This window comes from uncultured Veillonella sp., from assembly GCF_963551295.1.
GTDB lineage: Bacteria > Bacillota > Negativicutes > Veillonellales > Veillonellaceae > Veillonella.
Map to the genome: position 1 here is coordinate 57,672 of NZ_CAUVFT010000002.1, position 57,671 is coordinate 115,342.

The 57,671-nt window shown below is 40.4% G+C and carries 48 protein-coding genes and 1 other RNA gene (2 of these 49 cut by a window edge); 33 read left to right on the top strand and 16 right to left on the bottom strand.

Features of this window, described 5'->3' with window-relative positions:
• Positions 1–942, bottom strand: partial view of an S-layer homology domain-containing protein gene (locus tag RYO55_RS00685; protein WP_314983718.1) — the 5' portion only. It extends 441 nt beyond the left edge of the window; only the first 942 of its 1,383 coding nucleotides appear in the window; it begins with the start codon at positions 940–942; its stop codon lies off the left edge, out of view.
• A 183-nt stretch (positions 943–1,125) separates the two neighbouring features.
• A complete protein-coding gene (locus RYO55_RS00690) occupies positions 1,126–2,874 on the bottom strand; it encodes an S-layer homology domain-containing protein (protein WP_314983719.1) in 1,749 nt (582 codons plus the stop codon).
• 523 nt (positions 2,875–3,397) lie between these two features.
• Between RYO55_RS00690 and RYO55_RS00695 the strand changes: the two genes are divergently transcribed.
• The 6 genes from RYO55_RS00695 (at position 3,398) to RYO55_RS00720 (ending at position 11,146) form a co-directional block, all read left to right on the top strand.
• Positions 3,398–4,135 (top strand): (Fe-S)-binding protein, encoded by a 738-nt coding sequence (locus RYO55_RS00695; RefSeq protein WP_004694880.1) that lies wholly within the window; start codon positions 3,398–3,400, stop codon positions 4,133–4,135.
• Between the two features lie 12 nt (positions 4,136–4,147).
• Positions 4,148–5,593: a LutB/LldF family L-lactate oxidation iron-sulfur protein gene (locus tag RYO55_RS00700; RefSeq protein ID WP_004694882.1), complete on the top strand. Its 1,446-nt coding sequence runs from the start codon at positions 4,148–4,150 to the stop codon at positions 5,591–5,593.
• Positions 5,593–6,321, top strand: a complete 729-nt coding sequence (locus RYO55_RS00705) for a lactate utilization protein C (RefSeq protein ID WP_278606492.1) — start codon at positions 5,593–5,595, stop codon at positions 6,319–6,321. Before RYO55_RS00700 ends, RYO55_RS00705 begins: the two co-directional genes overlap by 1 nt.
• A 176-nt stretch (positions 6,322–6,497) precedes the next feature.
• Positions 6,498–7,889 carry a cation:dicarboxylate symporter family transporter gene (locus RYO55_RS00710; RefSeq protein ID WP_295814764.1) on the top strand — a complete coding sequence of 464 codons (1,392 nt, stop codon included), beginning with the start codon at positions 6,498–6,500 and terminating at the stop codon, positions 7,887–7,889.
• 222 nt (positions 7,890–8,111) lie between these two features.
• Positions 8,112–9,665, top strand: a complete 1,554-nt coding sequence (locus RYO55_RS00715; RefSeq protein WP_314983720.1) for a nitrite/sulfite reductase — start codon at positions 8,112–8,114, stop codon at positions 9,663–9,665.
• A 665-nt stretch (positions 9,666–10,330) separates the two neighbouring features.
• Positions 10,331–11,146: a nitroreductase family protein gene (locus tag RYO55_RS00720; RefSeq protein ID WP_004694890.1), complete on the top strand. Its 816-nt coding sequence runs from the start codon at positions 10,331–10,333 to the stop codon at positions 11,144–11,146.
• A 72-nt stretch (positions 11,147–11,218) separates the two neighbouring features.
• Here the strand turns inward: RYO55_RS00720 and RYO55_RS00725 are convergent, their stop codons facing one another.
• Positions 11,219–12,037, bottom strand: a complete 819-nt coding sequence (locus RYO55_RS00725; RefSeq protein ID WP_314983722.1) for a MetQ/NlpA family ABC transporter substrate-binding protein — start codon at positions 12,035–12,037, stop codon at positions 11,219–11,221.
• A 261-nt stretch (positions 12,038–12,298) separates the two neighbouring features.
• On the opposite strand from RYO55_RS00725, the gene RYO55_RS00730 reads away from it, so the two are divergent.
• The 3 genes from RYO55_RS00730 (at position 12,299) to RYO55_RS00740 (ending at position 14,562) form a co-directional block, all read left to right on the top strand.
• The gene (locus tag RYO55_RS00730; RefSeq protein ID WP_295814774.1) at positions 12,299–13,465 is read left to right on the top strand and encodes an iron-containing alcohol dehydrogenase; all 1,167 of its coding nucleotides are present in this window, start codon (positions 12,299–12,301) and stop codon (positions 13,463–13,465) included.
• 100 nt (positions 13,466–13,565) lie between these two features.
• The gene (locus RYO55_RS00735; protein ID WP_004694895.1) at positions 13,566–14,231 is read left to right on the top strand and encodes an AzlC family ABC transporter permease; all 666 of its coding nucleotides are present in this window, start codon (positions 13,566–13,568) and stop codon (positions 14,229–14,231) included.
• Positions 14,224–14,562 carry a branched-chain amino acid transporter permease gene (locus RYO55_RS00740; RefSeq protein ID WP_314983724.1) on the top strand — a complete coding sequence of 113 codons (339 nt, stop codon included), beginning with the start codon at positions 14,224–14,226 and terminating at the stop codon, positions 14,560–14,562. The genes RYO55_RS00735 and RYO55_RS00740 overlap by 8 nt, the downstream gene beginning before the upstream one ends.
• Positions 14,563–14,664: 102 nt before the next feature.
• On the opposite strand, the gene RYO55_RS00745 is transcribed toward RYO55_RS00740, so the two are convergent.
• Positions 14,665–15,516 (bottom strand): aldo/keto reductase, encoded by an 852-nt coding sequence (locus tag RYO55_RS00745; RefSeq protein WP_295814783.1) that lies wholly within the window; start codon positions 15,514–15,516, stop codon positions 14,665–14,667.
• Positions 15,517–15,627: 111 nt separating this feature from the next.
• On the opposite strand from RYO55_RS00745, the gene RYO55_RS00750 reads away from it, so the two are divergent.
• From RYO55_RS00750 to RYO55_RS00815, 14 genes are all read left to right on the top strand, one after another.
• Positions 15,628–16,743 carry an efflux RND transporter periplasmic adaptor subunit gene (locus RYO55_RS00750; protein ID WP_295814786.1) on the top strand — a complete coding sequence of 372 codons (1,116 nt, stop codon included), beginning with the start codon at positions 15,628–15,630 and terminating at the stop codon, positions 16,741–16,743.
• A 101-nt stretch (positions 16,744–16,844) separates the two neighbouring features.
• The gene (locus RYO55_RS00755; protein WP_338323809.1) at positions 16,845–17,780 is read left to right on the top strand and encodes a phosphatidylglycerol lysyltransferase domain-containing protein; all 936 of its coding nucleotides are present in this window, start codon (positions 16,845–16,847) and stop codon (positions 17,778–17,780) included.
• Between the two features lie 193 nt (positions 17,781–17,973).
• On the top strand, positions 17,974–19,167 hold the full coding sequence (gene eis, locus RYO55_RS00760; protein ID WP_314983729.1) for a GNAT family N-acetyltransferase: 1,194 nt from the start codon (positions 17,974–17,976) through the stop codon (positions 19,165–19,167).
• A 1-nt stretch (position 19,168) separates the two neighbouring features.
• Complete coding sequence (locus RYO55_RS00765) at positions 19,169–20,035, top strand: RluA family pseudouridine synthase (protein ID WP_314983731.1); 867 nt, start codon at positions 19,169–19,171, stop codon at positions 20,033–20,035.
• A 318-nt stretch (positions 20,036–20,353) separates the two neighbouring features.
• A complete protein-coding gene (gene gltB, locus RYO55_RS00770; RefSeq protein WP_314983732.1) occupies positions 20,354–24,934 on the top strand; it encodes a glutamate synthase large subunit in 4,581 nt (1,526 codons plus the stop codon).
• A gap of 117 nt (positions 24,935–25,051) precedes the next feature.
• Positions 25,052–25,151, top strand: an RNA gene (ffs, locus tag RYO55_RS00775) — signal recognition particle sRNA small type.
• 257 nt (positions 25,152–25,408) lie between these two features.
• Positions 25,409–28,099: a DNA polymerase III subunit gamma/tau gene (dnaX, locus tag RYO55_RS00780; RefSeq protein ID WP_314983734.1), complete on the top strand. Its 2,691-nt coding sequence runs from the start codon at positions 25,409–25,411 to the stop codon at positions 28,097–28,099.
• Between the two features lie 141 nt (positions 28,100–28,240).
• Positions 28,241–28,570, top strand: coding sequence for a YbaB/EbfC family nucleoid-associated protein (locus RYO55_RS00785; RefSeq protein WP_314983736.1), 330 nt, complete (start codon positions 28,241–28,243; stop codon positions 28,568–28,570).
• Positions 28,571–29,167, top strand: a complete 597-nt coding sequence (gene recR, locus RYO55_RS00790; protein WP_004694915.1) for a recombination mediator RecR — start codon at positions 28,571–28,573, stop codon at positions 29,165–29,167.
• Positions 29,168–29,171: 4 nt separating this feature from the next.
• Positions 29,172–29,423: a hypothetical protein gene (locus RYO55_RS00795; RefSeq protein ID WP_295814807.1), complete on the top strand. Its 252-nt coding sequence runs from the start codon at positions 29,172–29,174 to the stop codon at positions 29,421–29,423.
• Between the two features lie 12 nt (positions 29,424–29,435).
• Positions 29,436–32,024, top strand: coding sequence for a 3'-5' exonuclease (locus RYO55_RS00800; RefSeq protein WP_314983738.1), 2,589 nt, complete (start codon positions 29,436–29,438; stop codon positions 32,022–32,024).
• Positions 32,024–33,142 (top strand): RluA family pseudouridine synthase, encoded by a 1,119-nt coding sequence (locus RYO55_RS00805; protein WP_314983740.1) that lies wholly within the window; start codon positions 32,024–32,026, stop codon positions 33,140–33,142. The genes RYO55_RS00800 and RYO55_RS00805 overlap by 1 nt, the downstream gene beginning before the upstream one ends.
• 259 nt (positions 33,143–33,401) lie before the next feature.
• Positions 33,402–34,526: a cation diffusion facilitator family transporter gene (locus RYO55_RS00810; protein ID WP_314983742.1), complete on the top strand. Its 1,125-nt coding sequence runs from the start codon at positions 33,402–33,404 to the stop codon at positions 34,524–34,526.
• A gap of 41 nt (positions 34,527–34,567) precedes the next feature.
• Positions 34,568–35,140 carry an immunity protein YezG family protein gene (locus RYO55_RS00815; RefSeq protein WP_314983744.1) on the top strand — a complete coding sequence of 191 codons (573 nt, stop codon included), beginning with the start codon at positions 34,568–34,570 and terminating at the stop codon, positions 35,138–35,140.
• A 33-nt stretch (positions 35,141–35,173) separates the two neighbouring features.
• Here the strand turns inward: RYO55_RS00815 and RYO55_RS00820 are convergent, their stop codons facing one another.
• Positions 35,174–36,616, bottom strand: a complete 1,443-nt coding sequence (locus RYO55_RS00820) for an amino acid permease (RefSeq protein WP_314983746.1) — start codon at positions 36,614–36,616, stop codon at positions 35,174–35,176.
• 282 nt (positions 36,617–36,898) lie between these two features.
• Between RYO55_RS00820 and RYO55_RS00825 the strand changes: the two genes are divergently transcribed.
• The 5 genes from RYO55_RS00825 to RYO55_RS00845 all read left to right on the top strand — a co-directional run bounded on the left by RYO55_RS00825 (position 36,899) and on the right by RYO55_RS00845 (position 40,755).
• A complete protein-coding gene (locus RYO55_RS00825; RefSeq protein ID WP_314983748.1) occupies positions 36,899–37,306 on the top strand; it encodes a polyketide cyclase in 408 nt (135 codons plus the stop codon).
• A gap of 12 nt (positions 37,307–37,318) precedes the next feature.
• Positions 37,319–37,762 (top strand): MarR family transcriptional regulator, encoded by a 444-nt coding sequence (locus RYO55_RS00830; protein ID WP_314983750.1) that lies wholly within the window; start codon positions 37,319–37,321, stop codon positions 37,760–37,762.
• 35 nt (positions 37,763–37,797) lie between these two features.
• Positions 37,798–38,310 (top strand): pyridoxamine 5'-phosphate oxidase family protein, encoded by a 513-nt coding sequence (locus RYO55_RS00835; protein WP_314983752.1) that lies wholly within the window; start codon positions 37,798–37,800, stop codon positions 38,308–38,310.
• Between the two features lie 236 nt (positions 38,311–38,546).
• Positions 38,547–39,335 carry a hypothetical protein gene (locus RYO55_RS00840; RefSeq protein ID WP_314983753.1) on the top strand — a complete coding sequence of 263 codons (789 nt, stop codon included), beginning with the start codon at positions 38,547–38,549 and terminating at the stop codon, positions 39,333–39,335.
• Positions 39,336–39,447: 112 nt separating this feature from the next.
• Positions 39,448–40,755 carry a hypothetical protein gene (locus RYO55_RS00845; protein ID WP_314983754.1) on the top strand — a complete coding sequence of 436 codons (1,308 nt, stop codon included), beginning with the start codon at positions 39,448–39,450 and terminating at the stop codon, positions 40,753–40,755.
• 236 nt (positions 40,756–40,991) lie between these two features.
• Here the strand turns inward: RYO55_RS00845 and RYO55_RS00850 are convergent, their stop codons facing one another.
• Positions 40,992–42,359, bottom strand: coding sequence for an NCS2 family permease (locus RYO55_RS00850; RefSeq protein ID WP_314983755.1), 1,368 nt, complete (start codon positions 42,357–42,359; stop codon positions 40,992–40,994).
• Between the two features lie 146 nt (positions 42,360–42,505).
• On the opposite strand from RYO55_RS00850, the gene RYO55_RS00855 reads away from it, so the two are divergent.
• The 3 genes from RYO55_RS00855 to aroD all read left to right on the top strand — a co-directional run bounded on the left by RYO55_RS00855 (position 42,506) and on the right by aroD (position 45,516).
• Positions 42,506–42,925: an Rrf2 family transcriptional regulator gene (locus RYO55_RS00855; RefSeq protein WP_008602288.1), complete on the top strand. Its 420-nt coding sequence runs from the start codon at positions 42,506–42,508 to the stop codon at positions 42,923–42,925.
• Positions 42,926–43,165: 240 nt separating this feature from the next.
• Complete coding sequence (locus RYO55_RS00860; RefSeq protein ID WP_314983756.1) at positions 43,166–44,410, top strand: MFS transporter; 1,245 nt, start codon at positions 43,166–43,168, stop codon at positions 44,408–44,410.
• Positions 44,411–44,721: 311 nt separating this feature from the next.
• Positions 44,722–45,516 (top strand): type I 3-dehydroquinate dehydratase, encoded by a 795-nt coding sequence (gene aroD, locus RYO55_RS00865; RefSeq protein ID WP_314983757.1) that lies wholly within the window; start codon positions 44,722–44,724, stop codon positions 45,514–45,516.
• Positions 45,517–45,540: 24 nt separating this feature from the next.
• Here the strand turns inward: aroD and RYO55_RS00870 are convergent, their stop codons facing one another.
• From RYO55_RS00870 to aroF, 8 genes are all read right to left on the bottom strand, one after another.
• Positions 45,541–45,843: a type II toxin-antitoxin system RelE/ParE family toxin gene (locus tag RYO55_RS00870; RefSeq protein WP_314983759.1), complete on the bottom strand. Its 303-nt coding sequence runs from the start codon at positions 45,841–45,843 to the stop codon at positions 45,541–45,543.
• Between the two features lie 15 nt (positions 45,844–45,858).
• Positions 45,859–46,473 carry a type II toxin-antitoxin system RelB/DinJ family antitoxin gene (locus RYO55_RS00875; RefSeq protein WP_314983760.1) on the bottom strand — a complete coding sequence of 205 codons (615 nt, stop codon included), beginning with the start codon at positions 46,471–46,473 and terminating at the stop codon, positions 45,859–45,861.
• 420 nt (positions 46,474–46,893) lie between these two features.
• The gene (locus RYO55_RS00880; protein ID WP_314983761.1) at positions 46,894–48,129 is read right to left on the bottom strand and encodes a shikimate kinase; all 1,236 of its coding nucleotides are present in this window, start codon (positions 48,127–48,129) and stop codon (positions 46,894–46,896) included.
• A 124-nt stretch (positions 48,130–48,253) separates the two neighbouring features.
• Entirely contained in the window at positions 48,254–49,393 is a 1,140-nt protein-coding gene (locus RYO55_RS00885) for a bifunctional chorismate mutase/prephenate dehydratase (RefSeq protein ID WP_008602300.1), read from the bottom strand.
• Positions 49,380–50,474 carry a chorismate synthase gene (aroC, locus tag RYO55_RS00890; protein WP_302497935.1) on the bottom strand — a complete coding sequence of 365 codons (1,095 nt, stop codon included), beginning with the start codon at positions 50,472–50,474 and terminating at the stop codon, positions 49,380–49,382. Before aroC ends, RYO55_RS00885 begins: the two co-directional genes overlap by 14 nt.
• A gap of 74 nt (positions 50,475–50,548) precedes the next feature.
• Positions 50,549–51,817, bottom strand: coding sequence for a 3-phosphoshikimate 1-carboxyvinyltransferase (gene aroA, locus RYO55_RS00895; RefSeq protein WP_308521820.1), 1,269 nt, complete (start codon positions 51,815–51,817; stop codon positions 50,549–50,551).
• Positions 51,818–51,922: 105 nt separating this feature from the next.
• Entirely contained in the window at positions 51,923–52,975 is a 1,053-nt protein-coding gene (aroB, locus tag RYO55_RS00900; protein WP_295814876.1) for a 3-dehydroquinate synthase, read from the bottom strand.
• 74 nt (positions 52,976–53,049) lie between these two features.
• Positions 53,050–54,063, bottom strand: coding sequence for a 3-deoxy-7-phosphoheptulonate synthase (aroF, locus tag RYO55_RS00905; protein WP_314983763.1), 1,014 nt, complete (start codon positions 54,061–54,063; stop codon positions 53,050–53,052).
• A 477-nt stretch (positions 54,064–54,540) separates the two neighbouring features.
• Between aroF and RYO55_RS00910 the strand changes: the two genes are divergently transcribed.
• Positions 54,541–54,957 (top strand): GNAT family N-acetyltransferase, encoded by a 417-nt coding sequence (locus RYO55_RS00910; protein ID WP_314983765.1) that lies wholly within the window; start codon positions 54,541–54,543, stop codon positions 54,955–54,957.
• A gap of 108 nt (positions 54,958–55,065) precedes the next feature.
• The gene (locus tag RYO55_RS00915) at positions 55,066–55,524 is read left to right on the top strand and encodes a DIP1984 family protein (protein ID WP_215675876.1); all 459 of its coding nucleotides are present in this window, start codon (positions 55,066–55,068) and stop codon (positions 55,522–55,524) included.
• A gap of 358 nt (positions 55,525–55,882) precedes the next feature.
• Here RYO55_RS00915 and RYO55_RS00920 read toward each other — a convergent pair whose 3' ends face one another.
• Together RYO55_RS00920 and RYO55_RS00925 are read right to left on the bottom strand one after the other, a co-directional pair.
• The gene (locus RYO55_RS00920) at positions 55,883–56,911 is read right to left on the bottom strand and encodes a ribonucleotide-diphosphate reductase subunit beta (protein ID WP_060919066.1); all 1,029 of its coding nucleotides are present in this window, start codon (positions 56,909–56,911) and stop codon (positions 55,883–55,885) included.
• Between the two features lie 199 nt (positions 56,912–57,110).
• Positions 57,111–57,671: the 3' end of a ribonucleoside-diphosphate reductase subunit alpha gene (locus tag RYO55_RS00925; protein WP_314983767.1), read on the bottom strand. The gene runs 1,722 nt beyond the window's last position; only the last 561 of its 2,283 coding nucleotides appear in the window; the start codon falls outside the window, past its right edge — the gene reads right to left on this strand; it ends in the stop codon at positions 57,111–57,113.

Below are 57,671 nucleotides of genomic sequence, written 5' to 3' on the forward strand. Positions count from 1 at the left end.
ATAGCCTAATGCTTTGTCGATGATATTAGCTGTTTTATTTTCTACTTGTTGCTTGAACAATGTGTTATGGAAGGCAAGTGCTTGTTCTGTTTGTGTCATGCGGTACGCAATTTCCGCAGCTTCTGCACGAGTTACATATTTTTCAGGGTTAAACAATGTACCTGGAGCGTAGTTTGTGAACCCAAGATAGGCAAGCTCGCGAACGGCATCTTGTGCCCAAGGAGCCACGAATTTTTGGTCTCCATAGGATATATTATCAAGAACTGTTGGGTCTTCAGTGATATATCCTAAATAATGGATATAGTTATCTGCTACTACAGCAAACTCTTGGCGAGACATATATTTTTCTGGTTTATATGTGTCATCGCCATATCCGCTGATGATATTCTTGCGCGCTACAGATTCAATAGCAAGAGCAGACCAACGGTCAGATGTAATATCTTTAAATTTACTTGATAAAAAGGCAGCCGTACCATCATCCGTGATATTGTTGAAGAGCGCTGCTACTTCTTCACGTGTCATAGGTTGGTTAGGTCGGAATGTACCATCGGAATACCCCTTCATTAGGTTAGCTTTTGTTACAGTGCTAATCGAGTTAGCTGCCCAAAAATCACTAGGCACATCTGTAAAGATGTGGGCGCGGATTTTTTGAATATCTTGAGGTGTACCAATAGAGGTGTTTACAATTGCAGGTGATGCAGTATTAGTAGATTTAATTTTAGCTGTTTCGATTTTGGTTGCTTCCGTTTTATCGACATCCATTTTAGCTACTTCTGTTTTAGCTACATCTGCTCTAGTAGTTTCCATTTTAGTGGATTTAACAGTGGTTGCAGGAGCATGAGTTGTAGTGGTTGTGTTTGCAGAAGCAAAACCAAGGCCTGTTGTAGTCAATAATGTGCCGAGCACGAGGGCACGTAATGCGTAAGGGGTATTCTTGTACATAAAAATCCTTCCTAATCATGGTAAAGGCTAATGCGCGATAGCCGTAGAATATAAACTTTCACCAGCATAAAAAGCTATATCCGTCGCATCATAGTCAATTAGTTGGCATGCATTGTGATATACAACAAAGCAGCGTAGTACTATTGAGTATACGCTGCCTTGGCTGGTTAAGTGTAACGCCGATTAGCGTTTTACTGTCATTTTTACTTTGGAACCGAATAATTTAGAGATCCCTTGTTGTGTTTCTTTAGATGCTGTAGATACAACTGCGTAAAGTTGGTTATTTTCTACATCAGGGAATGTAGCTAGAATTGTACCTGCTTTTTCATTTTTGTTGTAGTAGTTGCGGAAGTTTGTATCAATTGCATCGTATTCAGCTTGGCTGTACTGGGAAGATTCAACTATAACATAGTTATTTACAGTGGAATCACCACGGTTTGCAAGGTTAGCTTTTACAGTGGAAATATCGCTGTCTGTTTTCAAAGCTACGTGTAATTGGTTGTCACGCCAGTACATTACGCCGTAATTTTGGAATGCATCTTCTGTTTTATAAGTTTTATTTAATTCAGAAAATACTTTGTCTTCTAATGCAGCTTGTTGCTTTTGATCAAGTGCTTTTAGTGTGCTACGACGAACAGGGCGAACTGTGCGAGTAGGTTCAGCTTTTTCCGCTACTGTAGCATTTTTGTTGCCCTTTAAGTCTTTGTCAGCTTTTTTTGCCTCAGCTTTGGCTACTTTATCTGCCTTTTCTGCCTCTTTTTTCATGTCTTTATCAGTTTTGGACATATCTTTTTTTGCATCTTTATTTTCTTTGGAGGCCTCTTTTTCGATTGCTGTATCAGCTTTCTTTATATCTTCTTTTACAGTTGTTTCAGCTTTAGCTTCAGTTGTACTGTGTTTCGGTGTTGCAAGGCCAGCACCATTAAGCATGCGGTTCAAGATTGTTGCCGCTTGTGCTCTTGTTACAGGCTGTTTAGGGTTAAAGTTTTCTGTTGCCCCAGATGCTATGATGCCACGTTGAGCCATGTATTGGATATCTGCCAAGTAAGCAGAGGAGATGCTAGCTTCGTCTTTAAATGTTACTTTTTCTGCTTTTACAGGTGTAGAAAGATTTAATTTTTTAGCTAGGCTAGCGGCGGATGCAACGAATTGTTCGCGGTCCATAGTTTTGCTAGGTGTGAAAGTTGTTTTAGATGTGCCTTCCATTACGCCTGCAGCACTAACTAATTTGATAGCAGAGCTAGACCAACGATCTGCTTCCACGTCAGAGTAGGAGGTAGAGGATTCTTTTGTTGCAATCTCCGCTAATTCTTGTTCGTTTAAGTTGTGTTGTAGCACTTTGCCATAAATAGCAGCTGCTTGCTCACGAGTAATTTGTGCACTAGGTTTGAATGTATTATCAGCATAACCAGAAAGGTAACCGGCTTGTGTCATTGCTTGGATAGCATCGCGAGCCCAGTTATCTTTTGTGTCAGGGTATATACCAGCAGGTAAGTTTTCTTTAGCTTTTACAGCTTTTTTACCTTCTAACTTTACAGCATCTTCTTTTACATCATTTTTTACAGAAGTATCAATGCGTTTAACGTCATTTTTTACAGAAGTGTTAACGCGTTTAGCATCGTTTTTTACGGATGTATCAGTGCGTTTAGCAGCGTTTTTAGCAGATGCATCAGCATGTTTTGCATCACGTTTTACAACTGTGCTACCATGTTTAGCATCATTTTTTACGGATGTATCAATACGTTTAGTATCGTTTTTAACAGATGTATCAACACGGTGTTCATCCGCCTTAGCAGAAACTTCAGCTCTAGTAGCCACATTAGATACTTCGGATTTTATATGAGTCGCAGTTGTTTCAGCGTGAGCCATGCTGAATGTAGAACCAAGGGCCAATGTAATTGCTAAAGACAAAGATAATTTATTTAGTTTCATGAAAAGGGCTCCTTTCAAACTATACTTATATAAAATAAATTATAACACTTTTTAAATTTATACACTACTATAAGAAAATGTAATATATAAGGATAAAACTTACATGAATTTGAAAAATTAAGTTTGATTATATAAATATAGAATGAAATATAGATAAAAGTTGATTTTCTAGTAGTTAAAAATGCAAAATGATAAACATTCGCAAAATCTAGATTCTATGGGGCTTTTACAAGAAAAAATGATAAATGAAATAATAGATGTGATAAAATTCAATGTTTGCTATTACAAAAAGTCATAACGATATAAGAAATAAAAGGGTACATACGAATATAGCAATTCTTTGGACAATATCTACATGATTAATTTATAATTATAGCGATGAGCTTTTGAATATTTATTTGAAAGCATAAGTAATGTTCAGGGCAGAAATTTAGTTGAAAAATTCACTACTAAAAATTGCCATAACACATACATATCAAAATTTTTTATTAGGTTAAGTACTAGAAAAGACGAGGAAGTTAATATGAAAATTCATCTTTTCCAACAGTGTTTGATTGACATGTTCTACCCTCATGTAGGTATGGCTGGTGTAGAAGTACTTGAAAGATTAGGTTGTGAGCTTGTAGTACCTAAGAAACAAGTATGCTGTGGACAAATGTTTACTAACTCCGGTTACAATGACGCAGCTATGGATGCAATTAAGAATACAATCGAATGCTTTGAGAACGCTGAATATGTAGTCAGCATGTCCGGTTCTTGCGCTTTTGCAATCCGCGATGAATATCATCATTTCTTAAAAGATCAACCAGAGTGGTTGGCGCGCGCAGAAAAATTGAGTGGTAAAATTTACGAATTCACTCAATTTATTACTGACGTATTAGGTGTTGAAGATGTAGGGGCTCGTTTCAACGAATCCGTAACATACCATACATCTTGCCACGTAACTCGTTTGATGGGCATTAAAGAGCCTCCTTTCAAACTCCTTAAAAACGTTAAAGATATCAACTTGATTGAATTACCACGTGCAGATCGTTGCTGTGGTTTCGGCGGTACTTTCTCAGTTAAAAACCCTGAAATCAGTGAAGTTATGACACGCGAAAAAGCATTGGAAATTGCTGGCACAGGTGCCAACGTTATCTCCGGTTCTGACCAAGCGTGTTTGATGAACATCGCTGGCATGCTTGATCGTCTTCATAAAGAAGGCGAAATTGATCGCCGTATCAAAGTTATGCATATTGCTGAAATCTTAAACTGCCGTTAAGGAGGAGACGACATGGCACTTATATATGACAATCGCCCCTATAAAACACGTATAAAAGAATGTTTGGCTGACGATTTCAAAGTTGCAGCTATTAAAAAAGCACAAGACGTGTTTTATGATAAACGTAATACAGTAGTTGCGGATGTTCCTGAATGGTTAGATTTCCGCGCTGAAGCGGCTAAAATTCGCGATCACGTACTTAACAACTTGGATTACTATGTAAGTCAATTTGCTGACAACGCTGAAAAAGCCGGTTCTAAAGTTCACTTTGCGTTCGATGACAAAGAAGCAACTCAAATTGCATTAGATATCCTTCGTCAACGCGAAGCAAAAATGATCGTTAAATCCAAAACTATCTTAACTGAAGAAATTGGTTTGAACGAAGTGTTAGAAGAAGCTGGTATTGAAGTTAACGAAACTGACTTGGCTGAATTTATTTTGCAAACTGCAGTAAGTCCCCCATCTCACATCGTAGTACCAGGTCTTCACTTTGAACGTAACAAAATCCGCGAAATTTTCGCTGAAAAATTAGGTTATACAGGAACTGAAAACCCTACGGAAATGACTCACTTTGTACGCGGTTATGTACGTGAGCGCTTCTTAAAAGCTGATGTAGGTGTTAACGGCTGTAACTTTGCAGTTGCTGAATCTGGTACATGTACAATCGTTTCCAACGAAGGTAACGGTCGTATGGCTAGTTCTATTCCTAAGACTCAATTGATCTTCTTAGGTACAGAACGTATTGTTCCTGATTTTAAAGCTCTTGATGTTATGATGGAAATGTTGAACCGTTCTGCAGTAGGTTCTAAAATTTCTAACTACTTCTCCATGATGACTGGCCCTGCGCGTCCTGGTGAAGCTGATGGTCCTGAAGAAACTCATATCATTATTATCGATAACGGACGCTCTGGCATCTTGGGTGGGACATTCCAAGAAATGCTACGTTGTATCCGTTGTGGCGCATGCATGAATATTTGTCCTGTATACCGTCACGTTTCCGGTCATGGATATGGTTCTGTATATCCAGGTCCAATGGGTGCTGTATTGACTCCATTATTCAAAGGTTACGATGTAGCTGGCGATCTTCCATATGCTTCTACATTATGCGGTGCATGTACAGAGAACTGTCCAGTAGCTATTCCATTGCATGAATTGTTGATGGAGCACCGTCATATCATGGCTGATATTGAAAAGACTCGTCCAAAAGCAGAAGAAGCTATCTTCACAGCAGCTGCTAAGATGTTCGGTAATGCAACATTATTTGATCTTGGCACAAAAGCTGGTGCTATCGGTATGAACTTAATTAGTAATAAAGAGGGTAACATGCCTGAATGGACTCAAGCTATTCCAGTTATGAATGGCTGGACTAAATCTAAAGAATTGGGTTCCTTGAAATTCAAGAAATTCCGTGATTTGTATGCTGAACATGAAAAGAACAAGAAGAAGGAGAAAAAATAATGGATGTAGCTAAACGTAATCAATTTATTGCACGTTTATCTCGTGCATTAGGCCGTGATCAAGAAATGTGCCCTGCTTTTGTAGAAGGCTTTGATTATAGCCATGGTCCTCAAGAAACTATGTTCCAAGATTTGAACCGCGATCAAATTTTGACAATGTTTAAGGAACAATGTCAACGTGTTGGTACAAAATTCGTTGAAACTACACCTGACAAACTAGGTGAAACAATTTTTGCAGCTATCGACGACTGGGGAAACGGTAAAATTGTATTCCCAAGCTCTCCTGAAGTAGAAGAATATAAATTAAAAGAATTGTTCGAACAAGATGCAGCTAATAATGGCGGCACTCGTACATACTTCCAATGGGATCCAGCTAAAGGTCGTGAAGAATGTATTTCTAATACTGCTAATGCTGATATTGGTATTACATTCCCATACTGCGGTATTGCTGAAACTGCTACTGTAGTACAAGCTTCTGGTGAGGATTCTGGCCGTGTGATTAGTTTGTTGCCTACAACACATATTGCGGTGTTGTATACTGACACAATTAATCCTCGCATGACACAAACAATGGAACATTTGGCTGAACGGTATCATAACGATCCAGCTAAGTTCCCTACAAATATCTGCTTGATTTCTGGTCCATCCCGTACGGCGGATATCGAATTGGTAACTGTAGATGGTGCTCATGGTCCTATCCAAGTAACCTATATCTTAGTTAATAGATAATATAATAGCTAGATTTACTAAAGGCGATTTTCTTTTAGAAAATCGCCTTTTTGGTGCATATATTACAGAATACATTAAATGTTACCAAAAATTAAATATTATACTTGTATTTTTTTCGATATATGCTATACTAAATTCATAACCTATTGTTGTGATATGAATTAAAGAGGTGTATTATGAATATTCCATTCTTTACAGATTACCTCATGTTAAGCAATCCATTAAGTATTGGTATTATCGCGGTGTTCGTGCTCGTGTTAATAGGTATTTATGTATTGCAACGCAAGGGCACATCCTTCGGTAATCTCGTTATTATTGGTACTATTGCCGGTGCCGTACTTGGTATAGCGGTCCAAATTATTGCAGGCTTCCCTGATGATCCATCCAAAGTGGTTTATATTAAGGAAAGTACAAAGTGGTTCTCTCTCGTAGGGGGCGGTTTCATCGACTTAATCCGCATGCTTGTTATTCCTATCGTTTTTATCTCTATTGTTCACGTTATTTTGCACATGGAGGCAGGTGCTAATCTTAAAAAGTTAGTAGTTGCTATGATTTCTACGAATCTCGGCATGGTAGCCGTTGCTGCTATAGTCGGTCTAATTTTGGGGAATGCCTTCGGTTTAGGGCAAGGTTTTGATATTGTTGAATCTGGTAAGAAGATTCGTGAAATCAAACCTATGGTTGATACATTCCGAGCACTAATTCCAAGTAATCCAATTCAAGCGGCTGCTGAAACAAATGTTATCGGCATTGTTGTATTTGCAATTATCTTGGGTAGCGTAGCTCGTCTATTAAAACAAACAGGGACAAACTCTATGGAGGTATTCACAAAACTATTTGATGAACTTCATCAGTTGATTTCCTGGGTAGCTGATTTCATTATTGGTCTTATGCCATATGGTGTAGTTGCCTTATTAGCTTCTACATTGGCAACACGCGGTGTACAAGCTATTCTTGATATGGGCTTGTTCGTAGTATTACTTTACGTTGGTCTTTTGATTATGTTTGTTGTACAAGCGATCTTGATTACTAGCTTTGGTTACAATCCGATTACATACTTCAAGAAAGCAAAAGCACCACTCTTATTGGCGTTTACATCTCGTTCTTCAATGGGGGTATTGCCATTAACTGTAGAGACTTTGACAAAACGTCTTGGCGTAAATGCTACAACGGCTAATACGGTAGCTTCCTTCGGTACTACTGCGGGCATGCAAGGTTGTGCCGGCGTATTCCCTGCACTTGTTGTTGTTTACATTTCTAATGTAGCGAATATTCCATTCGATATGACTATGTACATCATGAGTGTTATCGTTATCGCTATCGGTTCCGTTGGTATTGCAGGTGTTCCTGGTACTGCTACAATGGCTGCATCTGTATCTCTTAGTGGTACGGGTCTTGGTGCGTACTTCACATCTATCAGTCCAATCCTTGCAATCGATCCATTAATCGACATGGGCCGTACATGCTTGAACGTATCTGGTTCCTTAACAAATGCTCTCGTAGTAGATAAAATCATGGGAACTATCGATAAAGACGCATACAATAATTCTGATGAAGGTCGCGTATAAAAACTAACAACACTTAGCCATATAAAACTATCATACAAAAGAACAGTCTTAGGGCTGTTCTTTTTTTACAAGTGATAATTATTACAGATTGTAAACTATGTCATTAATAATCGGTATTGAAATTGTGAGCTTAGCTACAAACATGCTTATGCATGTATGGTATACTAAGCGTTATAAAGTTACGAATTATGCTTAATAAATATAAGCCAAGAGGGTAATAGTATGATTACACAAGAATTGAAAGATCGATTAATTGCAGATTATCCAAAGTTTGAGGATATGACACATAAGTTCTATAAGAAAGAACTATCCATTGCAGACTATAAAGGACAATCTGGTGCTTATGGTAGTTACGCTGAGCGCGGTGCAAATACTGGCATGAGCCGTTGGCGCTTCAACGGTGGTCGCATGACGCGCGAGCACATACAGTTTTTAGCGGACTCCATTCGTAAATATAACCTGCAACACGTACATTTCACTACCGGCCAATGCTTACAAATGCATGGCCTTGATGGTGATACTATATTGAGTCTCTATAAGGAATGTTATGACCACGGTATCTATAACCGTGGTGCTGGCGGTGACAATCCCAATGTGGTGGCTAGTATTTTACGTGGCATTGATCCTCGTGAAACTTTAGATATTACCCCATATGCAACAGCTATTAGCGTATTTCTTATGGAGCAAATGTTCTATATCAAGATTCCTCGCAAATTTAAAATGGGTATAGATAATGGTTTTGATAGTACCCCACATTCTACGTTCAAGGACCTAGGTTTTAACTTAACAAAACACAATACTTTTGATGTGTATGCTTGTGGTGGTATTGGTCCTAATCCTCGTATTGGTATTCCGGTGGCACATGATGTAGCACCTGAGGATGTTTTGTACCATGTGAAAGCTATGCTTATGGTTTTTGCTAATCATGGTAATTTCAAAAACCGTGGTAAAGCTCGTACCCGTTACATGCCTGCTGAAATGGGTGGGGCGGAAGCTTTCATCAAGATCTATGAAGAAACTCTAGCTATGGTAAAAGAAGTAGAACACCTAACTATTAATCCAGCTGATTATGCTTATGAAATTACAAAAACTGGTAAGCGTGATGATTCTGTGGAAAATTATCGTATTCACCGTCAAAAACAAGAAGGTTTATATTACGTAGAATACCATCCAGCAGGTGGTGATGCGAACGTAGAACACTTGTTGGCTGCCCTTGACTATGCAGTGACACTTGACCAAGTAGAAGCACGTATTGCGCCAGACCAAGCATTGTTCTTCATTAATCTTACAGCTGATGAAGCACGCAAAATTGCGGAAATAACTGATGATAGTGCCGAAAATGATTTCCGCCGTTCCGTATCTTGTGTTGGTTCTACTATATGTCAGATTGGTATGCAAGACTCTAACGGTCTGTTAAAAGATATCTTCGCACACCTTGAAAAAAAGGGTGTAGACACAAGAAAACTACCTCGTTTACATATATCCGGCTGTCCACATTCTTGTGGTACACACCAAATCGGTGAAATTGGATTCCATGGTGCTGTAAAATTAGTAGATAAAAAACCTATGGTAGCATTCATCCTTGTAGATGGTGGATCAGAACACATGGGTTCCGAAAACCTCGGTAAAATGGCTGGCAATATTGTAGCTACAAAAATTCCAGAATTTTTGGAATCTTTGGCAAATATTCTAAACGAATCTCCAGAACCAGACTTTGGGACATGGAGACTTACGCATAAAGGAGACTACATGAATCTTATAAAAGCATTTGAGTAAATGTGTTTGGGTTGCTTGTGATGGGGCCCACTTAGATTGCGACAACTTAATAAATAATAAAAAGAGTTCCCTCTTTGCTCCGTTCTTCGCAAAGTCGCTGCATAGGGAACTCTTTTTATTATTTGAGCACCTGCTATTAACTAGTCCCATCACAAGCTACATTCGATATTTACTCAATATGCTTTTATATAATAGAGGGAGGGGAGAGATGGTCAAGTAATTTTAACTAAATTAGCATTAGAACTAACCCGTGGACTAGCCGCAGGTTAGTCCTTTCCCTATCGGTGGGAGTGGCACCACTACTATAAAGTTTATTATAATACGTGAAACCATGGTGTTTTCTGAGTTTTATTTTAGTGATTAATTGTAATGGAGCTAGGTTAGTTTTATAGATAGATTATATCTGCCTTTGGGATGGGACATCTTTATAAGTAAAGTGATAAAAAGTAAGTATACACTTGTGCAGCGACATTGCGAAGAACGGAGCAAGCAAGTGTATACTTACTTTTTTACCGAGTTGTACTAACGAAACGGGGCCCCATCCCAAAGGCAAATATAGGAACAGGGATTAGCTCCATTACAATTAGAATAATTGTTTAAAACTAGATATGACTTGATTTTGTATGTTATAATAGGCTTTATAGTAGTATTTGGAGGATATTCAGATGTTATTTACCGTCAATACAGAAGTCTGTACACGATGCGGCCTTTGCGTTGCTGACTGTCCGACCGGATTGCTGGTGATGTCCGATGCTGGACCTGTAACTGGCAGGGGAGGTTGTATCTCCTGTGGGCATTGTATTTCCGTATGCCCAACGCTTGCTCTTGATAGCGATATGACACCGCGTAAGGAGCAAATCGATATTACAAAGGAACCTAAGTTAACGCCTGAGCAAGCTGAGCTATTCATGCGTAGTCGTCGCTCTATTCGTAACTATCAAAATAGACCAGTCCCTGTAGAGCTCATTCGCAAAGTGCTAAACGTTGCAAGAATGGCGCCAACAGCGACTAACACACAAGGTATTTCGTATATAGTAATCCGAGATAAACAAACGTTGCGCCGTATTGCTGATCTTGTTCTAGAGTGGATGCATCTGGCTGCAAAAACAGTACCGATTATGCGTCTCTATGCTCGTGCTGCTCAAGCAGAGGTAGATAAAGGCAAGGAGTATATCTTGCGCGATGCGCCGGCTCTCGTAGTGGCAATTGGCTCTAAAAAAGATATTCATCGTACCCATGATAGTGGTCACTCTTGCTTGTCTTATGCTGAGCTATATGCGCCGACTTTAGGCCTTGGTACTTGTTGGGCTGGTTTCTTTGAACATGCTGGAGAAGCTGAATACCAACCATTATTAGATGAATTAGGTGTACCTGATGATAAAATTGTAGCTGGTGGCATTCTTATGGGATATCCTAAAGTACGATATCGCAATATTGTAGAGCGTCAACCATTAGATGTTACATTTGATACAGAAGAGTAAAAAAGAGATGCCCCAATGATTGTAATCATTGGGGTATCTCTTTTTAGTTATATAGTGACGATATAAACTTTATTAGTTGGCAGTTGTAATAGTGCCTTTGAATGTTTCGTCGATGTATTGTTTAATAGCATCAGATTTGTAAATATCTGCAATTTTTTTGTATGTTTCGTTGTCTTTGTCTTCACTATGAACTGCAAGTACGATAACTGTTAGTGGTTCATCTTTAGATTCGAAGAAGAAACCTTGTTTTTCTACACTAAGACCAGCACTTTGCACATAGTTCATTGGAATAACTGCAATTGTTACATCATCTAGACTACGAGGTAATTGAGCTGCTTCTAGTTCTTGAATCTTTATATTCTTCGGGTTAGATGTGATATCTGCAACTGTTGCTTTGAAGCCGACACCATCTTTTAACGTAATTAATCCAGCTTTAGCTAATAATGCTAATGCACGACCACCATTAGTAGGGTCATTTGGGATAGAAACAGTAGCGCCTTCAGGTACATCTTGTACGCTGTGTACGCTATTACTATATAAGCCCATACGCACCAAAATTGTTTTACCGATTGCTACTAAGTTGGAACCATTTTGTTTGTTAAAGTTTTCCATAAATGGTACATGTTGATAAGCATTCAGTTGAATATCGCCATCTGCAAGGGCTTTATCAGGTGTTACATAGTCTGAGAATTCAACTACTTTAAGATCGATTCCTTGTTTTTTAGCTTCTTTTGCTACAGCTTCAGCTACTTGTGCATGAGGACCAGATGTAGCACCTATTTTGATTTCTTTTTGTGTTTGTGTTGATTGATTTGATGTACTACCACAACCAGCGATAGCAAATGCAAGAGCACCGATAAGTAATGGTGCTAACAATGTTTTTAATTTCATATAATCATCCCTTTCAAGTCTTATAATGGTTATATCCTATCATGGATGAAGGGGATTTGTATATGATAAAAGCATATCAGTTAGCTATAGATTAAAACTATGGTGAAATTCTAGCTCATTTATAATACAATTCAATATAATATATTGATTAATGTGTTATATTGAATGTGTGATCGCTAGGTAGTAAATTTATATTTTAAATATTTTTGTATAATTCTAATATGGATTCATATATCTATATGTCGGATTAATGGAGGATGTATGTATAATTTTGATTTTTATAACCCTACACATATCGTATTTGGTAAAGACCGTTTAGATGAATTAGATACATTGGTACCAAAGGATGCAAAGGTGCTCATTACTTATGGTGGTGGCTCCGCTGTGCACAGTGGTCTTATTGATCGCATTGTGAAAGCTCTTGGTAACCGCAAGGTTGAGCAGTTTGGTGGTATTGAGCCAAACCCATCTCTTGAAACTTGTGAACGTGCGGTAGCTTTCATTAAAGAACATGGCGTAGATTTCGTTCTCGCTGTAGGCGGCGGTTCTGTAGTAGATGCTACAAAACTCATCGTTATGGGCGCTACATATGATGGGCCTGTTATTGATGTTATGAAGGCTGGCGTACCAGAGGTGCCCGTTGAAATGGTGCCAAATCCATTACCGTTTGGCACAGTTATGACACTACCTGCAACGGGTTCTGAAATGAACAATGGTGCAGTTATTACTTATGGTGATGGTAAATTCCCTGTATTTAGCAGCTTAGTATTCCCTAAGTTCTCCATGCTGGATCCAACATTGACTTTCACATTGCCTGAAAGACAAGTTAAGAACGGCGTTATTGATACCTTTGTGCATACCACAGAGCAATATTTAACATATCCTGTAGAAGGCCGTATTCAAGATCGTTTTAGCGAAGGTATTTTGAAAACTATGATTGAAATCGGCAAAGAAACAGTAGAAAATCCAGAAAATTACGATATTCGTGCTAACCACGTGTGGGCTTCTACCTTGGCATTAAACGGCTTGATTGGTGCAGGCGTGCCACAAGACTGGGCTACACATCTTATCGGACATGAATTGACCGCTGCGTACCATCTTGATCACGGTATAACATTAGCCATCGTATTGCCTGCATTATTGGAAGTGAAAAAAGCAGATAAACTCGAAAAATTGGCACAATATGCGACACGCGTATGGCATATCACAGAAGGTACAACAGAAGAAAAAGCAGATAAGGCTATTGCTAAAACTCGTGAATTCTTCGAGTCCCTTGGTGTATCTACGCATTTGAAAGACTATGGCCTTGGCGTTGAAGCAGTTGATAAAATTGTGAAACAATTAGAAGATCATGGTATGACACAAATTGGTGAAAAAGGCGATGTAACACCAGAAGTAGCTCGCGAGATTTTAATGCGTGCCTTATAATTAAGGGGATTAACAGTGTAAACTTGTATGATATGGAAAGGAGGCGCTCCCTATAAATAAAATAAAAAATAGAAGTGCATTTTCTTTTGCACTTCCTATTATGATTCCTATGGGGCTTAGTTTCCTTTTTCTTGGAGTAGGCTTTGGTTTGTATGCTACCAGTCAAGGGTTTCCTTGGTGGACCGCTCCTGTTTTAGCTAGTACCATATTTGCAGGCTCCATGGAGTTCGTAACTATTGGGCTGTTAATGGCAGGCTTTGATCCAGTGAATACTTTTATGTTGACCTTGTTTGTCAATGGGCGCCATTTCTTCTATGGTCTATCTGCACTACAGCGATATGTGCATATGGGATGGAAATGGTTTCCTACAGTTGCGTGGATGTGTGATGAAAGCTTTGCAATTAATGTATCTACGAAGTTACCCGATGATGTAGATGAAAAATGGTTCTACTTCCATGTATCGTGGCTTAATTATATCTTCTGGGTGGTGAGTACTCTTGTAGGGGGATTGTTCGGCGATTTATTAGCATCTGTAGATTTGCGAGGTATTGGTTTTGTATTACCTGGCTTATTTATTGTTATATTCCTTGAAATGTTATTTAATGCTAAAAGTAATAATATTCGAGGCTTAGGTGCTGTTGGAGCCGTTGTAGCACTAGCAATGCTTCTATTAACGGGAAAATCCTTATTTATGCTTGCTTCTATGGGGTGTATGCTCGTAGTATGTTATATAGCGTATAAGTGGGGAGGTGTACATCTTGACTAGTTTTGAAATAGTCATTACCGTTGCCATTGTTGTAGCGGGCACAATACTTACACGTTTCTCTGCTTTTCTTATTTTCCCACCTGGTAAGAATGCCCCAGATTTTGTACAGTATTTAGGCAAGGCATTACCTGCAGCGGTTATGGGGATGCTTGTTGTGTATACCTTTAAAGATACAATTGTGTTATCCTATCCATATGGAGTACCGGAACTTATTGCTTTATTAGTGACCGTTGGCATGCATGTATGGAAACGAAATATGTTTATGTCTATTGGAGCCGGTACTGTAGTATACATGATACTTGTTCAAGCCGTATTTAATATACCTAAATAAAATAAAGTATACTAACATAAACTACAATAAAATAAAGAGCACTAAAATAAACCACTTATATCTATTCCTAAAGGAGGATATAAGTGGTTTTGTTTTTATGTTCTATTTAAGTTGTAATAATCTTTCAAGACCTAGTGCAGTGTGGTGGTCCTCTAAGAAGTCTTGTTGATCTAATAATTCCATAACATCCATGTCGATGTTAGTGAGTTTGAAATCGAATACATCAAAGTTAGCTTCCATATGGCTCACGTTATTTGCCTTTGGCAATGGAATGATGCCTCGTTGGATGTGCCAACGCAAGATGATTTGGTGTTTTGATACACCGTATTTTTCCGCCAAGCTTTTGATGATTGGATGGTCAAAAATTGGTTGGCGGTCACGGGTAAATGGAGACCATGCCATACCTACAACTTGATGCTTTCTCATCAATTGTAAGAGGGCCTGACGTTGGTTGAACGGGTGGCATTCGATTTGGTTGACCACCGGTTTTACATTGCAGTGGTACAGCAAGTCAATGAGGCGATCCTCGTAGAAGTTAGATAGGCCTAACCCACGAAGTACATTTTGATCGTATAATTCTTCCATGGCGCGCCAAGAGCCGTAGTAATCACCCAGTGGTTGATGTACCAGCATGATGTCAATATAGTTGGTATCTAATTTCTTTAAGGAGCTTTCAACAGCACGCATCGTATTATCATAGCCCGCATCAGTGTGCCAAATTTTAGTAGTGATGATTATATCTGTTCGTTTGATACCAGATGCTCTGATTCCTTTAGCCACGGCTTCTTCATTGCCATAATAGGCGGCCGTATCGAGTAAACGATAGCCTACGCCAAGTGCATTGGCAACAGCTTGTTCAGTCTCTCCTTCGGTACCTGTTTTATAGGTACCATAACCGATGGAGGGAATGAAGCTACCATTATTTAAAATCCTAAAGTCCATCCGTTCTTCCATGAGAACCTCCGTTATATCCATAAATTAGAGAAATTAGCTTTCATACAATTCTAACTGATTTTATGATATACTAAGGTATTGATAAAAATCAATATGATAGGAAGTGACAGAATGCAAATAAATCGTTTCTACTCTGTGATTGCTATTCTTGGTGTCATGATTATGACACTCGCTATTGCGGGATGTGGTACGAAAACCGTATCCGTCTCAGAGGTAACGTACAAGGATATGCCGTTGCAGATTCATAATGATGCCAATGTAACGGCCCTTAATAAGGCGACGATAACGCCGACCTTGACGGGGCAGGTCGTGTATGCCGTGAAAGTAGGCGATCAAGTACAGCAAGGTCAAACTGTGGCAACTGTAGATACATCGGCTTTACAACAACAGCTAGCATCCTTGCAAGGACAATTAGCGCAAGCCCAATCACAATCATATGCCTCAGCTGTGACGACTACGACCGCAGCATCTATAGATAGTGCTCAACTGGAACAGGCTCAACGTATGCGCGAAGCGGGCATAATTACACAAAAAGAATATGATCGTATTTTGGAACGATCTCAACCACAAACTACAACAGTTACAACCGGTGGTGGCGGAGGCATCAATACGGCGGCCATTGAGGCACAAATCGCACAAGTATCGGCTCAGATGGCGGCATCTACAATCGTGGCTCCTATAGCAGGTACTGTAACATCTATCTATAACGAAGACCGTCAAATGGCGATTGCAGACCGTCCATTTATGATGATTCAGCAATCTACGCCGATGGTTGCATCCCTCAGCATTCCTCGTGATGCGGCTATGAAATTAGGCACATCTGAGGCCAAGAAGGGGATGAAGGTACTTCTCAAGGTAGGGGACCAAGAATTACCAGGTGAATTGACTTACGTAGATATTACTCAGCCTGAAAATGTGCCAAGTGTTCTTGTGAAAGCAACTTTCAACAATGAGAAAGGCCTAATCAAGGCTGGTGAATTCTATACACTCATTATTGAATCTAATGTGAAAGCCAAGATGCTGACCGTTCCAACTAAGGCGGTTCGGGAAAATCAAGATGGGAAATATGTATATGTATTGACTGAGAATAATACAGTTGATGTACGTGTTGTTGAGGTAGGCATCACTGAAGGCGATGACGTAGCCATTATTTCTGGCTTAAACGAAGGTGATAAGGTTATTACGACGGATGGCACCTTTGTGTTAGGTGAATCTGTAAAATTGTAATTATGAGACCTAAGATTTTAGTACTAGATTGTTAGGATTATGTTTAAATGTGATGGAATCAAAACTTTCACAGATTGTGAAAGTAACCTCAAAAGAGGAATCTGATAGGAGGGATTATTATTTTAGAATTTAAACGTTTTGAATTGAGAGATAAACCATTAATCGACAAATATTTTGAACAACATCATTATGAAGCATCCGATAATTGCTTTACTACATTGTTTATGTGGCAAGATCCGTACGGTATTCGCTGGGCTGAAGAGAATGGCGTATTGTACATCCAAGGTGGTGGCAAGCGTGAGCCATTCCTTTTACCTCCATTTGCTGGTAAAGATGCAAAGTTCCTTGATGGCTTGTTGCGTGCTAAAGAATGGTTCGTAGAAAATAAATTGCCGTTCCGTTTTAAAGGTGTTAGCAAAGCTGTAAAAGAACGCATGGAAGACCTATGTCCTGGTCGCTATGCATTTACACCTGATCGAGACAACTACGAATATATTTACAAGTCCGAAGATCTTATCAACTTGTCTGGTAAGAAATTTCGTCAAAAGAAAAACCATTTAAACCAATTCCGCATGCAATATTCTAACTATGAATATGTGCCAATTACAGAAGATATCATCCCATTGTGTCGTGAAACGGCAGCATCTTGGGTAGAAACGCATCATGAAGAAGGTATCGAAGATGAATTGGTAGCCATCAATTTGTTATTTGATAACTGGGATGTTTTGGGTCTTAAGGGCGGTGCCATTAAATTATTCGGCCGTGTTGAAGCCTTTAGTATTGGTGAGCTACTCAATGACAGAATTGCTTTGATTCACATTGAAAAAGCAAATCCAGATATTCGTGGTTTGTATCAAGCTATTAACAATGAATTCATTCGTCATGAATTTAGCGAAGTAGAATTTATCAACCGCGAAGAAGATATGGGTTTGCCTGGCCTTCGTCAAGCAAAAGAATCTTATAACCCAGATCATTTTGCTGAAAAATATGACGCAGTATATGCTAACGAAGCTGATAATGCGACAGGCGGCAAATAAAAATCTGAGCTATGAAGCCGATGTGCTTCATAGCTCATTTTGTTATAATAGAATTATCAGCCTACCTATTTGAATTTAACTATCGTATCATCATGGCGATATGATGATATGATGTATGGCGATACATTTAGATATTATATGTTGTGATGCGACAGATAGATAGTAGCTTTTATGATATAACGAGGATATAAATATGGAATTTAGAATTGCGACGGCTCAAGATACGCCTCATGTGGAGAATCTATGGGCGTACTGCTTTGAACCAAAGGAAGATCCATTCTTCCAATATTATTTTACAAATTGCTATGAACCAGAGAATACAATGGTCGGACTAGAACAGGATCAATTGTTGAGCACCGTTCATTTGCGTCAATATAATCTTAACGTTCGCGGTGCTGTATTACCTACGAGTTATATGGTAGGCGTTGCAACGCATCCTGCGGCTCGCCGTGGTGGAGTAGGCGGTGCATTATTGACCTCTGCACTAGATGAGCTTCGTAAACGCGGCCAAGCTATGACGATTTTGATGCCATCCAAGGCGGCATTCTATCAACAATATGGTTGGGAACTTTATGCTCATCAATGGGTGAACACCATGTCGCTAGAAGACTTGCGCCCTATGACAGATAAAACGTTGAGCTTTGGCTTGCTAAATAGCGTAGATCAATGGAATTTGTTAGATCCAGTATATAAAACATATACGGCTCGTCTTTCCGGCTACGCAGAGCGCGGTGAAAAGGAGTGGAAACGATTATTAGGCAGCTTCTTTGCAGAAGGCGTAAACATTGCTGTAGTGCGCAACGATGATAACGTCATTGAAGGCTATGCAGTGTATCGTTTAGGTCAGCCTGAAATTCCTGTTTCTGAATTGGTTTACACGACACGCCGTGCACAACGTGCATTATTGAACTACTTCTATAATCACCGTTCTCAAGGCACTTCTATTCGTTGGAATGAAGGTCTTCATGATACATACTATCGCTTCTATCCTGATGGTAGAACTGGTCACGCTACGATGCCGTATATGATGAGTCGTATTGTAGATGTAAAAACTGCTTTTGAAGCGATTCCTGTAATTCCAGAGGCATTGATGATGCCTATCACAATGACCTTTGCAGTAAAAGATAAACTTTGCAGCTGGAACGAAGGCCGTTATGAAGTGCAATATGGCGGTGCATTAACTCCATCCGTTAAAAAGATTTCTGATACATTAGAGGGCGAAGCAGATGTTACCGTTGAGGTCGGTGCATTGAGCCAGTTATTAATGGGCACTCTTACGGTTCGAGACCTTGTTTTTGAAGGGAAACTTTCAGTAAGCGAAGAATGGTTAGACTATTTCGATATTCTCTATCCTGAACAAAAAACATATATTAACGAATGGTGGTAATATGAGCTGGAAAACGTATACGGTGAAAGAACCGACAGAGTTGACGGTCTCTAAATATGTAAAAGAACGATTTTCCTTATCCTCTCGGGATATTCAAATGATGTTTCGCAAGAAACGGGTAAAAGTTAATAGCCGTGTGGCTCATTCACAACGGGCACTCAAAAAAGGGGATGTGTTAACCTTAGAATTACCACAAGATAAGGATTATGGGGTTGATGTAGAAAAGGGACCGATTACAGTTCTCTATGAAGATGCGCATACGTTAGTTGTAAATAAGGATCCCTTTATGCTCGTTCATCCTGCAGGGCAAACGAAGTCTTGTACATTAAGTAACTATGCGGCAGGATATTATGCAAAGAAAAACGTAGTTCATAAGGTTCGACCTGTGCACCGCCTCGACCGAGATACATCGGGGTGCATTCTCTTTGGTAAAACAAAAGAAGCACAACAATACTATACGGATGAGCTACAAGCAGGTCGTATCGACCGCATTTATATAGGCCTTGTAGAAGGGCGTATTGATGCGGATGGTATGGTAGATGTGCCTATCGGGGTAGATCCAGTATTTGATAATCGCCGCGTTGTCGATGAATTTGGTCAGCCGGCTCAAACGGAATATACCGTTCTCGGTTATGAAGGTGACAATACTCTGTTACGTTTTAAGTTATTGACTGGTAGAACTCATCAAATTCGCGTACACATGGAATACATTGGACATCCTATTGTTGGTGATGCCATGTATGGTACGCGCAATAAGCCTTATACACGCCAATGCTTACATGCATCGGAGCTAACCTTCGTGCCGTATGGTAAGGACGAAGCTATTACGGTTACCTGTGAAGTAGGGGATAATTTTGGTCGAGAATAATAACTGTTGATTTTTCTACTCTAAATAATAAACCGATCGTATTTATTGAATGAGAAGCTTATTATCCCTGTATCCTTGTATACAAAAAACAATAGTGATAAAAACTCATAGTCTATGCATGAAAAGCATAGACTATGTTTTTTTTATATTTTCAATTCACAGTGGACAGGAGTATACTGTGTATAGACATGAAATTCTATAGAATGTTAAATTGATAATTTTATAGAGAAATAGTTTGTTAGTTATACTTTTACCAAGACCGAACGGAACGATGCCGCAGTGCTTGGAATGATCAAGTGATATGAAGGAGTGCACGTTATGGATATGAAGCAAAGCACAATAGAGCAACAACGTCTAGATCAAGCTAGACTCGAAGCCAATGGCATGTATAGCAGCCAATTTGAAAAGGATGCGTGTGGTATGGGCTTCGTTGTTAATATTAAGGGGAAAAAATCTCATGATATTATCGACGATGGTTTGCGCATTTTGGAGCGCCTTGAACACCGTGGTGGTGCCGGTGCCGATAAAGACACGGGTGATGGTGCCGGTATTTTGGTACAAATTCCGCACGAGTTCTTCAAGCGTGAGTGCGAAGTGCTTGGTATTCAATTGCCTGCAGCTGGCGAATATGGCGTAGGTATGGTATTTGCCCATAAATATGAAAGTCTCCGTAACGAGCAGAAGCGAATTCTCGAAGAGGTCGTACGCGAAGAGGGGCAAGTTGTTCTCGGCTGGCGTGAAGTACCGGTAGATGGTACAAAGGTTGGTAAAGAGGCTGCGGCGATTCGCCCTTGGATGATTCAAATCCTCATCGGTAAAGGTCCAGATGTAACGAACAATAAGGAATTTGAACGCAAATTATATATCATCCGTAAATTAGCGGAAAAACGTATCATTCCATTAAGCAAGGAATTATCTAGTGATTTTTATATCGCATCTTTGTCTTCTAAAACAATCGTATATAAAGGTATGCTAACACCTGGTCAATTGCGCGACTTCTATCTTGATTTGAGCGACCTTGACTTTACATCTGCGTTGGCAATGGTTCACTCTCGTTTCAGTACGAATACATTTCCAAGCTGGGCTCGGGCACATCCTAACCGTTTCTTAGTTCATAATGGTGAAATTAATACAATTCGCGGTAATGTAAACTGGATCAATGCTCGTGAAGGTAAAGCGGAATCTCCATTGTTCCCAGATATCAAAAAGGTATTCCCCGTAGTAGATGATAGCGGTTCTGACTCCGCTATGTTTGATAACACATTGGAATTCTTGCACATGACAGGGCGTTCCTTGCCTCATGCGATTATGATGATGATTCCTGAGCCTTGGGAACGTAATAATCTCATGAGCCAAGAAAAACATGATTTCTATGAGTTCAATAGCTTTATGATGGAACCATGGGATGGTCCTGCGGCTATGGGGTTTACCGATGGTACCGTTATCGGCGGTGTGCTTGACCGTAATGGATTGCGTCCCGCTCGTTACTATGTGACAACAGATGACCGCGTTATCATGGCTTCTGAAGTGGGTGTTGTCAACGAAAATGCCGAAAACATCCGTGCTAAAGGCCGTTTGGAACCAGGTAAAATGCTTCTCATCGATACAGATGAACAACGTATCATTTCCGATGAAGAAATCAAACATCGCGTTGCTACTGAATTACCGTACGATGAATGGGTAAAAGAACACGTGATTCACTTATCTGAAATTACTCAGGCCGATGAAAGCTCCATTCCAAAAATTGAAGATTTATTCAAAAATCAACAAGCCTTTGGTTATACTCAAGAAGACCTTGTGCGCATGATTGTGCCTATGGCAAAAGATGGTAAAGACCCTGTAGGTGCCATGGGTGCCGATGCGCCTTTAGCCATCTTGTCCGATAAACCACAATTGCTATATAGCTACTTCAAGCAAATGTTTGCCCAAGTAACGAATCCTCCTATCGACTCTATACGTGAGGAGATGGTTACATCTACACGGGTTATGCTTGGTAACTCTGGTAATCTAACAGATCCTAACAAAGCAGGAACCTATGCGCTGTCTATGCGCACACCAATCCTTACGAACCAAGAGTTGGCATCCATTAAGGCTCTTGATTGTCGTCGCATGAAATCCGTAACCTTGCCAATTCTCTTCGATCCTACTAAGGGTGCTGAAGGCTTGCGAGATGCGCTAAATGATTTATGCGAAAAGGCAGAAGAAGCAGCTCGTACAGATCAAAATGTGTTGATTTTATCCGACCGCGGTGTCGATGAAAATCATGCACCAATTCCAGCATTATTAGCTGTAGCAGCTGTTCATAATCATTTGATCGACAAAGTGTTGCGTACAGAAATCGGCCTCATTCTTGAATCTGGTGAACCACGTGAGGTTCATCACTTCTGTACATTAATTGGCTATGGCGTAACGGCTGTTAACCCATATTTGGCGCTTGAAACAGTTCGCGATTTGCAAGCTCGTAAACGTCTTGGTGATATTACACCAGAAGAAGCAGAAAAGAACTACATCAAGGCCGCTGTGGGTGGCATCATGAAAGTTATGTCCAAAATGGGTATTTCCACAGTTCGATCCTACCACGGTGCACAAATCTTTGAAGCTTTGGGATTGAATACTAACTTCATTAACAAGTTCTTTGTAAATACGCCAACGCGTATCGGCGGTATTGGCCTTGGCGGTGTAGCACATGAAGCCTTGGCTCGTTATGAACGGGCTTTCAAATCCGATGAAACTGTACTCGAACCAGGCGGTTGGTATGGTCCTGTAAAAGATGGGGAAGAGCATTTGTTCAATCCTAAGACGATTGATTTGTTACAAGAATCCCTTATCAACAGCGATTATGCTAAATATAAAGAATACTCTAAAGCGATTCGCAACGATTACCACGTTACATTACGTTCCTTGATGGAATTGAACTATCCAGTAGGCGGTGGTATTCCTATCGAAGAGGTTGAGCCGGAAGAGTCTATCGTAAAACGCTTTAAAGCGGGCGCTATGAGTTACGGTGCCATCAGTAAAGAAGCGCATGAAGCGATTGCTATCGCTATGAATCGTTTAGGCTCTACATCCAACTCTGGTGAAGGTGGCGAAGACGTAGCTCGTTTCAAACCATTGCCAAACGGCGACAGCATGAACTCCGAAGTAAAACAGATTGCATCTGGTCGTTTCGGGGTAACAGCGAATTATTTGATCAATGCAAAAGAATTGCAAATTAAATGTGCTCAAGGCGCTAAGCCAGGTGAAGGTGGCCAATTACCGGGCAAAAAGGTATATCCTGAAATCGCGAAAGCTCGTCACTCCACTCCTGGTGTTGAACTTGTATCTCCACCACCGCATCATGATATTTACTCCATCGAAGACTTGGCGGAGTTAATTTACGATTTAAAATGCGTCAACAAAGATGCGCGTATTTCCGTTAAATTGACATCTGAAGCAGGCGTTGGCACGATTGCTGCCGGTGTTGCGAAAGCGAAAGCGGATAATATCTTGATTTCCGGATACGATGGCGGTACTGGTGCGGCAGGTCGTACATCTGTTAAACACGCTGGTGTGCCTTGGGAATTAGGTTTGTCTGAAACCCATCAAACCTTGATGCTCAATAGATTGCGTGACCGTGTTCAATTAGAAGTAGACTCTAAATTGATGACCGGTTTCGATGTGGCTGTAGCAGCTATGCTCGGTGCAGAGTTGTTCGGCTTTGGTACATTGCCGCTGGTAGCGGTAGGTTGTAAAATGGCTCGTGTATGTAATCTCAACACATGCCCTTACGGCGTAGCCACACAAGACGAAAAATTGCGTGCCCGCTTCACAGGTAAGCCTGAGTATGTAGAAAACTTGATGCTCTTTATCGCTCGTGAATTGCGTGAAATCATGGCTCGTCTAGGTATTCGCTCCGTAGCAGAACTCGTTGGTCGTATCGATCTTGTGCGTCAAAAATCTCAAGACGATAACTTCAAGTTGTCCCGCGTTGATCTTAAACGCATATTGTTCCGTCCGTACATCGATGCCGCTGTAGGTCATATGCACATGGTTGACCAAAATCACGAGTTGGAACGCACCTTGGATATGTCCAAGCTCTTGCGTATGTGCCGTCCTGCTATTGAGGACCAAAAACCGATTCGCGCTAAATTGGCAATCACTAATATCAACCGTGTTGTAGGTACCTTGGTTGGTTCTGAGGTGACTCGTCGTTATGGTGAAAGCGGCTTGCCAGACAATACGATCAAGTTGAATTTCGAAGGCTCTGCAGGCCAATCCTTTGGTGCTTTCATCCCTAAAGGTATGACCTTAGAACTAGAAGGCGATGCGAACGACTACCTTGGTAAAGGTTTATCCGGTGGTACAATTACTGTGTATCCGCCTAAAGCATCTATCTTTGAGGCTGACGAAAACATCCTTATCGGTAATGTTGCCTTCTACGGTGCAACCTCTGGTACATCTTATATCAATGGTGTAGCTGGTGAACGTTTTGCCGTTCGTAACAGTGGCATCACTGCCGTTGTGGAAGGCGTCGGCGACCATGGCTGTGAATACATGACTGGTGGCGAAGTGCTCGTACTCGGTAAAATCGGCCGTAACTTCGGAGCAGGTATGTCCGGTGGCTATGCGTACATCCTCGATTGCGATGAACGCTATGTAAATACAGGTCTCGTAGAACTACGTCCTGCCAATAATGATGACCTTAAACGCATTAAAGAACTGGTAGAACAACATGTATTGCACACTAACTCCGCTAAAGGCCGTCACATCCTTGAAAACTGGAATAACTTTGTAAACAGATTTACAAAAGTTGTACCTGTAGCATACGAAGAAATGCAAGCTACTATTGAACGTTTCAAAGAACAAGGCTTGTCCTTAGAAGAAGCGCAATTGGCTGCATTTAAAGAAAAATATGCATAATATATTTCTCCTTAGTTAATTTTTGTTATATAAGAATACAGTGAAAAGCCTCTATAGCTTTGACTATAGAGGCTTTTTCATGTATAATATCTGTATTGCAATATTGGATCATGGCAGTTCTCGGGCCTGTGCAATGGGGGCCTGTGAATCGTGTCAGGACTGAGAGGTAGCAGCACTAAGCGGTAACCTTCATGTGCCACGGGGAACCCGGGGGCTGTCGTGATCGAATATTGCAAGGCGGCCTGTGAGGCCGCTTTTTTTATGTCTAATTTAGGAATGTATGATACTTTATTCTGTACTATATGATGTTTTATTGTGAACCATATGATGGAATTTTGACTAGTAAATATCTACAAAGTTTATAAATAAACAGGTCAATTTGGAAATGTGGAGAGAACTATATTAAAAAAGTCAGATTCTCTTAAATATGGTATAATATATAGTATTGTAATTAACGGAAAAGGGGGTGTTCCAATGGCATATATTGCGCTATATCGTAAGTATCGACCGCAGACATTTACCGATGTAGTTGGTCAGCATCAGGTGTCTGATACATTGATGCGCGCTATCCGCGAGGATAAGGTAGCTCATGCCTATTTATTTGCCGGTCCGCGGGGGACTGGTAAGACGAGTATGGCGAAGATTTTTGCGCGCGCTATCAACTGCGAGCATGGTCCAACGGATCACCCTTGTAACGAGTGTAGTGCTTGTAAATCGATTTTGAGTGGACAGTCCATGGATGTTCTTGAAATCGACGCCGCATCCAATCGCGGTATCGATGAGGTGCGTGCTCTCCGTGAAAGCGTCAAATTTATGCCTGTTGAGGGGCGTAAAAAGGTTTTCATCATAGACGAAGCCCATATGCTTACCACAGAGGCGTGGAACGCGCTTTTAAAAACAATCGAAGAGCCGCCTGCTCATGTGATGTTTATTTTTGCTACTACAGAAATTGAAAAATTGCCTGTTACTATCGTGTCTCGTTGTCAGCGCTATACCTTTAGACGTATTACTTCTGATGACATCGCACAACGTTTATCTTACGTAGCAGAAAAAGAGGGCTTTGGCCTTGATTCTGCGGCGGCTCAGCTTATCGCTGTTCATGCAGATGGTGGTTTGCGCGATGCCTTGAGTATTCTAGACCAATGTGCAGGTATGGCAACGGGTTCTATTACACCGCAAGTGGTGGAAGAGTTAATTGGTCTCGTAAGTAAAGAATGGATTATTCACTTTCTAGATGCTTTGCGTAACGGCGATGGACCTAAAGTATTATCCTACGTTCACGATGCATTGGCAGAAGGTCGCGATGCGACGCAAATTATGGAAGCCCTTATTCAACATGTGCGTGCTTTGCTCGTTGGTAAGGTGGCTCCCGATGCGGATGAGCTCAAGGTATACGATGCCTTTAAGGATGAGTTCCTAGCTCAGGCCAATACTGTTGATTTTAATGAACTTAACCAATATGTGCGCAGTGCTCAATCCATCATGAATGATGCGAAACAAGTGGATAATCCGCGAACCATCATTGAAATGGGCCTACTTGTGCTTTGTGCTAAATTAGGTTCTGTTGATGAAAGCTTAGAAGACCGTGTATATGCTCTAGAAAGTGCCGAGCGATCTGAACGAAACGAATTATTGAACCGCATGGCTCAATTAGAGCAACGAGGTCCAGCTGTAGCACCTGCACCTGCTTACGGTGTTAATTCTTCTGGACCACAAGGTGGCTATACGAATAGTTTTGTATCTGTTGATACTACTGTAACTACACAGGATGCTCCAATGAGCAGCATTCAAAATACTACTATTGATACAGTGCCACAATTAAGTGGTGTGGGGATGACACCGCCTCCTATGAATGGGGTAGGCATGACACCTCCACTGATGGGAGTACCAGGTAGTACACCTCCTCCGATGAATGGCGTGGGCATGGCTCCGCCACCGATGGGCGGGGTTGGCATGGCGCCACCGGCGAATAATGGGGACACGGCTTCCCGAAAAACTACTAGAAACCAAGCTAAAGGTCGTGCTAAAAAAGGTGTTAGTACACAGGCCATCATTAGTGAACAAATCTTGTCTGCTCAAGAGTATCGCAATGTACAATCCAATGTGATTAAATACTTGAAGGATAGCAATCGCAATATGACCTCTACCGTTATTGGTCAAGGTCAACTTGTATATGTAGACCAAAGCAAGGCGGTCATGGCCTTTAAAAATACATTGCATCTCAATGTGATGACCAATGAAGTGAACTTGGCTGAAGCGGCTGATGCTTTCACCTATACACTGGGCTATGCGGTGCACGTAGAAATCGTGGATGCCCTCACGCAAGTTTATAAAGATTATAAAAAGGCTGCTGGTAGCACCACACAACGCCAAGTAAAAGCACCCCAACGGCCACAAGAACCGATGGTTGACGTAAAGACGACCTCTGGTGCGCAACCGACACAAATGGATTTAACCAATGATCCTCAAGAGAGTAAGTTTGATTCTGCAGCCGTGGACGCGGCTAAAGCTGCGGCTATGGAATTCTTAGCTAAGAAAACCGCTGGTGCTGTTGCCAATGCTACTACTAGTGGTAGTGCGAATACAGCTACAACAGATGCTTCATTAAAAACTGCACTAGGTACTGGAGTAGAAACAGAGCCAGCATCCGGTGATGATGTGCCGATTACATCCTTTGATGGTACTCCGTCTACTCAAGTTCCAGATGGTGAGATTCCTATTGAGTCTCTAGCGGGTTCTATTGAAGGGGATGATATTCCAGTTCATTCCTTTGATGATGTGCCTGTAGACGATATGGAGGGTTCTTATGTATCATCCTTAGATGATATGCCAGCCCATCCATTAGATAGTGTGACTGTTATCAGCGAGGATGGCGAAGTGTTAGAGCGCCCTATGGATAGCGGTGCACATATCGAGGTGGAAGCTGTCCCAAAGTCTGATGGGGGTGAACCTCGTGAGGTAACCCCACAGCAAGGTGATGGAAATGATATGCTTTCACCAGCACCTATTGAAATAGAGGCTATCGATAGCGTTACGGTGGCTCGTGAATACGCATGGGATCCAGCGCATATGACCGAAGAGGAACGAAACAATCCTTTATTGGCAGAAACATTAGAAAAACTATCTGAAGACCATGACATCATAGTCGAGGTCATCGAAGAATAGATAAAAAAGTAATTGTTATATAATAACCTTTGGCTTTCGGGCTATTAGGTGACTCATATGTTATAAACCTATGTCATATAGTATTAATGATATGGACTTAGAATGTTAGTATAGGACGATGTCCTAGAAGGAGGAAATACGATGTTTGGTAAAGGTATGGGCAATATGTCTGGCATGATGAAAAAAGTTCAAAAAATGCAAGCAGATATGAAGAAAATGCAAGAAGAGTTAAAAACTCGTACAGTAGAAGCTTCCGTAGGTGGCGGTGCCGTAACTGTTGTGATGAACGGCGAAAAAATCATCGAATCTTTGAAATTGAATCCTTCAGCTGTTGATCCTGAAGATGTAGAAATGTTAGAAGACTTGGTAATGGCTGCGGTAAACGAAGCTAGCAAAAAAGTGGATGACCTCTTGGCTCAAGAAATGGGCAAAGTAACTGGTGGTCTTAACTTGCCAACAGGTTTATTCTAAATGACAAATGCTTTGGAACGGCTCGTAGAACAGCTGCGCCGCTTGCCTGGCATCGGCTCCAAGTCGGCTAGACGCTTGGCTTACCATTTGGTAGAAATGCCGAAGGAAGAGGTAGATCGTCTCGTGGAAACCATCGTAGAAGCGAAGGGGGCTACGCGTCACTGTTCTATTTGCTTTAACTTATCAGCTCAAGATCCTTGCGAATTTTGTAGCAATCCAAATCGCGATCAAACGACGATTATGGTTGTTGAAACATCTCGCGATGTCATTGCTATCGAGCGCAGTGGTGATTATAAGGGCTTGTATCATGTATTGGAAGGTGCCTTGTCCCCTATGGAGGGCATCGGTGCCGATGATATTCGCGTAAAAGAATTGATTGCACGCCTTCGCGATGGTGTTGTACAAGAGGTCATCCTCGCTACAGACCCAGATGTCGAAGGAGAAGCAACAGCTCTGTATTTGGCGCGCTTATTAAGTCCAAGTGGCATCAAGGTAACGCGCATTGCCCGCGGTGTTCCTGTGGGTGGCGATATTGAATATGCCGATGAATTAACGCTAGGCGGTGCCGTAGTGAACCGTCAAGAAATGAAAGGATAGTAGTATGGGAGCTTTATTAGCATCACCGATTATATCGGCGGTTATTTCCGTTGCTGTAGCCTACATTGCTTTCAAGGTAGCATTTTTCACCATTAAACGGGTGGCTATGAATGTTGTAACTGGGGTTTTAACCTACTGGGTATGTGTTCATATACTGGAGATTCCAATGGATATTGGAGTTGGTATTTGGGCATTAACAGCAATTTTAGGTCCTATTCCTATGGTTTTAGCTGCTATATATTACGGCATTTTATAACAGGAGGTTTTTATGCTTATCAATCGTGAACAACAACGCGTTATTGATGAAGTGGAACAGAATATCCTCTTGTTAGCGTCCGCTGGGACGGGAAAAACGAATACACTTGCTTATCGAGTGGCTCACCTCATCGAGGGCGGCTATGCGAAGGCGGAAAATATCTTGTGCATGACCTTTACGAACAAGGCCGCAAATGAGATGAAAGACCGCATTCAATCGCTCGTAGGCAGTCCTGCAAAGGCTGTGGAGGTTAGTACATTCCACAGCTTTTGCTTTTTCATTCTCCAACAAGAGGGAAAGCGCAACGAAAGCTTGTACACGGACGTGACCATCTTTGACGAAGAAGACTGCAAGGAACTATCTGAACCGTACCGTCCTGGTAAATTGCGAGAAATGTCCTTTGCTAATATTATATCCATGGTGAAAGAATATCGTTCTTTATATGGATTTTATTCTGATGATCTCATAGGCGATTACAAGCGGACCATCGAACGCTTGCAGAAGGAACAACGTGAAGCCATTGAGCAGCAATTCTCCAGCTTTGGCAATGTCCTCTATAGTGAACTCAATGATTTCTTGAACCATGGTCACGAATGGATTGCCGCTTATGATGAAAGCCTAGCTTCCGTGCATGGCCTAGATTTTACGGATCTGATCTGCGGTGTTCATCGCCTATTCCAAGACCCTGTAGTTCGTGAGCGCTGGCGCAGTCGTTACAGCTATATCTCTGTAGATGAAATGCAAGATACGGGCGTACTGGAGTATAAGGTTCTTGAAATGCTGTGGGAAGATAATCACGTGCTCTTGTGTGGCGACTATTTCCAAACGATTTACGAATGGCGTGGCTCCGATCCGTTCCGCTTGCTTAAGCAATTTGATGCGGATTTCAAACCCTTGAAAATCATCTTTTATGAAAACTATCGCTCTAACTGGACGCTCTTTACGATGGCTTTCAAGACCTTGCAAAATATGTTCCCTGACCTAGTTGGGTCTATTTACACTGAATTGCCTCGTGCCAATAGTGAAAGCAAGGGTAAGCCAGTTCTTATTAAAGGTTGTAAAAATAGCTACCTTGAGGGTCGATATATCTACGAAGCTATCTGCGCCTTGCCAAAGGATGCTAATATCGGCGTTCTCGTGCGGGACAATAAAAAGGCGCAACGATTGAGTGACTCCTTTGAACGTCTTAACGGTGAGCGTCCTGAAGAGGAGCGCCGTCACTTTATGATTATTGATGAGTATAAATTCTTTAGACGTCAAGAAATTAAAGATGTTATGGCCTACTTCAAGTTGTTGATGAATCCTAATGATTCTGTTAGTGCGAAACGAATTATCAAGAGATATGTTGCTGGTATTGGTGACGCGCGTATCGCCGCGATTGAAAGTCCTGAAACACGGGAAGTCGGTTTAAAATTGACGGACTTCATGGATATGCCTATCTTTGAGGCAGAGCCTTATGCAAAGCTTGTCAGTGGATTAGAGCAGCACGAAGTCGTTGTTTATGACGTGGAGAGCACCGGCACAGATACGGCTCAAGACCGCATCATTCAAATTGCGGCCATTCGCATCGATGAAAATGGACAGGTCTTAGAGACCTTTGAACGCTTTATCAATCCTGGTGTACCTGTTGGTCAATCCGAAGAGGTACACGGCTTCTCCGATGCGTATTTACAAGAGCACGGCGAAGAGCCAGCTATAGTGCTACAAGCCTTTAAGGAATTCTCCAAGAATGCTATTATTGTAGGTCATAATGTAAACTATGATGTAACTATCTTTACGAATGAATTGGCGCGCCATAACTTAGGTAATCCCGAGTTTAAGGCTGTCTATGATACGCTTGATATTTATCGTCGCTTTTATCCTAATTTGCCAAATCATAAATTGGGTTTTCTGGCGTCTACCTTCCCTATAAATCACGTCCCGACTCATAATGCGATGGATGATATCTTGGCCACGGCACAGCTTTTAATCTATGCGGTGAAAGAAAATATCGTGCCTACTACAACGGGACGTATGGTAGCTATTAACAAATATAAGGCAGCTTTCACCAATATCGCATCTCAAATGGCGACCTTGCGTAGAAAAGCTTATATGGAGATGCCAACGAAATTATTGGCGTACATCATGAACCAAATGAGGGTTCTAGAATACTACAAATCTCATGGAGAAGCGGCTAAAGTAGAGCATATACGTGATTTATATCGTATCATGGAAAAACTAGATGCGGCTTATGAAGGACCTGCAGGACTGGCGCGGTTAAATCAAATTTTGCAACTCGCAGCTCTCACGGCGGGCGAGCCCGCACAACAGGTGCGAAACGAAGACCGCATTCCTATCATTACCATTCACCAAGCAAAGGGCAGTGAGTTCGATTACGTATTCTTAGCAGGACTCAACGAAGGTACGTTCCCAAGTCCGTTTGCTATTGCAGAAGGTCGTGAAGACGAAGAAAAGCGCTTGTTCTATGTGGCCATCACTCGACCTAAACAAGAATTGACCATTACCTTTGAACAGACGAATATGAGAGGTCGAGCCGTTCAACCAAGCTCGTTACTCAACTATATGCCACGAGATCCTGAACTCGTAGAAAGGAGATACTAATGGCGCGAAAAACACATCGTCCTGACGATATTCTGTGGACCGTGACCGCTGTAGATATAGATGCTGTGCTTAGCGAGAAAAGTGCAAAACAAAAGCTAGCTGGTAATGGTCAAGACGGATCTAGTAGCAGTCGAGATATATCGAGTAGCAATCAAGATATGTTAACTCGTGAGCTAGAACATACTGGCAAAGCATGTGATATTTCACTTGGTGAAGTGTTAGATACTAAATATCCCCGAAAGTCCTTAGTTAAACTCTTTGAAGAGAAATTAATCCACATCAATGGGCATAAGGCTACGCCAAAGGATGTAATCTCCGTAGACGATGAGATCTGGATTGCTATGGCAAAGGAAAAAATAGATCACGATCCAATCGAAATGGACTTATCTGTTTTATACGAAGACGAGGATCTTCTTATTGTGGATAAGCCAAGTGGTGTGACGGTAAACTCTAAAGACCAAGTATCCCTTGCCAATGGGGTGGCGCACTATTTTAAAGAACATGGTATCAAGCGAAAGGTACGTTTCTTGAACCGTCTAGATAGAGATACGACGGGCTGCATTGTCATTGCAAAAAGTGGGTTAGCTCAAAGTCTTTATCAACAGCAAATGGATGATAATACCTTTGAAAAGTGGTATATGGCTACTGTAGAAGGCATTGTAGAAGCTGATGAGGATACTTTAGTATTCCCTATGGAACGCAGTGCTGATGGTATTCATTACGAAGTAAATGCAAAGGGCAAAGCGACTCGTACAGATTTTTCCGTCCTATGTAGACATTCTTCCCAGCCTGTGGATAACTCTGTGAATAAGTCTGAAAATTCTGTGGATATAGGATCAAAAAATGTGGATATAGAATTAGTAGATGTGGATAAAAATAATTCAAATGTGGACAAAACTGTGTATAAGTCCAATACATGTGGATATACTAAGGTTTTAGTTTGTTTGTACACGGGAAAAACACATCAAATTCGAGTAGCTTTCAGTCATATAGGGCATCCTCTTGTAGGGGATACATTATACGGTGCACAACCTACGGGACAGCCATTTCGATTGCGCGCTCAAAAGGTAGTATTTACACACATGCGCACAGGAGAGCGTATTACGGTTATGGCATAATCTGATCTAGTCAACTCGTTACGTAATACAAAATACTAGTTTGTTAATAATAGGTTTGTACTATACATTGTGAAGTCCAATACATTAAAATTTCTAATTGAGAAATGAGAATTATTGATAACTTAGTAAAATCAATAAGTTTAAAAATATTTTTCAAGAAAAATAATGACAAATGATAATCAATAAGTTATAATAGGATTATAAGTAAATCGATATAGTTCTATTTACAAACTATAAATCAGAATGTAAGAGGTGTAGTATGATTTTACAAGATAATGGTGCAGCACGTAATCGGGGGATTACGCTTGCCAGTATAAAAGGCATTATAGGTAATGTCGTTCTCGTTATTTTTAAAATGATTGTGGGCCTTGCGTCTAATTCCATCGCCATCATCCTTGATGCAGTAAATAACTTAACAGATGTATTGTCCTCTGTATTAACTATTGTGGGTACGAAATTAGCCGCCAAAGGGGCTGATAAGGAGCATCCATTTGGTCATGGTCGTATAGAATATATGACTACCATGGCCATAGCTTTCATCATTCTCGGTGCTGGCATTGGATCCCTTAAGGAATCTGTGGAAAAAATTATTCATCCTGAGGTATCTACCTTCGATATTCCAGGCCTTGTTATCATCGCTGTTGCCATCGTGGTGAAAATAGTGATGGGCCGTTACATCAAGGCACAAGGAGAAAAATATAAATCCGATGCGCTCGTAGCATCTGGTATAGATGCCCTTTTTGATGCGGTGATTACCTTTGCTACATTGGTATCTGCAGGCTTAGTATTTTTCTTTAACTTTGATATTCAAGGTTATGTGGGCGCTGTTATTTCTGTTTTGATTTTAAAAGCAGCGTATGATATTTTACGTGAAATGTATAACCATTTGCTCGGTGTTCGAGCAGATGATAATTTAATCCGTAATATTAAAGAAGCTATCGCACAGCATCCGAATGTGGGTGGTGTATATGACTTGGTATTAAATAGTTATGGGCCAGGAGAAACAATTGGTTCCGTTCATATTTCTGTACCAGATACGATGACAATGGCAGAAGTTCACCCATTAACAAAGGGCATTGCGGTTCATCTTTATAAAAAGTTTGGTATCAATATGACCGTTGGTGTATATGCTGAAAACAAACCAAGTGTAGAAGTACTTGAAATTAGAAAAGCTCTTGATCAAGTTATTAGTTTATATACACATGTAGTACAAGTACATGCCTTCTACGTACAAGAAGAAAAGAAGGTTATTTACTACGATATTATCTTTGACTTTGACGAAGAAGATCCGCATGGCACATTGGAAAAAATTAAGGCGGAAATGCAAAAACGTTACCCTGACTATACACAATTCGCTATTGTGGATACGGATTTTAGTAACTAATATTATAATTTGTTTTGATAAATTCTCTAAGGAGAGATGGAATGAAAAAAATTGCTTTTACCGCATTAGCTGTAATGGCGGTTGTTGGTGTGTTCGCGGTTCAGCCTGCAGATGCAAAAAAGGTAGAACAAGATCCAGTAGTGGCATCTATTGATATGCCTATGAATGATGAAATTCAACAGGTTAATGGTGTTTCTAAATCAATAAATAAAGAAACACGACGTTTGTCTAATATTTTAGCAGAAGCTACAAAAGTGATGATTAAAAAGAATTGGAAGATCATTTATATTAAAGCAGTTCCTACGGGAGATAAGGATGCTGTACGCTTTTATTACAAAGATAATAGAGGTCAAGTATACAATGGCCAAGTCATTAGAAATACAGGTTTATCCAAGGGTAAATATATGGCCGGTTCTTTACGTCAAACAGAGGCCTTGCAAGAATTAGTTAACCACTTGCAACAGAATGGTCAAGAAGTACCATCCTCTATTGATATCATCATCACTCAAGAAGGCTATCGCATTAAGACTATCTTTAATTACAATGAAGATACAAGTAATTTAACAGAGTATCAGCAACAATATGAACAACAAAACTTCCCGACAATGAAGTAACAAAAAAGCTCGTGCTATGCACGAGCTTTTTTGTTAGATTACGTAATCATCGGAATCGTCTTTCTTAGGTTTTTTGTAAATTTCTTTTACACCAGCCATTTCGATGAGTTCTTCCCCAAGGGCATCTTCATCGTCTGTGTTAAGCATGGAGTAGAACGCCCAAAGAATAATAAACCAAATTGGTGTGAACAAGAGGGCAATTCGCGTATCTTCATTTAAGGCTAGGATGGCTAGAACAAAAACGAAGAAAGCGAGGATGATGTAATTCATTATAGGGTATAGGGGCATTTTAAATTTAGACTGTGACGCTACTTCAGGATTTTTCTTGCGATATTTGAGATGGCAAATAACCATCATGCCCCAAATAAAGATAAAGCAGAACGTGGAGATTGATGTAATCATAACGAATACTGCTTCAGGCATTACGTAGTTGAGTACAACCGTAATCAATAATACGGCTGCCGAGAAAATCGTTGCTTGGTATGGCACACTGCTGTGAGTCAAGCGGCGCATCGAACTCGGGGCGTGACCGCGTTTTGCCAAGGCATAAATCATACGACCGGTACTGAAGATACCGGAGTTTGTAGCGGATGCTGCAGAAGTAAGAACCACGAAGTTTACGATACCTGCAGCGGCTGTAATACCAACGGCGGTAAATACCGCTACAAATGGGCTGGTAGCAGGGTTAACGGCAGTCCAAGGGTAAATACTCATGATGATGGCTAAAGAGCCCACATAGAATAAAATAATACGCAATGGAATATTATTTATGGCCATTGGAATAACCTTTTCTGGATTTTCCGTTTCGCCAGCTGTCAACCCTACGAGTTCGATACCTGTGAAAGCAAATACAACCATTTGGAATGATAGAATAAAGCCCATCGTTCCATTCGGGAACCATCCTCCATAGTTCCACATATTACTAAAGGCGGCGACGCCAGCATCTGTAGTAAAACCTGTAACAATCATGATGATACCGATGATGATAAGAGAGATGATAGCGATTACCTTAATCAAGGCAAACCAGAATTCCATTTCGCCGAAATGTTTTACAGCTGTCAAGTTCATTAACAACAAGACGATCAAAACAAGTAAGGCAGGTATCCATTGGGGTAGCCACGGTATCCAGTACTGCATGTAGAGGCCTACGGCCGTTAAGTCTGCCATGGCTAGTGAAAGCCAGCAGAACCAGTATGTCCATCCCGTGATAAATGCTGCTCGATCCCCTAAGTAATCTTCTACAAAGTCGATAAAAGAGTGGTGGTTTAGGTTAGATAACAGTAATTCGCCTAGTGCTCTCATAATAAAGAAACAAATAACACCTGTTATTAGGTAGGCGAATATAATGGATGGACCCGCCAAGTGAATGGCGCGGCCGGAGCCCAAGAATAAACCTGTACCAATAGCACCGCCGATAGCGAGCAACTGTACATGTCTGTTCTTAAGACCCCGTTTTAACTGATGAGTATCAGACATAATAAAGACCTCTTTTCTACAAACTATCTATAAATATAAAAAGCCATGGATTACCATAACTTTCATAATCTATAGAATCTATAAAACTATTTTTTTATAATACAGTATCTATTCTAAAAAGTCAAATGTATTTTTACAGTAGACAAAAGACGTAATGATTTTCTGATGAGAGTATACCTTTATATTGATAAGAGCAAAGAATATTCTTATTTATGAAGTTTGTTGACGAATAATATAAAATAATTTATAATAAGTACACTTACAATAAAAGGAGGATATAAAATGGAATTTAGTTTTGGTTTGAAAATAAAAGCAGAAAAAGAAGCTGTGTGGACGTACTATGCGAATATTGAAAAATGGTATGACTGGGAAGAGGATCTAAAAAATATTACATTAAACGGTAAATTTGAGACCGGTTCATGTGGTACAATGGAACTTGAAGGCATGCCACCTATGGAATATCAGCTTACTCTTGTAAAACCTTTTGAAGAGTTTTGGGATAAGACTGAAACTCCATTTGGTGCTATACTTTTCGGACATCAAATAATTGATAATCATGACGGAAGTGTAAATGTAAAGCATATCGTAAGCTTAGAAAGTGAAGATAAGCAACATTTGGAATTTTTAAGTCAAGTTTTTTCTGATGTTCCCCAATCTATATTTATTCTAAAAAATTGTTTAGAAAGATAAGGTGATTGCTGTTTGTTTACATCAAAATATAAAGACAATTCAGAAAAATCAACAGGATTATTGTTCATGAGGGTGTACAATAAATGGCATTTTACTATAAAACAAGCATTAAAAGAGTTGAACTTAACACATCCTCAGTTTGTTGTTTTAGCATCTCTTGCATATCTATCACAACATGATAACGAAGTTACACAAGTTATGATTTCAAAACTTTCAGGAATAGATGTTATGACGGTATCTCAAATATTGAGTTTATTGGAAAAACGTGGTTTTGTAGAGCGAAAAGAACACTCTAGAGATACACGTGCGAAAGCGGTTCTTTTAAATGAAGAGGGCAGTGCAATATTACAAAAGGCAGTCCCATTAGTTGAACAAATTGATGAACTCTTTTTCGGAAAGCTGAAGAGTGATGAAGCTCAATTTAAACATCTTCTTGGCAGATTACATGAAGCGTAAGGTGTATTAATTTTCCGATTCTTGTGGAGGCTATTATGAGACGTCAAGATCGTATGGTTACAAATATAGATGAAATTAAAGGTATTTTAAACGGCACTCGTATCATTCACCTAGGCATGATGGATGGTGATTACCCTTATGTAGTACCTTTACATTTTGGTTATGAAATTGTAGATGATATACTCTACATCTATGTACATGGCCATCATGAGGGGAAGAAGTTTAGTTTGATTCAAGAGAACCCCCATGTATTTATCGAAATTGATGGCCATGATGAAGCCCTCGTATCAGGTGGAGATATTCCTTGTAAATATAGTTCAGTTTATTCCAGTGTAATGGGACGAGGAGAGGCTGTTTATTTAGCGAATATTGATGAAAAAGCTCATGGATTACAGGTGTTGATGAAGCATCAGACTGGTCGAGAATTTACCTTTACTGATGCCATGGTAAACTCTGTGGGCGTAGTTCAAATTAAAGTTGTAGACTATACCGCAAAGAGACGAAGACAGCTTGAACAAGATATTATTATGCCTCCATTAAATAAATAATGGCAAAACATCCTATTGAACTCTATTGTAATATAGCGTTTAGTAGGATGCTTTATTATGTATAACTAGTAAGCATTAAAGCAGTTATTGGCTCAACTATACTTTCACAATAGGAAAGATAAAAGTTTTATGAAGTAGCTAGGGCAACAGAATCGGGGGCATGTTTTTGATATAAATAAGAAAATATATCATTATATGTGTAAAGTATATATCAAGTCTTTATAAAAGGAGAGATCATGAAGAAGCTTCTATATAAGTCCGCTTTAGCTGCTATGGCTGTAGGATTATTGTCTGCGGGGTATGTTTCAGCTGATGTTGTTAATAATTCTATATCTACTGATAATATTGGTGTTTCAGCTACCGTTACAAATGATATGCCTAGAGTTCATCCTGATTCAGCAATTAAAGCATTGCCAAGAAAGACCTTATTAGAGTGGCCTATGAAAACACAAGAAGGAGCCCGTAATTGGAAGGGAATAGAAGAGGCTGCACAGCAACTACCGTATGAGGTCAAAGCACCTAGTTATATACCTTATGGTTATCAGCTCTATACAGCGCGTCAAGATCGAAATGATGTATTAGAGGTTGTATATTACAAAAAAGGTGTGACTATCTATCGGGATGGGAAAAAATATATAGATAGTATTATGGCCTATAGAATGGGATATTCCTTGGATACTGTGAGAGACACACCATATGTTCCATCTGAGTACGGCGATCTTGAATGGTCTAAACCAGGTGATTCTGGTGAGGTTTATTATACAGGTAATCCTGAAACGCATATGGTTCGTAGTATCACGTGGGCGAAGGATGGTATGGCTTATTCCCTATTCTTCTTAGAACAGGTGAAAGAGGCTGATGCGGAATTCTATAAGGACCATGTGGTACCGTTGAAAAGTATTGATAGCTCTCGTTATGAACTAGTTGGTAACTATCCGACAACACCGATTAAACCTAAAACTATTGAAGAAATAAAACAGGAACATGTAGTGCCTATGAAAGCAAAGAGTAGCGTGGTTTATTAAGGGTACGTAATACTCTTGAAAGTCAGTGATCTGAGTTAAAAATGTAATAGATAAGTGATTAACTCGGTAATATATACTTATGAAATATCTAAATTTAGAGAGAGATGAAATTATGAGATTGAAAACAACAAAATCATTATTAGCCATGGGAATACTAGCTGCTGTGGTAAGTAGCTTTGGAGTACAATCAGTTAGTGCATTATCCCCTTTAGTGGATGAAAATGGAAATACTGTTACCATCGATACAGTGGAAAAGAATAAAGAGCTAATGAATCGTTATCGGTGGTATGATCAAGTTGATAATGGTGATATAGTACAGCTTAATGTTGACGCAAGTACAAATTATTTTGGATATGATTTACAAATTCCATCTTATATGCCTGAAGATTATGCAGTACGCGATGTAAAGTCAAGGGACCATGACGTATTAGAAATCGTATATACAGAAACTGGAGCTCATGGAATGTTTGGGCCTAAACTTACCTTCTCTAATACAGATATTGTATATCGTATGGGTTGGGCTATCGATACCGTGGTAAAGCCCATATTGGAAAAGACAAAATACAATGCTGATGATGCAGTTAGCTTTACTACCCCTAATGGAATCCCTGTACATACTTTAGGCTCTAGCAACGATTCTGTTCAAATTGCTTATTGGGAAAAAGATAATAAAGTTCATATGCTCTACTTTGCTTCCTCAAGAAACCAAAACTATGTAAGCAAAATTGTAGACTCTGTAGGGCCTCTTACTAACGTAGCCGCTGATAATACTCGATTACGTGGTGACCGAAATGATAAGCAAAATGTTAAACGAAGTAATGCGCAAAGTGTTAAACAAAATGGTGAACAAGATAGACCTCATTTTGAAACTATTGGTTTGCCACTGCGTACACATACGAATTCTGAGTGGCCTATACTTACGAGTAAATCCATCGGCTTACCTAGCGGTGTAATTGATGCATCTCGTAAGCTGTCCTATAACGTATCTGTACCAAGTTACTTGCCTCTTGGCTATACATACTATGCTACACATTTTTATGATAATGATGTATTAGAAACTGTATATTGGAAGGAAGGTCAAGAATATCAAGAACGCAGCGGGCGTTGGGTAAATCATACGATGGTCTTTCGCATGAGCTACTCTATGGATACGGTATGGCCTAAAGAATATGTTCCAACGGAATACCATGACGTACAGTGGATTGACTCTACGCCAACCGGTGATGTGCAGTATACAGGTAATGTAGATAAGGGCTTAGTACGCAGTATTGCGTGGAGCAAAGATAACATGGCATATTTCTTGTTTTTCCAAGTGCCTGTAAAAGTATCTGAAGCAGAGTTTTATAAAGATCATGTAGTACCATTAAAAAATATTGATTTAAGTCGTACAGACTTAATCGGTGTAAAAACGATTCGTTAATACTAAACCTTAATAAGACTCTATAGCACGATTCGGTGATGCCATACGACGTTAGGATTTAGTAAACGAGTACATAATAAAAAGAACCTATCTCCTAGATATTAGAGTCATATCTTTGGAGATAGGTTCTTTTAGTGGATGTAATTTACATATATTTTGCTCTTACGTGTTAGTGATTTTATAGCTATCAATATAAAGCAGCTTTCACTAATAGCATCATTATGGGCATACGTTAATTAGAAGAATACGTAGCGGATGATAACGAGTAGTGCTAATACGTACATAATCCAGTTAACTTCCTTTGCACGGCCCGCAATGATTTTGAGTAGAGGGTATGCAATAAGACCTGCAGAGATACCGTTAGCGATGCTGTATGTGAATGGCATTAATACGATAACGAGAAATGCAGGGAAGCCTTCTGTCCAATCATCAAAGTCAATATTGCGAATGGCACCTAACATGAGGGCACCTACGATGATAAGAACAGGAGATGTGGCTGCATTTGGAACCAAGGATACCAATGGAGCCAAGAATAAGCAAATTAAGAAAAGTACGCCTGTTGTGACAGCTGTTAAACCTGTACGGCCACCAGCCCCTACACCTGCCGCACTTTCAACGAAAGCCGTAATTGTAGAAGTACCGAGCAATGCACCGGCACTAACACCGATAGCATCTACGGTCATGGCTTTCCCAAGACCTGGGAATTTACCAGATTTAGGATCTGCGATTTTCGCCTCTGTAGCGGTACCAATCAAAGTGCCCATAGAGTCGAATAATTCTACAAATGTGAAGGAGAAGATAATCGTAATTAAGCCCATGTGAAGAGCACCAGGAATATCTAATTGCAGGAATGCTGCTTTGGAGAAATCAGGAATAGCCAATACAGTGAAGTTCTCAGGCATTGTGGAAAGGCCTGTCGCATAGGAGATGATTGTTGTTACTAAAACGCCAATCAAGAGGGAACCTTGAATTTTGCGAGCCATCAATAAAGCTGTAAAGATGAGGCTGAATAGTGCTAACAATGTTTCACCACTGTGCAAATTACCAAGCGTTAAGAGTGCCTCAGATGCTGGAGGGACTAAATTACCATGTGTCTGTACAACCTGACCTAAGGAGTTTGGAGACAAACTAATGGAGATGGCCATCAAGCCGGATAACTTCAAACCGATGATAGAAATGAAGAGACCGATACCAACGGTAATGGCAATTTTCATGGAGGTAGGGATGCCTTCAACAATCATTTGTCGCACCGACGTAAGTGTTAATACGAGGAATACGAGACCTGAAATGAATACCGCACCTAATGCTGTTTGCCAAGATACGCCCATACCGAGAACTACAGTAAAGGAGTAAAATGCCAAGAGGCCAACTCCTGGAGCGAGAGCAATTGGGTAGTTTACGAATAAACCCATAGCAATCGTCACAAGACCTCCACCTAAGGCTGTGGCAATGAGGACCGCATCCTTATCCATACCTGCAAGACTAAGAATGTTTGGCGCCAAGAATAGGATGTACGCCATCGTGATAAACGTAGTGATACCTGCTAAAATTTCTGTTTTAACGGTTGTACCACGTTCACTGAGTTGAAATAATTTATCTAACATTAGATAAAATCCTCCCTATATGAAATTAAAATCATACCTAAATAAAGATATTTCGATATATGTATAGTGTATCATATTTCCCACCATTTTTTGTATGAATTTGTGATATACTATTAATATATTATGAATGATATAGAGGTTAACTTATGAAAATATCTACAAAGGGGCGTTATGCCTTACGGATATTGGCGGATATTGCAGAACATGGGGTAGAAAAAAATGTACCGATTCGTGAGATCGCAGAACGCCAAGGATTTTCCGATAAATACTTAGAGGGGATTGTATCTCGTCTATCCTCCGCGGGCCTCGTTAAAAGTGGACGTGGCAAATACGGTGGATATCGTTTGGTGAAAGATCCATCTGAATACAATGTATATGAAATTTTATATGCCGCAGAGGACTCCATTGCTCTCGTGTCTTGTTTAGAAGATGATGTAGAACCGTGTCCTATGTTTAATGACTGCTTGACAGCTCCATTGTGGCAGTATTTACAAGATGAGTTCCGACATGTTATGGAACATGTTTCCTTGCAAGATGTAATGGATCATAAATTTCCTACGGAATAATTGATAGTCCGAAAACTTTAGTTTGAATAATCTTTGAGGATTACTACATTGTATACCTATATTTTAGGTATTTTTTATGGAAAGAGTCGCGTTTCGTATGCGGCTCTTCTTTATATATGTGATTAGATCTTAGATTAGTTAGATCGATAGAAATTCAAATGGAAATATAATTTAATATATTGGTATGTATATTAGTTTCTATTAGTTTTCTTTACAATTATACGCGGAAGGGAGGTAAATATGAGTTCAACTGAATATGATGCTCGAGGTGGCATGCGAAACGTATGGATTATTACGGCTAGTATGACTGTGCTAGCCATATGTTACACAATGATAATTCCGTTTCTGCCTATATATCTGTTGGAACTCGGTGTTCCTAAGGATGATGTGGCACTTTGGTCAGGTCTCGTCTTTGGCATTACCTTTCTTATCGCTGGCATTATGGCGCCAATTTGGGGTAAAATTGCGGATAACAAGGGCAAGAAGCGGATGGCTCTACGAGCTGGTTTTGCGATTGCCATTAGTTATGTCCTCATTGGTATGGTAACGGATCAGTACCAATTGCTGATGGGGCGTGCCTTAGTTGGGTTCGCTAATGGTTTCTATCCTGCGGCGATGACAATGGTCTCCCTCAGTGTGGATGAGAAACAGGTGGGCCGTGCCCTCGGCATATTCCAAACAGGTCTGATTTTAGGCAATGTTATCGGCCCATTTTTAGGTGGTGCCGTTGAAAGTGTCGTAGGTATGCGCCCTGTATTTTATATATCTGGTATAGCCGTATTCATTGCTACCTTGGCGGTATTGTTTCTTGTAAAAGAACCAAAACTAGAAGTTGAAAATACAACTTCTAAGGAGCAGTCCAAACAGCCGGCACCAGCTACATCCTTGCGAGAAGATTTTAAGTCGGTTCAAAAACAACCTGTATTAGTAAGACTTTTATGGATTTACTTCTTTATGCAATGTGTCATCATGATGCTACAGCCTATTTTGGCGCTTTATGTAGGTGATATGCAAGGTACTATGGAAGGGGCAGCCATCATCTCGGGTACTATCCTCAGTATCGGTGGTTTAGCCGGTTCCTTAACGACTAATCTGTGGGTGCGCCTCGGTGAGCGTCGTGGGTACTTTAGAACCATTTCCTACTGTATGCTTGGTAGTGGTGTTGTTCTCTTACTTCAAAGCTTACCAGTAGGTATCTGGTGGTTTGGTGTACTACAAGTGTTAATTGGCTCTTGTATTGTAGGTATCAACCCATCTTTAAGTGCAGCCGTAACACTTAATACAGATCCAGGCTTTAGAGGTCGCATGTTTGGTATGACGACGACGGCTCAACAATTTGGTTCCATGGTAGGGCCAGTGTTTGCAAGTATTGTATCTACCTATATTGGGATATCCTATGTATTTAGTATTACAGGTTTGCTATTACTCTATATGGGATTCCAATCACGGAAACTATCTGTTCAACATGATAAATATAGTGTGTGAATTAGAGTCTAACAAGCTCCTTACTAATATATATTGGTAAGGAGCTTTTACTTTTTTATGCTTTTTTTATAATACGAGGCTTTCAGGTACAGACCGTTTATTGGTAAGCGGTCTTAATCTAGGGTATAAGAAAAAGTGATGTTAATCGTTAATCTAAGAATACTGTTTTAGTGCATAATAGCAGGCTTTCATACGTTTTTAGTGAATAGCGATTCAATATGAGCCGATTGATTGCTTTTACAAAAATATTGGTATATAGTTAGTTTAAGGTAAGTCATTAGTCTCACCGTGTGGGACAGAAAGGAGTTATTATGGTCCGTATCGGTCATACTGTACTCGGCGAAAAGGGCACAAAAATATGCGTGCCTATTGTGGGCACAACAATGAAAGAGATTCTAGATGCCACCGCGGTCGCATGTAATACACCGTGTCACGTAGTGGAGCTACGCATTGACTATTTCGAGCGGGCCCACTCCATTGACGCTATTATTGAATTATTAATGCTCATCAAGCCACAACTGAAAGGTCGTGGGTTGCTCTTTACATGGCGCACAAAAGGTGAAGGTGGGGAAAGAACGATTTCTACACAAGATTATTTTACAATGCTAGAGCGTTTGATTCCTACAGGATTGGTGGATGCTATCGATATTGAGCTGTTTTTTGATCAAGATAGAATGCTTAAAACGATAGAGTTCGCTAAGGTTCATGGAATCACTATTATCATGAGTAACCATGATTTTCATGGTACACCGAGTCGTGAAGTCATTGTAAATCGACTTATTCAAATGAAAGAGTTCTTGGCCGATGTGCCAAAGATTGCCGTTATGCCTCACACAACTGGTGATGTATTGACGCTACTTGAAGCAACTGCTGAAGTGAAAGCTTTGTATCCTTCGGATCCAATTATTACGATGGCAATGGGAGAACTAGGTGCTGTTACACGCACTGCAGGTGCTCTATTTGGAAATGCCATGACCTTTGCCTCTGCTGGTAAAGCATCGGCGCCAGGTCAAATCGATGTACATGCTTTAAAACGAATTCTAGATACCATCGACGTAGATGGTGTATTTGACGAACAACAACATAAACGGGTAAAAGTGCATTAAAAAAGTCGGCGAAAGCCGACTTTTTTATATGTTTTGTATTTCTTGTAGTATATTCATTTTTGAAGGGCGGATATAAAAAATATATATGTTATTATTAATGACTTTATATAGAATAAGATATTTTTTGTATGATAATTTTCTGTAATTGGTATTACTATTTAAAATAGGATAACGTTCAGGAAAGATAGCTAATGAAGAAATTTTTTGATAAATCAACTTTAATTCTTTTCTGATAAATGAAGAATCTATAATCTGTTGTTCTAGTGAACTTTTGAGATTTACTATATCAGACTTAGCTGTAGGCGTCATAATTACTGTATACTTCATTTCAGCTCTCCATATTTATAAATCTTCAAGGAGTTCATTAAAAATTTTTTCCGCAGGTTCACCAATTCCTTTTTCTGCTTGATTTAGCCCTAATTGTATTCTTGTAGTTAAATCTTCTTCAGTCCAGAAATCATTATTAATAGCATCAATCCATTCTGGACGGAGGATAGTAGGTGGAATATCCTTATTAAATTGTATTTGTTTAGATACAAGTGTAACTGTTTGTGACATGGTTAATCCCATTTCTTTTAGGATTGCTGTAGTAAGTGTTTTTACTTTAGGGTTAATGCGGATGTTAAGAACACCTGTTTTATCAATTGTATCGAAAGCTACTTCTCCTTCATTTGGGGTTACATTTCCGTAGTTTCCATATCTATTGATAGTTTCTGAGGCTTTTAATGTAGTTTGTGGTTGTTCATAGGTGCCGTTGTTGAGTGTGCTTGGTGTAGGTGTTTCATCTATAGGTACCGTTGGTAACGCAATGGCAAACGGAATGCGACGCTCTTTGATGATTTGGCGGAATAGTGCATCTAGCATGGAGGTATAGGATAGACCTTGTGTTTTCAATATACTGGATACCTCTTGTTTTAGATCTTCGTTGATGCGGACTTGTAGGTTTACGGTTTTCATAGTATCTCCTATTTTATGGATAATGTTATACATATTGATTATAGATATAGTGTTTAATGTATTTTAACGCTTTACATAAAAGATATTTCTTTCTAAACAGTATTTTTACAATAATATTTTTATAAAGCTATAGCCTTAAAATATATCTACAAAACATATTTTGTAAAAAATAATTCTGTACTTGTAATTACATTGTAATTGCAAATGATGGTTTTTACAAATATATATAATACATAGGACACATAAAAAAGCAGTAGTTATCTTTAGGATAGCTACTGCTTTTCAGTTTATATCATTGATGTCATGATATGAGTTTTAGTTTTATCTAAGAATACAGATGTAAATGCTCTCACTTCTAAAGATGTAGAAGCCCTTACTTATATAGAGGAAACAATCTAATAAATACCGTTATATAAACTCTTACAATAAGTTTGCTTCGAAGTCTTCTAGTATAGCCGCCACTGTTTCCGGTGCATTGTGATTATGCTCTACGATGCATTGGGCAAAGCTTTCATACATTGGAGTGCGATTTTCTTCGAGTTCACGTAAGCGTTTTATGCCACCACCGGATAGGACACGACCTGAAGTAGATAGTTTTTCCACCGGTTGTGTCAATTGGTAAATACGACCATTTTGGCGTAGATGTGCAAAGTTTTTTGGTACTGTAACGCAGCCACCACCGGTGGAGATAACAATACCTGTTTTCGTCCCTAGTTTAGCAATCATTTCCGCTTCTTTTTCGCGGAATGCTACTTCCCCTTGTTCCGTAATATATTTGGAAATATCACCGATTTCTTTTGCTAACTCTTGATCGACATCAATACAAGTACGGCCCATCTCTTTGCCAATTGCTTTGCCTACTGTTGTTTTACCAACTCCAGGCATGCCGATGAGGATGATATTTTCCTTTTCACGGCGCATATCTCGCAAGATTTGCTCGATTTCCTTGGTGCCAAAGCTTTCACCTTGGAAATGATTAGCCGCCTCAACGCCTTGTGCCACGAGGAAGGGTAGTCCATCACAGTGAGGAATATCCAGCATTTCTGCTTGTAACAGCAATACTGTACGGCGAGGATTGTAGATGAGATCCACAACGCCTTCTAATTTGGAGAATTGCATAATATCTATCAGGCTAGCCGGATTATGTGGATACATACCGATAGGCGTGCAGTTAATGATAATCTGCGTTGTTTCGTAGTAATTAGGTGCATCGGTATAGAGCGGAGCTGTTTTACGGGATAGATGCGTGATGCTCTTAGCACCTAGATCTTCAAGAGCCACGTGAACGGTAGCAGAAGATGCGCCATCGCCAAGGATGATGCATTCCTTACCAGATACATCGATACCAGCGTGTTTTAGGGTGAATACAAATCCATCGTAGTCTGTATTGTAACCATGCCATTTGCCGTCTTTACGGATCATTGTGTTTACACAGCCAATGCGTTCCGCGCGAGGGTCAACTACATCGCAAGCCTCAAGGGCATTAACCTTGTAAGGAAAGGTAATATTAATACCTTGTAATTCTGGATTTGCAAAGAACTCTTGCAGTTGGCTCGGTTCTCGTTCAAATAATTCATAATTAGTATTTCCTAAAGCATTGTGGATGCGTGGGGAAAAGCTATGGCCCAACGTACGGCCAAGTAAACCAAATTTCATAGGACCTCCTAGGTCAATATACACAAAATGGCTAATAGGCTGTCACCTATTAGCCATTGGAGTTTTAAAACTATATCCATTGTACTATATATGTCATTAATAAGCACTACCATAGAGGAAAATATTAATTTTCAGGATAATTACCGAGCAAGCGGAATTTATCTTGCGATGCGTGGAGCTCTGCCAACACGGAGAGTACTTTTGGATCTGCTAAGGATGCTTCCAAATCGAGGTAGAACAAGAATTCAAAGTTATGTCCTACGATAGGGCGGGATTCGAGTTTTGTAAGGTTCACACCGATGTTAGCAAATTTGGTGAGCAATGTACCAAGGCCCCCTGGAGCATGGCTTGCTGTCGTTACTACTGAGATTTTATTAGCTCCTGGGTATACGTGAAAGTCCTTACTAATACAGATAAAGCGCGTATAGTTGTTGTCGCTATTTTGGATGTTTCTCAATAATGGAGACAAATTATATAGGTCTGCACATTGAGGTGCTGCGATAGCTGCCACCCCTGGGTCATCACTAGCCGCTACGAGCTGTGCAGCTCGAGCCGTGTTGTCATAGGAGCGTAATTCTACACCTTCTAACTTATCTAGGAAGTGACTGCATTGGCCCAACGCTTGAGGGTGGGAAATTATGGTGTGAATGTCTTCTAGTTTTGTTCCTTTTTTTACGAGCAAGTCATGAGAAATCCAAAGGCGCGTGCCGCGAACGATATAGCATTTGCGCTCTTCTAAGAGGTCATATACTTCTTTTACAGAACCATTGGAGCTATTTTCAATAGGTAATACACCGAATTGACATTCGCCTGACTCTACGGCATCGAATACGGCACGGAAACCCGTTACATAATGGATTTGGCTGAGGGGTAATAATTTATCACACGCCATTTGAGCATTGCTGCCGAATACGCCGGCGCAAGCTACACTGCCCCGTTGAGGTGGCAAAGTAGGGGATTGCTCAATGGCTTTTTTCATTTTTAAAGTGAATTCATTGTCTTGGAATAGTTGCTCAGATTGGTATGTACGACTCAAGCTAAATAATGCTTCAAAAAAGCGTCGTGCATATAGATCGAGGTCTGGACCTGCATCTTTTGTTACCTTGTCGAGGATGTCGCGCTCTCGTTTGGCATCGTAAATAGCCTTATTCATTTCTTTTTTTGCAGCCGCTACGTCCTTAGAGAGTTCCATGCGCTCTTTGAAGAGGGCGAGCATTTGGTCGTTTATATCGTTAATCTTAACGCGTACTTCATCTAAGTTCATGGTCAATATCTCCTAAGAAATCAAGAATGACAAGAGCTGTAACGGCTTCGATAACAGGTATGGCACGAAGCGCTACACATGGGTCGTGACGACCTTTAATGATGAGTAATGTGTCCTCTTTTTGTGAAAGAGACACAGAATGTTGTTCCTTATAAATGGATGGAGTAGGCTTTATACCTACTTGCATAACGAGAGGCAAGCCGTTGGTGATACCGCCTTGAATACCACCGCTATTATTGGTAGTTGTTGTGATTATATCGCCGTCCATGGTGAAAGCATCGTTCACTTCTGATCCAAGACGAGAGCACATGTCGAAGCCACCGCCAAAGGACACGCCTTTGATGGCAGGTACGCCAAAGATCACGCGAGCTAATCGGTTTTCAATGCCGTCAAAGTTTGGATTGCCAAGTCCGATTGGTAGACCTGTAGCCACAACCTCAACGATACCACCGGTAGAGTCGCCGTCTTTTTTTAGTTTCATGACTAAGTTTTCTACTTCAGGACGCTTGTCTGCATCGACCATAGCGATAGTTTCGGTAGCTATTTTGGCAAGTGCTTTCATATCTGGATGAACCATATCGATAGGAGTATCTTGGATTGTACCAACTTGTTTTAAATGGCCGTGAATTTCGATACCTTTTTCACGCAATAACTGTAGTGCAATGCCACCAGCTACGCAAAGAGGTGCTGTAAGACGTGCCGAGAAGTGGCCGCCACCGCGCATATCTACCTTGTCACCATAGCGCATGCGAGCCGTAAAATCCGCATGAGATGGGCGAGGAATGTCGCGTAAGTTATTGTAATCACCGGAGTGCTGCGATGTATTGCGAATCATAAATGCTAATGGAGATCCACTGAGCATGCCATCTACCATACCTGATAAGAATTCAGGTATATCGGCTTCTTTACGTTGCGTTTGTAATTGGTTTTGACCTGGCGCACGGCGCTTTAAGAAGGCTTGTAGCTCGTCGATGTCGATGGTATGTCCACAAGGGAGGCCTTCCACGATACCACCGATGGCGTACCCATGAGACGCACCAAAGGTAGATACTTGTATGGTTTTACCGAAATTAGATGCCATTATATTTACTCCTACTTATAGTATGTATGACTAGTATTGTTATCTATTGAAACGCATTAGCTATGATTAGGTAGCTATATTGGTTGTGCATTGCCACCTAGTATGTTCCAGTCCTCAAAGAAGTCAGGATAGGATTTTGTGATAGCTTGGCTATCTTTTAATATCACAGGATTTTCACTGATGAGGGCCATCAATGTACCTGCCATAACAAGGCGATGGTCGTTAACACAATCACCTTGTCCTCCTTTTAGTATACCACTACCGATGATATATAGGTCATCACCATCTTCGCGAACCGTGCCTCCTAAATCTCTGACGAGATTAGCAACGGCTTCGAGGCGATCGGATTCTTTCAAGCGTAGGCGCGCGCCCTTAACAAAGGAGCTTTCACCTTGGATAGAGCAAGCGAGGGCGGCCATAACTGGCAACATATCGGGCATTTGCTCGAGGTCGGCATGGATTGGTTTTACTGCACGGCCTGTAATGGTTACGTTCATTCCATTCCATACCACATCACAACCGGCATCAATCATAACTTGCATGATGCGGCGGTCAGCTTGTACAGAATTCTTGTTCATACCCGTAATGGTAATAGGTTTGCCTGTCATAGCGGCGGCCACCATCCAAATCGCTGTATTGGACCAATCTCCTTCGATTTGGTAATCGTTCTGTCCTTTAAAAGTAGCATTAGCAGCTACCGTAAAGGATTCTTGGACTGTATCAGAGGCAGGTATATGGTCGACTGTTACGCCGAAGTCTGCCATCGTCGTAGTCGTCAATGTTACATAGTCGCTAGATTGAAGTGGCGTAGTAGATGTAATTGTAGCACCTCCACATTGTGGAGCTGCTAATAATAATCCAGAGAAAAATTGGCTACTCACATCGCCAACCATACCGAACTCTCCACCTTGGAGACGACCTGTCATGGTGAATGGTGGTTTATCTTGGGAGAATGTTACGCCGTGAGCTTTCATTTCACCGAGCATGGGCTCTAAAGGACGATCTGGTAAACGACCTTTCGCATCCACATCTACCTCATTACAAATGGAGGCTGCCACTGGTAACAAGAGGCGCAATGTAGTACCCGATTCATGGGGAACCACATTGCCTTTATGGGGCGCAGGATTAGGTGTAACAGTGACAACTTTATTTTCATACACAACGTGTGCGCCTAAGCCTCGTAAGGAGTCCATAGTAGCATCGATGTCTTTAGAGGTGCGGCTCAGCAATATCGTAGAAGGCGAGCTAGCAAGAGCGGCGCAAATCAACGCGCGGTGCGCATGAGCTTTTGCTGGGATGGACGCGATAGTCCCTGAAGGAACAGCGTTCGTTACGGAATGCATATAAATCTCCTTTATATCTCAGGTAAACCTTATTTTAGAAATAACAATCTATAAGACTATAAGCGGATAGCAGCCTTAGACTCGATAGGGAATATACCGATTATACTAATCAAGATAGGTAGCAAGTTCCTCGTGCGTTACTACCTTGAGTTCGCTGTGACCATAGCTAGTAGGTACTACGATTTTAATGGTTGCTCCTTCGCTTTTTTTGTCGTGCTTAGCGGCAGCTAGAATCTCTTCTTTGCTTATCGTTGTTGTGGTTGGCAAATCGTGTGCTTTGATGAGGGCCTTTAATTTCTCTAAGGCCTCCGTATCTAATTCTCCATGTTTGACAGCACCTTGTGCCATGAGGACCATGCCAATGGCAACGGCATAGCCATGATGCACTTCAAAGTGGCTCGCTTTTTCAATACCGTGACCAAAGGTATGACCAAGGTTTAGGAGGGCACGTATGCCAGACTCGCGTTCGTCTTGTTCCACGATATCCGCTTTTGCTTGTACGCAACGGGCAATAACGCCACTTACACTATTGCGATGTTTAATTAATGGTCTGTTCTCGAGTTGAGTGAGCAAACCCGGTACGTCGAGGAAGCCGTATTTGATAATTTCACCGCACCCATTAATCCATTCCATTTTAGGCAATGAATTGAGTGTAGCTGGATCACAGAGAACAAGGATAGGTTGTTTGAAAGCGCCCCATAGGTTTTTCCCAGCTTCGAGATTGACCGCTGTTTTACCACCTACAGACGAGTCTACTGCGGCTAATAGAGATGTAGGAACCTGAACATAGTCGATACCACGTAAATAGGTCGCTGCCGCAAAGCCCGCCATATCGCCTACAACACCGCCGCCAAGGGCGATGAGCAAGTCTTTGCGAGTCAATGATTGGGCTGCCATGTATTCTACTAAATCGATGAGTTGATGAGCATTTTTGGAGCTTTCACCAGCAGGGAAAACATAATCACAAACAGCATAACCCGCATGTTCCATATTAGCTTTCACAGAGTCCAAATAGTGAGGTGCCACGTTGCTATCGCTGACGATGATAACACGGCAATTTGGTTTTAATGGTTTAATATAATCGGTGATGCGTTGTAAAGCGCCTTCCTCGATGACAACGTCATAGGGTGTGGATGCGTTAATGTGAATGCGAGTCATAACGGTTCCTTTCTTAAAAGAATAAGCTAGTATCTATTATAACGGATACTAGCTTATTTGTGTGATATGTAAGATTATTTAGTGCATTCTACCAATGCTTGGCGTAACGCGTTAATTTCTTTCATAAGGCTAGTGAATTGGTCTGGACGTAATGCTTGAGGGCCGTCACACAATGCTTTGGATGGATCATTGTGAACTTCGATCATAAGGCCGTCTGCACCGCCGCCTACGGATGCAAGTGAAAGCGGACGAACCATGCGGCTCATACCTGCTGCGTGGCTAGGGTCCATGATAATTGGCAAGTGAGATAATTCATGCATCATAGGAATTGCCGTTACATCTAAGGTGTTGCGAGTCTTAGTTTCGAATGTGCGGATACCGCGTTCGCATAATACGATTTGTTCATTGCCTTCGGACATGATGTACTCAGCAGCCATCAACCATTCTTCGTATGTTGCAGATAAACCACGTTTTAAAAGAACTGGTTTATTTAATTTGCCCACTTCTTTTAAAAGCGTGAAATTTTGCATATTACGAGCACCGATTTGAAGCATATCTACATTATCGAAGTATTGTAATTGGGAGATATCCATAACCTCGGAAACGATAGGAAGACCTGTTTCTTTTTTAGCAAGCTCTAATAACTCTAAGCCTTCTGGGCCCATGCCTTGGAAGGAGTATGGGGATGTACGAGGTTTGAAAGCGCCGCCACGAAGGATGGTAGCACCAGCTTCTTTACATGCTTTAGCAGTGGCTAATACTTGTTCAGGTGTTTCCACTGAGCAAGGACCGGCAATTACTGCGAAGTGACCACCACCGATGAGGACACCACCAACATTGATTACAGAATCATCTGGATGGAATTTGCGGTTTGCTTTTTTGTATGGCTCTTGAATGCGAGTTACTTTATCTACGAAATCTAGAGACTCGATTTGACGGGCATCAAGAGATGCAGTATCACCGATAAGTCCTAGAATATTGTATCGAGTACCTTCTACTGGATGGATAACGAATCCTTGAGCCTCTAATTCACCGCGTAAACGGGATACTTCTTCCGCTGCTGCGTTTTGTTTCAATGTAATAATCATGATAATACCTCCTTGTAACTACAGTGAATAGTAGGGCTTACCATACGGATAGCAAACAAAAAAGGGCTACCCGTAAGCTAATACGGGTAGCCCTTTAACTATTCTGTGAGCAACTAATGTTGAAAAATCCTTAATTAGCGCATTACAAATAGTTCCTTACCCGTACGTTGGATAAAGAACCAATAAAAGTATTGTTTTGTTGCGAGGCTAATTTGGTTAGTCATCTTTGGTTGCTCCTTTCTAAAATGTTGGGTATAGTATAAACCCAAATGATAAAATTATGCAATACTTAAAAGCGAACTTCATGTAAATTTTAGAAAATAGTTGTGATGGGACTCAGTCAGATATGATTTCTTTTGTGAAAACTACGAGGCTTTTGATATAATGATTATAAATATTCTTGAGGTGTTTATAAAGGTCTTTTGTAATATGTTTTGATATCTTTACGAATGTATTTAGAAGCAGAAAGGGTACCATATGATAATTCAAATATTAGATCATATCACCGATGAAATAAAACAAATTCGTATCGATGTGTTTATGAAAGAACAAGGCTTTTCAAAAGAGTTCGATGAAATAGATGAGACTGCAAAATTCGTTCTCTTATCTATTGATGGTAAGGCAGCCGGTACATGCAGATATTTTCCTGGTAAAGAGGTGGGCTCTGCGTATATCGGACGTCTAGCGGTTCGTAGAGAATTTCGTGGGCAACGATTGGGGGCTACCATAATGATTGCTGCAGAGAATACTATTCGTAAAGCAGGATTTAAAACTTGCGGTCTATCTGCACAGGTACAGGCTAGACCATTCTACGAATCCCTTGGATATAAAGCAGAAGGGGATGAATACCTTGATGAAGATTGTCCACATATTTTCATGCGAAAAGTTTTATAAGTCGTTATATAATAAATATAAGTGGATACTTATATGAAATAGATTCCTATATGATACGTAATGGTTAATAGGTAAGTTAATTTATTTTTGGTTATGAGGTGAAAATTCATGAAACTAGCAGAAGCATTACAAGAGCGGTCTGATTTGAATTATAAAATAAGCGATTTAGAGCTTCGTTTAACTCAAAATAGTTTAGTGCAAGAAGGGGAGGTACCGAATGAAAACCCTGAAGAGCTCTTGAAAACATTAGATCAATGTGTAACTAGACTTCAAAAGTTAATTGCAGACATTAATATAACAAATTGTAAAACTATTGTAGAAGGTCGTTCTATTACCGAAATTATTGCCGAAAAAGACAGTGCTGCGTTGCGGCTAAGTGCTTATCGAACATTAGCGTCTAGCGCAGGTAGTATCAATTTTCGTGCGAGAGGGTCTGAAATCAAGTTAATACCGACCGTCAATGTTGGAGATATCCAAAAAGAAGCTGATCACATCGCAAAACAAGTTCGTTTATTAGACAATCTATTACAGTCTGCTAACTGGACAACTGAATTGATTGAAAGCTAATATAGTTGGTAGTTTGAAACAGGGTGGACACAAAAACTTTTGCTTTTACCAAGCGTTTTATGAATACATTCATGGGGCGAATGAAAAACTACAGTGTAGGCCTATTTGCGCACAAATGTATTGATACAATTTACAATGTATTACCATGTGTCGACTGTGCAAACGAGGGTGGCGTTTGGGGACTATATTTTTTTTACTACATATACGCTGAAATAAAGAATTTCAGTGTTGATGAAATAGTAATTCTATGTAACATAAAACTTTAAATAATCATGAAAAAAGAGCTGGTAGCGTTATAGCTATCAGCTCTTTTCTATTGGGACGTAAGTCCCTAGATATTGTATTGTATGATGGCATTCTACTCTAAATCGTCAAAATCAAATGCCGCTGCTTTTGTATAGTTCGTCACTTTTGCTTCGAAGAAGTCCGTTTTTGTACTATTCAAGTTGGAGAAGCTTTCAATCCATTCCATTGGATTATCCTTGATTTCAGGATACAAATGAGGTAAACCAATCGCTTCTAAGCGGATGTTTGCAAGGTATTTGATGTAGCGCTCGATAAGAACGTTGTTAAGGCCGAGGATTTTATCGTCAGTGATGTATTGACCCCAAGCGATTTCATTTTCCGTACCTTGACGAATCATATCCGTGATTTTCGCTTCTAGTTCTGGGGTGAACAAATCAGGGCGTTCACGGCGTAACTCGCGGATAATATTTTGGAACAATACAAGGTGAGTTACTTCATCGCGATTGATATATTTGAAGATAGTGGATGTAGCTGTCATCTTGCCTTGGCGTGCCAATGTGTAGAAGAAGCTAAAACCAGAGTAGAAGTAGATGCCTTCTAAGATATAGTTAGCGATGATTGTGTGAATAAGATTGGCTTCGCTAGGATCGTCGCTGAAACGTTGGTATGCATCGGCGATGAAACGATTACGTTCAAGTAATGTTTTATCGGTACGCCATTCATCATAGATTTTGTCACGCGTAATCGGATTTGTTACAGTATCCAAAATGTAGGAATAACTTTGAGCGTGAATTTCCTCTTGGAATGTTTGAATATTCAAAAGGGATGCGACTTCAGAAGCTGTGATATAGCGGCTCAAGTTAGGTAAGTTTTCGGATTGAATAGAATCAAGGAAGTTCAAGAACGCAATAATTTTATCAAAGGCACGACGTTCATAATCTGTTAAATATGGGAATTGTTTAACGTCTTCGTTCAAGGAAATTTCTTCCGGAATCCAGAAGTTGTTGAGCATCGTACGGTACATTTGGTTTGCCCAGTCGTACTTGATACGATTCCACTCGCGAAGGTTCGTAGTATTACCGCCAATCATAGATTGAGTGCCACGGTCACCTTTTTCATTAAAAATCAGTTTTTTATCCATAGTAGGACTCCTTTATACAATGATGCGACCTATACTTCTATAGGTCGTCATTAGATTTACATTGTTCGTGAAAGTATCTTTCACGAGTTTAGTGCTCTTTAGTTATAGAGCATATTTTTCGTAAACTATGGCAATGATATCTTTAACTTTTACCATAGCTTAAATTGCATTATAGAATGTAGCGTGTATCTATCCTATATTAGGAGGAACAGCTTGTGCATTCATCCATTTCAAGGGATTGATTGCGGATGTAGTAGATTGTTTTAATCCCTTGTTTGTAGGCTTCTACATAAAGGTCAAGAATTTCTTTCGCTTTCATTTGAGGCGTGATGTACAAGTTGAAAGATTGTGCTTGGTCAATATGACGTTGACGCACGCCACAAGCTTTGATGGACCATTGTTGGTCGATTGTATGCGCCTCTTTGTAGAGCCAGAATGTTTTGTCGTTCAAATCTGGTGCTGTTTTTGGTGTGAAAGAACCTTTCTTTTCTTCGATGAAGAATTTTTTGAAGATAGGGTCGATACCAGCTGTTGTATTAGCGATGTTGGATGTAGAACCTGTAGGAGCTACGGCCATCAAGTAACCATTGCGGATACCGTATTTGGCAATGTCCGCAGCCAATTGTTTCCAACGATCAGATGTGTAGCCACGACGTGTGAAGTATTCGCCAGTCTCCCATTCAGAACCTTTGAATGCAGGATACGCGCCTTTTTCTTTAGCAAGCTCCATAGAAGCTTTAATCGCATAGAATGCGATGTT

Bases quoted from the DNA above. Each gene is read 5' to 3' on its own strand.
- RYO55_RS00885 (WP_008602300.1), bottom strand. From the start codon at position 49,393: ATGAACTTAGATGAAGTACGCGTTAAGATTAACGATATAAACGACCAA.
- RYO55_RS00920 (WP_060919066.1), bottom strand. From the start codon at position 56,911: ATGGATAAAAAACTGATTTTTAATGAAAAAGGTGACCGTGGCACTCAA.
- dnaX (WP_314983734.1), top strand. From the start codon at position 25,409: ATGGCATATATTGCGCTATATCGTAAGTATCGACCGCAGACATTTACC.
- aroD (WP_314983757.1), top strand. From the start codon at position 44,722: ATGGTCCGTATCGGTCATACTGTACTCGGCGAAAAGGGCACAAAAATA.
- RYO55_RS00730 (WP_295814774.1), top strand. From the start codon at position 12,299: ATGTATAATTTTGATTTTTATAACCCTACACATATCGTATTTGGTAAA.
- eis (WP_314983729.1), top strand. From the start codon at position 17,974: ATGGAATTTAGAATTGCGACGGCTCAAGATACGCCTCATGTGGAGAAT.
- aroB (WP_295814876.1), bottom strand. From the start codon at position 52,975: ATGACTCGCATTCACATTAACGCATCCACACCCTATGACGTTGTCATC.
- RYO55_RS00750 (WP_295814786.1), top strand. From the start codon at position 15,628: ATGCAAATAAATCGTTTCTACTCTGTGATTGCTATTCTTGGTGTCATG.
- RYO55_RS00910 (WP_314983765.1), top strand. From the start codon at position 54,541: ATGATAATTCAAATATTAGATCATATCACCGATGAAATAAAACAAATT.
- RYO55_RS00765 (WP_314983731.1), top strand. From the start codon at position 19,169: ATGAGCTGGAAAACGTATACGGTGAAAGAACCGACAGAGTTGACGGTC.
- RYO55_RS00710 (WP_295814764.1), top strand. From the start codon at position 6,498: ATGAATATTCCATTCTTTACAGATTACCTCATGTTAAGCAATCCATTA.
- RYO55_RS00815 (WP_314983744.1), top strand. From the start codon at position 34,568: ATGAAAAAAATTGCTTTTACCGCATTAGCTGTAATGGCGGTTGTTGGT.
- RYO55_RS00700 (WP_004694882.1), top strand. From the start codon at position 4,148: ATGGCACTTATATATGACAATCGCCCCTATAAAACACGTATAAAAGAA.
- aroF (WP_314983763.1), bottom strand. From the start codon at position 54,063: ATGATTATTACATTGAAACAAAACGCAGCAGCGGAAGAAGTATCCCGT.
- RYO55_RS00805 (WP_314983740.1), top strand. From the start codon at position 32,024: ATGGCGCGAAAAACACATCGTCCTGACGATATTCTGTGGACCGTGACC.
- RYO55_RS00860 (WP_314983756.1), top strand. From the start codon at position 43,166: ATGAGTTCAACTGAATATGATGCTCGAGGTGGCATGCGAAACGTATGG.
- recR (WP_004694915.1), top strand. From the start codon at position 28,571: ATGACAAATGCTTTGGAACGGCTCGTAGAACAGCTGCGCCGCTTGCCT.
- RYO55_RS00690 (WP_314983719.1), bottom strand. From the start codon at position 2,874: ATGAAACTAAATAAATTATCTTTGTCTTTAGCAATTACATTGGCCCTT.
- RYO55_RS00850 (WP_314983755.1), bottom strand. From the start codon at position 42,359: ATGTTAGATAAATTATTTCAACTCAGTGAACGTGGTACAACCGTTAAA.
- RYO55_RS00810 (WP_314983742.1), top strand. From the start codon at position 33,402: ATGATTTTACAAGATAATGGTGCAGCACGTAATCGGGGGATTACGCTT.
- RYO55_RS00735 (WP_004694895.1), top strand. From the start codon at position 13,566: ATGATTCCTATGGGGCTTAGTTTCCTTTTTCTTGGAGTAGGCTTTGGT.
- RYO55_RS00845 (WP_314983754.1), top strand. From the start codon at position 39,448: ATGAGATTGAAAACAACAAAATCATTATTAGCCATGGGAATACTAGCT.
- RYO55_RS00795 (WP_295814807.1), top strand. From the start codon at position 29,172: ATGGGAGCTTTATTAGCATCACCGATTATATCGGCGGTTATTTCCGTT.
- RYO55_RS00705 (WP_278606492.1), top strand. From the start codon at position 5,593: ATGGATGTAGCTAAACGTAATCAATTTATTGCACGTTTATCTCGTGCA.
- RYO55_RS00870 (WP_314983759.1), bottom strand. From the start codon at position 45,843: ATGAAGTATACAGTAATTATGACGCCTACAGCTAAGTCTGATATAGTA.
- RYO55_RS00825 (WP_314983748.1), top strand. From the start codon at position 36,899: ATGGAATTTAGTTTTGGTTTGAAAATAAAAGCAGAAAAAGAAGCTGTG.
- RYO55_RS00800 (WP_314983738.1), top strand. From the start codon at position 29,436: ATGCTTATCAATCGTGAACAACAACGCGTTATTGATGAAGTGGAACAG.
- RYO55_RS00725 (WP_314983722.1), bottom strand. From the start codon at position 12,037: ATGAAATTAAAAACATTGTTAGCACCATTACTTATCGGTGCTCTTGCA.
- aroC (WP_302497935.1), bottom strand. From the start codon at position 50,474: ATGGCATCTAATTTCGGTAAAACCATACAAGTATCTACCTTTGGTGCG.
- aroA (WP_308521820.1), bottom strand. From the start codon at position 51,817: ATGCATTCCGTAACGAACGCTGTTCCTTCAGGGACTATCGCGTCCATC.
- RYO55_RS00785 (WP_314983736.1), top strand. From the start codon at position 28,241: ATGTTTGGTAAAGGTATGGGCAATATGTCTGGCATGATGAAAAAAGTT.
- gltB (WP_314983732.1), top strand. From the start codon at position 20,354: ATGGATATGAAGCAAAGCACAATAGAGCAACAACGTCTAGATCAAGCT.
- RYO55_RS00720 (WP_004694890.1), top strand. From the start codon at position 10,331: ATGTTATTTACCGTCAATACAGAAGTCTGTACACGATGCGGCCTTTGC.
- RYO55_RS00715 (WP_314983720.1), top strand. From the start codon at position 8,112: ATGATTACACAAGAATTGAAAGATCGATTAATTGCAGATTATCCAAAG.
- RYO55_RS00745 (WP_295814783.1), bottom strand. From the start codon at position 15,516: ATGGAAGAACGGATGGACTTTAGGATTTTAAATAATGGTAGCTTCATT.
- RYO55_RS00835 (WP_314983752.1), top strand. From the start codon at position 37,798: ATGAGACGTCAAGATCGTATGGTTACAAATATAGATGAAATTAAAGGT.
- RYO55_RS00880 (WP_314983761.1), bottom strand. From the start codon at position 48,129: ATGAAATTTGGTTTACTTGGCCGTACGTTGGGCCATAGCTTTTCCCCA.
- RYO55_RS00875 (WP_314983760.1), bottom strand. From the start codon at position 46,473: ATGAAAACCGTAAACCTACAAGTCCGCATCAACGAAGATCTAAAACAA.
- RYO55_RS00915 (WP_215675876.1), top strand. From the start codon at position 55,066: ATGAAACTAGCAGAAGCATTACAAGAGCGGTCTGATTTGAATTATAAA.
- RYO55_RS00840 (WP_314983753.1), top strand. From the start codon at position 38,547: ATGAAGAAGCTTCTATATAAGTCCGCTTTAGCTGCTATGGCTGTAGGA.
- RYO55_RS00695 (WP_004694880.1), top strand. From the start codon at position 3,398: ATGAAAATTCATCTTTTCCAACAGTGTTTGATTGACATGTTCTACCCT.
- RYO55_RS00820 (WP_314983746.1), bottom strand. From the start codon at position 36,616: ATGTCTGATACTCATCAGTTAAAACGGGGTCTTAAGAACAGACATGTA.
- RYO55_RS00855 (WP_008602288.1), top strand. From the start codon at position 42,506: ATGAAAATATCTACAAAGGGGCGTTATGCCTTACGGATATTGGCGGAT.